The organism is Staphylococcus sp. HMSC056G08, assembly GCF_001812305.1.
Taxonomy (GTDB): domain Bacteria; phylum Bacillota; class Bacilli; order Staphylococcales; family Staphylococcaceae; genus Staphylococcus; species Staphylococcus simulans.
The window spans coordinates 27,472-85,142 of record NZ_KV808534.1 but is presented as its reverse complement, the minus strand read 5'-3'; the positions used below and the strand labels follow the sequence as shown (position 1 = coordinate 85,142).

General features: G+C 38.0%; 35 protein-coding genes and 1 pseudogene (1 of these 36 running past the window's edge). 11 read left to right on the top strand and 25 right to left on the bottom strand.

Annotation, left to right across the window (positions count from 1 at the left end; all coding sequences use genetic code 11):
* The 3 genes in view from HMPREF2846_RS12980 to HMPREF2846_RS12970 are tightly spaced (at most 14 nt apart) and all read right to left on the bottom strand, a layout consistent with a single transcriptional unit that may run on beyond the window.
* On the bottom strand, positions 1–722 hold the beginning of the coding sequence (locus HMPREF2846_RS12980) for a PTS transporter subunit EIIC (protein WP_070626804.1). The gene continues 733 nt to the left of window position 1, outside the view; the window shows 722 of its 1,455 coding nt (coding positions 1–722); it begins with the start codon at positions 720–722; its stop codon lies off the left edge, out of view.
* Between the two features lie 14 nt (positions 723–736).
* Positions 737–1,621, bottom strand: coding sequence for an N-acetylmuramic acid 6-phosphate etherase (gene murQ, locus HMPREF2846_RS12975; RefSeq protein ID WP_070626803.1), 885 nt, complete (start codon positions 1,619–1,621; stop codon positions 737–739).
* Positions 1,611–2,705, bottom strand: a complete 1,095-nt coding sequence (locus HMPREF2846_RS12970; RefSeq protein WP_070626802.1) for a MupG family TIM beta-alpha barrel fold protein — start codon at positions 2,703–2,705, stop codon at positions 1,611–1,613. The genes murQ and HMPREF2846_RS12970 overlap by 11 nt, the downstream gene beginning before the upstream one ends.
* Positions 2,706–2,936: 231 nt before the next feature.
* Here HMPREF2846_RS12970 and HMPREF2846_RS12965 point away from each other — a divergent pair, with 231 nt between their 5' ends.
* Together HMPREF2846_RS12965 and HMPREF2846_RS12960 are read left to right on the top strand one after the other, a co-directional pair.
* The gene (locus HMPREF2846_RS12965; RefSeq protein ID WP_002479982.1) at positions 2,937–3,242 is read left to right on the top strand and encodes an ArsR/SmtB family transcription factor; all 306 of its coding nucleotides are present in this window, start codon (positions 2,937–2,939) and stop codon (positions 3,240–3,242) included.
* Between the two features lie 92 nt (positions 3,243–3,334).
* On the top strand, positions 3,335–4,288 hold the full coding sequence (locus HMPREF2846_RS12960; RefSeq protein ID WP_061055178.1) for an alpha/beta hydrolase: 954 nt from the start codon (positions 3,335–3,337) through the stop codon (positions 4,286–4,288).
* Positions 4,289–4,417: 129 nt separating this feature from the next.
* Here the strand turns inward: HMPREF2846_RS12960 and adhE are convergent.
* Positions 4,418–6,969, bottom strand: a pseudogene (gene adhE, locus HMPREF2846_RS12955) (bifunctional acetaldehyde-CoA/alcohol dehydrogenase).
* 472 nt (positions 6,970–7,441) lie between these two features.
* On the opposite strand from adhE, the gene HMPREF2846_RS12950 reads away from it, so the two are divergent.
* Positions 7,442–8,359 (top strand): NAD-dependent epimerase/dehydratase family protein, encoded by a 918-nt coding sequence (locus HMPREF2846_RS12950; protein ID WP_070626801.1) that lies wholly within the window; start codon positions 7,442–7,444, stop codon positions 8,357–8,359.
* 50 nt (positions 8,360–8,409) lie between these two features.
* Entirely contained in the window at positions 8,410–9,090 is a 681-nt protein-coding gene (locus HMPREF2846_RS12945) for a type 1 glutamine amidotransferase domain-containing protein (protein ID WP_070626800.1), read from the top strand.
* Positions 9,091–9,166: 76 nt separating this feature from the next.
* On the opposite strand, the gene HMPREF2846_RS12940 is transcribed toward HMPREF2846_RS12945, so the two are convergent.
* Positions 9,167–9,520 (bottom strand): DoxX family protein, encoded by a 354-nt coding sequence (locus HMPREF2846_RS12940; RefSeq protein ID WP_023015591.1) that lies wholly within the window; start codon positions 9,518–9,520, stop codon positions 9,167–9,169.
* Positions 9,521–9,698: 178 nt separating this feature from the next.
* On the opposite strand from HMPREF2846_RS12940, the gene fmdA reads away from it, so the two are divergent.
* Together fmdA and HMPREF2846_RS12930 are read left to right on the top strand one after the other, a co-directional pair.
* Positions 9,699–10,892: a formamidase gene (fmdA, locus tag HMPREF2846_RS12935; RefSeq protein ID WP_002479988.1), complete on the top strand. Its 1,194-nt coding sequence runs from the start codon at positions 9,699–9,701 to the stop codon at positions 10,890–10,892.
* Complete coding sequence (locus HMPREF2846_RS12930) at positions 10,892–11,152, top strand: zinc ribbon domain-containing protein (RefSeq protein ID WP_002479989.1); 261 nt, start codon at positions 10,892–10,894, stop codon at positions 11,150–11,152. Before fmdA ends, HMPREF2846_RS12930 begins: the two co-directional genes overlap by 1 nt.
* A 428-nt stretch (positions 11,153–11,580) precedes the next feature.
* On the opposite strand, the gene HMPREF2846_RS12925 is transcribed toward HMPREF2846_RS12930, so the two are convergent.
* Positions 11,581–12,282, bottom strand: a complete 702-nt coding sequence (locus HMPREF2846_RS12925; protein ID WP_023015593.1) for an MOSC domain-containing protein — start codon at positions 12,280–12,282, stop codon at positions 11,581–11,583.
* Between the two features lie 229 nt (positions 12,283–12,511).
* Between HMPREF2846_RS12925 and HMPREF2846_RS12920 the strand changes: the two genes are divergently transcribed.
* Together HMPREF2846_RS12920 and HMPREF2846_RS12915 are read left to right on the top strand one after the other, a co-directional pair.
* On the top strand, positions 12,512–13,402 hold the full coding sequence (locus HMPREF2846_RS12920) for a fructose bisphosphate aldolase (RefSeq protein WP_002479991.1): 891 nt from the start codon (positions 12,512–12,514) through the stop codon (positions 13,400–13,402).
* A 199-nt stretch (positions 13,403–13,601) separates the two neighbouring features.
* On the top strand, positions 13,602–14,750 hold the full coding sequence (locus tag HMPREF2846_RS12915; protein WP_070626799.1) for a low temperature requirement protein A: 1,149 nt from the start codon (positions 13,602–13,604) through the stop codon (positions 14,748–14,750).
* Positions 14,751–14,797: 47 nt separating this feature from the next.
* On the opposite strand, the gene HMPREF2846_RS12910 is transcribed toward HMPREF2846_RS12915, so the two are convergent.
* The 6 genes from HMPREF2846_RS12910 to HMPREF2846_RS12885 form a co-directional block, all read right to left on the bottom strand.
* A complete protein-coding gene (locus HMPREF2846_RS12910; RefSeq protein WP_256274919.1) occupies positions 14,798–15,307 on the bottom strand; it encodes an AAA family ATPase in 510 nt (169 codons plus the stop codon).
* Positions 15,308–15,492: 185 nt separating this feature from the next.
* Positions 15,493–18,366 (bottom strand): DEAD/DEAH box helicase, encoded by a 2,874-nt coding sequence (locus HMPREF2846_RS12905; protein ID WP_070626797.1) that lies wholly within the window; start codon positions 18,364–18,366, stop codon positions 15,493–15,495.
* A 5-nt stretch (positions 18,367–18,371) separates the two neighbouring features.
* On the bottom strand, positions 18,372–18,764 hold the full coding sequence (locus HMPREF2846_RS12900) for a (deoxy)nucleoside triphosphate pyrophosphohydrolase (RefSeq protein ID WP_002479994.1): 393 nt from the start codon (positions 18,762–18,764) through the stop codon (positions 18,372–18,374).
* Between the two features lie 206 nt (positions 18,765–18,970).
* Positions 18,971–19,543, bottom strand: a complete 573-nt coding sequence (locus HMPREF2846_RS12895; RefSeq protein WP_070626796.1) for a DUF488 domain-containing protein — start codon at positions 19,541–19,543, stop codon at positions 18,971–18,973.
* An 87-nt stretch (positions 19,544–19,630) separates the two neighbouring features.
* A complete protein-coding gene (locus HMPREF2846_RS14095; protein ID WP_023015598.1) occupies positions 19,631–21,805 on the bottom strand; it encodes a bifunctional glycosyltransferase/CDP-glycerol:glycerophosphate glycerophosphotransferase in 2,175 nt (724 codons plus the stop codon).
* 165 nt (positions 21,806–21,970) lie between these two features.
* A complete protein-coding gene (locus HMPREF2846_RS12885; protein ID WP_070626795.1) occupies positions 21,971–23,470 on the bottom strand; it encodes a glycosyltransferase in 1,500 nt (499 codons plus the stop codon).
* Between the two features lie 235 nt (positions 23,471–23,705).
* On the opposite strand from HMPREF2846_RS12885, the gene HMPREF2846_RS12880 reads away from it, so the two are divergent.
* Positions 23,706–24,278, top strand: coding sequence for a TetR/AcrR family transcriptional regulator (locus HMPREF2846_RS12880; protein WP_002479998.1), 573 nt, complete (start codon positions 23,706–23,708; stop codon positions 24,276–24,278).
* A 73-nt stretch (positions 24,279–24,351) separates the two neighbouring features.
* On the opposite strand, the gene HMPREF2846_RS12875 is transcribed toward HMPREF2846_RS12880, so the two are convergent.
* Positions 24,352–25,878 (bottom strand): DUF6056 family protein, encoded by a 1,527-nt coding sequence (locus HMPREF2846_RS12875; RefSeq protein WP_070626794.1) that lies wholly within the window; start codon positions 25,876–25,878, stop codon positions 24,352–24,354.
* A gap of 230 nt (positions 25,879–26,108) precedes the next feature.
* On the opposite strand from HMPREF2846_RS12875, the gene HMPREF2846_RS12870 reads away from it, so the two are divergent.
* Complete coding sequence (locus HMPREF2846_RS12870) at positions 26,109–26,834, top strand: hypothetical protein (RefSeq protein ID WP_070626793.1); 726 nt, start codon at positions 26,109–26,111, stop codon at positions 26,832–26,834.
* Positions 26,835–26,914: 80 nt separating this feature from the next.
* On the opposite strand, the gene HMPREF2846_RS12865 is transcribed toward HMPREF2846_RS12870, so the two are convergent.
* From HMPREF2846_RS12865 to betB, 10 genes are all read right to left on the bottom strand, one after another.
* The gene (locus HMPREF2846_RS12865) at positions 26,915–28,444 is read right to left on the bottom strand and encodes an oligosaccharide flippase family protein (RefSeq protein ID WP_070626792.1); all 1,530 of its coding nucleotides are present in this window, start codon (positions 28,442–28,444) and stop codon (positions 26,915–26,917) included.
* 2 nt (positions 28,445–28,446) lie between these two features.
* A complete protein-coding gene (locus HMPREF2846_RS12860) occupies positions 28,447–29,904 on the bottom strand; it encodes an O-antigen polysaccharide polymerase Wzy family protein (protein ID WP_070626791.1) in 1,458 nt (485 codons plus the stop codon).
* Positions 29,905–30,009: 105 nt separating this feature from the next.
* On the bottom strand, positions 30,010–31,266 hold the full coding sequence (locus HMPREF2846_RS12855; protein ID WP_070626790.1) for a glycosyltransferase: 1,257 nt from the start codon (positions 31,264–31,266) through the stop codon (positions 30,010–30,012).
* A 16-nt stretch (positions 31,267–31,282) separates the two neighbouring features.
* Positions 31,283–31,873 (bottom strand): sugar transferase, encoded by a 591-nt coding sequence (locus HMPREF2846_RS12850; RefSeq protein ID WP_057510097.1) that lies wholly within the window; start codon positions 31,871–31,873, stop codon positions 31,283–31,285.
* A complete protein-coding gene (locus HMPREF2846_RS12845; protein ID WP_070626789.1) occupies positions 31,851–32,756 on the bottom strand; it encodes an NAD-dependent epimerase/dehydratase family protein in 906 nt (301 codons plus the stop codon). The genes HMPREF2846_RS12850 and HMPREF2846_RS12845 overlap by 23 nt, the downstream gene beginning before the upstream one ends.
* Entirely contained in the window at positions 32,757–33,866 is a 1,110-nt protein-coding gene (locus HMPREF2846_RS12840) for an ATP-grasp domain-containing protein (RefSeq protein ID WP_070462695.1), read from the bottom strand. It abuts the gene before it with no gap.
* Complete coding sequence (locus HMPREF2846_RS12835) at positions 33,863–35,068, bottom strand: DegT/DnrJ/EryC1/StrS family aminotransferase (protein ID WP_002480007.1); 1,206 nt, start codon at positions 35,066–35,068, stop codon at positions 33,863–33,865. The genes HMPREF2846_RS12840 and HMPREF2846_RS12835 overlap by 4 nt, the downstream gene beginning before the upstream one ends.
* A 427-nt stretch (positions 35,069–35,495) precedes the next feature.
* The gene (locus tag HMPREF2846_RS14285; protein WP_070626788.1) at positions 35,496–49,313 is read right to left on the bottom strand and encodes a G5 domain-containing protein; all 13,818 of its coding nucleotides are present in this window, start codon (positions 49,311–49,313) and stop codon (positions 35,496–35,498) included.
* A gap of 337 nt (positions 49,314–49,650) precedes the next feature.
* Positions 49,651–51,339, bottom strand: coding sequence for a choline dehydrogenase (gene betA / locus HMPREF2846_RS12825; RefSeq protein WP_002480010.1), 1,689 nt, complete (start codon positions 51,337–51,339; stop codon positions 49,651–49,653).
* Between the two features lie 119 nt (positions 51,340–51,458).
* Complete coding sequence (gene betB / locus HMPREF2846_RS12820) at positions 51,459–52,949, bottom strand: betaine-aldehyde dehydrogenase (RefSeq protein WP_037556091.1); 1,491 nt, start codon at positions 52,947–52,949, stop codon at positions 51,459–51,461.
* A 224-nt stretch (positions 52,950–53,173) separates the two neighbouring features.
* Between betB and HMPREF2846_RS12815 the strand changes: the two genes are divergently transcribed.
* Entirely contained in the window at positions 53,174–53,728 is a 555-nt protein-coding gene (locus HMPREF2846_RS12815) for a choline uptake/conversion transcriptional regulator CudC (protein WP_002480012.1), read from the top strand.
* A gap of 126 nt (positions 53,729–53,854) precedes the next feature.
* Here HMPREF2846_RS12815 and HMPREF2846_RS12810 read toward each other — a convergent pair whose 3' ends face one another.
* Entirely contained in the window at positions 53,855–55,471 is a 1,617-nt protein-coding gene (locus HMPREF2846_RS12810) for a BCCT family transporter (RefSeq protein ID WP_070626831.1), read from the bottom strand.
* A 515-nt stretch (positions 55,472–55,986) separates the two neighbouring features.
* Positions 55,987–57,630, bottom strand: coding sequence for an alpha-keto acid decarboxylase family protein (locus HMPREF2846_RS12805; RefSeq protein ID WP_070626787.1), 1,644 nt, complete (start codon positions 57,628–57,630; stop codon positions 55,987–55,989).
* Positions 57,631–57,671 lie beyond the last annotated feature (41 nt).

Here is a 57,671-nt window from a genome sequence, read left to right as displayed (position 1 = left end):
CCGATGACCCCACCTTGTCCAGGCGCTAATGCTTCACCGTTAAAGATATTATGCAATGGTTGTTCAGGTGTCATGCCTGTCAACATGGTAGTACCACCAATCACACCGCCGAGTCCTGGAGTTGCGCCAAATTCTCTAGCCGCATTAATCCCTACATAGATGACTAAGTATGCTAGCAAACCACTTTTGATAATATCAAAGACTAAAGTCAACTGCTTCCACATCGCACCTTCAATATAACCAGCAGACAATAGGTTCGTCAGCACTGCCGCTATACCACCGATTAATCCTGCACCAACAAATGCCGGAATTAAAGGTACAAAAATATTTGCGATTACTCTCAGTACTTTTTTCCATTTAGACTTTTTCTGTTTTTCCTTCATCTGACTTTTAAAGAGTTGTGCTTCTGATTCTACATGTTCTTTATCTGTTTGTTGCGAAGATTCATGATGAACGATTTTTTCACCTAAAGGTGTGCCAATCATTTCGCTCATTTCATTTGCGACCTTATTGACAGTACCTGGGCCTACAATAACTTGTAGTGTTTCGTCTTCTACTACTCCCATGACACCTTCTATTGCTTTGAGTCCTTCTAAATTCACTTTAGAGTAATCAATAATATCCATACGTACACGTGTCATACAATGAATCACACGTTCTAAATTTGCTTTGCCGCCAACATTATTTAATATTTCCTGGGCAATCTTTTTTTCTTTTGACATTGTTGTTCAGCTCCTCATGTTTTTCTGATAAAACCATTCGCTTTTTCTAAACGTTCAACAGCTTCTTCATACGTTATATCATGTAATCCCATAACAATTGCCGCTTTCACATGACCGTTACTGTCATGAAATAACTTTTTACTCTCAGATTCTGAAGTATTAACCACTTCTGAAATGATATTTAACGCACGTCTTCTCAATTTTTCATTTGTCGGTTGAACATCTACCATTAAGTTTTCATAAACTTTACCGATACCGACCATTGCGCCAGTTGATATCATATTCAACACTAACTTTTGTGCTGTTCCAGACTTCAAGCGTGTAGAACCTGTCAGAATTTCAGGACCCACCTCTATTTCAATCGCAATATCTGCAACTGCACCAATCGCTGTATTTTTATTACAAGCAATCGCTGCTGTGTTCGCACCTATCGTATTCGCGTACTCTAGACCGCCAATGACATAAGGCGTTCTGCCACTCGCTGCTAATCCGATCACTGTATCATTTTCATTAAGTTTAAGGTGCTTTAAATCTTGTTCGCCAAGCGTTTTACTATCTTCAGCACCTTCTACAGCTTCAGTCATTGCTTTAGCACCACCTGCGATTAAACCAATCACATCATCTCGAGTCACACCGAAAGTCGGTACACACTCAGCAGCATCTAACACACCTAGCCTGCCGCTCGTACCTGCACCCATATAAATCAACCTGCCGCCTTGCTTAAATCCTTCAATAACAGTATCAATCACACGTGCAATAGACGTATTTTCTTTCGCAATCGCTTGTGCTACGGTTTGATCTTCTTGGTTCATCAAAGCAACAAAATCTTCAGTGCTTAATTCATCTAGATGCATCGTTTTCTCATTACGTTGCTCAGTTGTCATTTTATTAATGTCCATGACTTTCCTCCTCCACTGAAACGAATTCAAATGCGGTATTCGACCCAATCATATTTATACAATCTAAATCACGGGCGTCGACATAACCTAATACATTGACCGCTTCATCCTTAGGTAAATCACACCTTACAATTTGAAGTTCATTCATATAACGACCATATAATGCATTGTCTATCGTCACAGCACCTTTACGACGTTCTACTACATTATGCGGCGATACTTCTTCAGTAAATGTTTTTCGTGCTTCAATGGCTCTCACAACATCACGTGCGACATCTGGTCGATTATGATAAGTCCCTAAATATTTACTGTCTGAGCTTAAATTTGTTCGTAAAACAACACGGTTTAATCTGAAATACGTATCGAATTGATGAATCATAAAATCGTCAATTTGACTGTCTCCCACACAAGCAATATCACACAAATCCTCTTCCAGCTCGACTGCTGCGGCTAATGGATGATACTGACGATGGTCTTCTAGTGTTGGTAAACCGCGATAGATAGGTCCTCTTAATTGAGTACCAGGGACAAACGCCATGATTTGAATTTCAGGAAATGCTCCTTTTAATCGCTCGTTTATATATTGAAAGAAAGTACGTTCCAAGCCTGTATCAGGTCTAGGATAATAATTATGTGCAACTAAGATATTCTCTTGAGAAATTGCGCGATCACTCAGCTCACGTAGAATTTGAAATGCATCTGTGCTCGCATTCAACATCACTGAATATTTTGCTTCTACATACTCTGCCAAACTATTTATATCGACCGCTTCATCCAAACGAACAATATCAATGCCCACATCACGAATCGATTCTGGTGCACTCAAAGACAAACCCAGTTGACGCAGTGTTTGTCCATTCACATCAGCAATAATTTGTGCACGGTTCCCATTTATTACGGCTAACTGTTTTAACCGCGTCAAATACGTATCTTGGTCATCTTCTGGAATTTGAAGTGATGTAAATATATATCGAAATCCATGATTCAACATTTTGTCGATATATGTTTCGTCAAACGCTTCTCCTAGATAGACAGAAAACCCTAAGTTCAATCCAACCACCTCTTTTAAAAGTTTTATTTTCATTTAAATCAACTACTTTTTAGCATGTAAGACTGAGAATCAAATTAAGCAATCAATTATGTGTAATCGCTTACATTATCACACAGTTGTAATACTATTACAATATCAATCTTGAATATATGTATTTTTGTAACGAGAGTTCAAAAATAATTTTATTTTCAAACCTCCACTACACCTTATAGACGTGCTACAATAGGCAGTAATATCACATTAATGCTAGAAAAGAGGCCGACTATGATTAAAGAAACACTTCAACTTTTTAATGAAGGCACACCGATTTTAAACATCTTACAAGATGGACGACGCCAAGAACTATTAGTACTGTTATGTAAAAAAGGACCTTTAACTGTAAATCAATTAACTGAACTAGTAACCATCTCACGCCCTGCAGTTTCACATCATTTAAAGTTGATGTTAGATGCAGGAATACTTTCTGTTGAACAAAAAGGACTTGAACGTTACTATCGCTCTGACCTAGGTCCGACACTGGATTGGTTAAAGGCTTTAACTGCTTCTCTTGAAGATGATTTACAAAAATAACATTTTTTGAGCATATCTATGTTTAAGTTCGTAAACATAGTGGTATACTTTTACCAGAGAAAGAGACATTCTATATATGAAGGAGCTTGATTATGACTCAAAAAATTATTTTAGAACAAGCAGCACTTGACTTTGCGAAAGCCAATGACCCACATCCACGTATATATGAGTTACCTCCAGAAGAAGGTCGAAAATTATTAGAAGATGTACAATCATCAGATATTAAAAAATATGATGTAGATATTGAAGATACAACATTTGAAACAAAATCTTATGGCGAAGTTCCTGTTCGATTCATTCGTCCAAAAGGAAACCAAGAAAAATTACCAGTGATTTATTATATTCATGGTGCAGGTTGGGTATTCGGAAGCCCGCATACACATGACAAACTTGTCAGAGAACTTGCGGTACGTACAAATTCAGTCGTTGTATTCCCTGATTATGATTTATCACCTGAAGCGAAATATCCGACAGCAATTGAACAAAACTACGATGTCTTACAACAATTAAAAGATGTCGCAGAGGATAAAAACTTAGACTTAAACCGTTTAACAGTTGCGGGTGATTCAGTCGGCGGTAATATGTCAGCTGTAATGACTTTAATGACAAAACAACGTAATGGCTTACCAATTCACCAACAATTACTTTATTACCCTGTAACAAATGCTGCGTTTGACACAGATTCTTATAATGAATTTGCGGAAGGTTACTATTTAACTAAAGAAGGTATGCAGTGGTTCTGGGATCAATATACAACAGATGAAAATGAACGCGCAGAAATTACTGCTTCACCATTACGTGCATCATTAGAAGAATTAAAAGACTTACCAAAAGCGATGATTATTAACGCTGAAGCTGACGTATTACGTGATGAAGGCGAAGCTTATGCACACAAATTAAGAGAAGCTGGTAATGATGTGACACATGCACGTATGCAAGGTACAATCCATGACTTTGTGATGGTTAACGATTTAGACAAAACAAATGCGACACGTGCAGCAATGGATTTATCTACAGACTGGATCAACAAACAAAACGAACAATAAAGTATTCACTTTAAGACCGATGTCAAAAGCATCGGTCTTTTTCTATGTATCAAAAAACACGCCCCTTACATCAAGGACGTGTTTTGAATGGATGATTGAATTTTAGTCATTTGGAAAGGTCATAGCGACTTATTTTTGATAATCATAAGCAGTGATGATAATATCTTTTAGTTCACTGATTAATGGTTCTTTCGGGTTAGCAGTTGTACATTGGTCTTCGTATGCAAGTTCAGCCATACGGTCTACTGTTTTATCTAATACTTCTTGTGTTAAACCTTGTGCTTTAAGATTCATTTCGATACCTACGCTTTGACCTAATTCATAAACAGCATCTGCCAAAGCTTCCACTAAATCTTCTGTTGTTTTACCTTTTAAGCCTAAGAATTTCGCAATATCTGCATAATCTTGATCCGCTCTGAAGTAATCATATTTAGGGAACATCGCATGTTTTTGCGGATCTTTCGCATTATATCTGATGACATGCGGTAATAAAATCGCATTCGTACGACCATGCGGAATGTTGTATTCTCCACCGATTTTATGTGCGATTGAGTGACTGATTCCTAAGAATGCATTAGCAAACGCCATACCTGCAAGTGTTGAAGCATTATGCATACGTTCTCTTGCATCTGGATCTCCATCATTCGCTGAAGCTTTTAAATCATCGAAAACAATTTTAATCGCTTGTAAGCTTAAGCCACGTGTATAATCACTCGCCATTACGGATACATAAGATTCAATTGCGTGTGTTAACACATCCATACCTGTATCAGCAGTGACCCCTCTCGGCACACTTAATACAAATTGTGAATCTACGATAGCTACATCTGGCGTCAAGGCATAATCTGCTAATGGATATTTGACATGTGTATCACTATCTGTGATAACCGCAAATGGTGTAACTTCTGAACCTGTACCTGAAGTGGTTGGAATACAAACCATTTTCGCACGTTGTGCTGGCATAATTTTATAAGCACGTTTACGAATGTCTAAGAATTTTTGTTTCGCACCGAAAAATGATAAATCTGGGTGTTCGAAGAATGCCCACATGCCTTTCGCCGCGTCCATAACAGATCCGCCGCCGATTGCGATAATTGTATCCGGTTGGAATTCAACCATTAACTCTAAACCTTTATAGACAGTGTTAGTTGATGGGTTGGGTTCAACATCGCTAAAGATACGCACATCAGGTGCATCATTACGTCGTGCTAGTACTTCTTGTACACGTTTCGCATAACCAAGATTTACCATGCCTTCGTCTGTCACGATTACAACACGTTCAACTTCTTTCATTTGCGTTAAATACATAAGTGAGTTTTTCTCAAAGAAATTTTAGGTGGAAGTTTGAACCATTGCATATTATTTCTCCTTTTAGCGATTGTTTTTATATTGATTAAATCGACAGCTGAAACGTTATGAGAAACTGAGTTATGTCCATAAGAGCCGCAACCTAACGTCAATGATGGAATCATTTCATTATAGATATTACCGATACCACCTTCAGCTGATGGAGAGTTGACTAACACACGACAAGCATTCATGCGAATACCGAATTCTCTTTGTAAAGCTTCATCTTCTGTATGCACGACTGCAGTATGACCTAAGCCGCCTAAATTAAGCATACCTTCACATAATTCTAAGCCATGTTCACGGTTTTCTGCTTTCACCATTGCGAGTACTGGAGATAATTTTTCACGAGATAACGAATAATCTGGTCCTACACCTTCAAGTTCCGCAATTAACATTTTCGTACCTTCAGGCACTTTGATTCCGACTGATGCCGCAATTTCAGTGGCTGGTTTACCTACGATATCTGCATTGACTGCACAACGGTCTTCACGCATCACGATACTTTCTAATTTAGATAATTCTTTTTTCTTAACGATATAACATTGATGTGCTTCAAATTCTTTTTTCACTTCATCATAGATTTCTTTATCTACAATGACACCTTGTTCAGAAGCACAAATCATGCCGTTATCAAAAGTCTTAGATACAATGACATCATTGACTGCACGTTTGATTTTCGCAGACTTTTCGATATATGCCGGTACGTTACCTGGACCTACACCTAATGCTGGCTTACCTGTTGAATACGCAGATTTCACCATACCTGCACCACCTGTCGCAAGTACTAATGCCACTTTGTCATGGTTCATTAATAATTTAGTTGCTTCTAATGATGGATGTTCAATCCATTGAATAATATGTTCTGGTGCTCCTGCTTTGAGTGCTGCTTCATAAATGACTTTCGCCACAAGTGCAGAAGATTGTTGTGCACTTGGATGGAAAGCGAAGATAATCGGGTTACCTGTTTTAATTGCGATAATTGCTTTAAAAATTGTTGTAGAAGTCGGGTTCGTTGTCGGTGTTACACCACATACTACACCGACAGGTGAAGCTACATACGTCAAACCACGTTGTTCATCTTCATCAATGACACCAATCGTTTTATTGTATTTGATAGATTGCCAGATATATTCTGATGCATATAGATTCTTGATAGCTTTATCTTCATAAATACCACGGCCTGTTTCTTCATAGGCAGCTTTCGCAAGTTCCATATGTTTGTCTACAGCTGCCATTGCCATCGCATGAACAATGTGATCAATTTGTGTTTGATCAAGCTTTGCTAATTCACGTAATGCATGTTGTCCATTTTCTGCAAGTGCATCAATCATTTGTTGCGTGGGATTAATTTCAGGTTGTACTTCTGTTGGTTGTTTCTCATTTTGAGTAGATGTAGTCATTTCTATTTCCTCCTCGACATGAATGCTTCTGAATTACTTTGTGAATTATTTCACAAACAGAATATCCTATTTTTTACTTGGAGTAAATGAAAAACACATATTTTTATTTTATTTCGTTACGATTGTGTGAACATCATAATTAAACAAATTCATATAAGACTTAGAACCGCAATTAGTTAAGCGCTTACATTACCCTTGTTAATTGTTCTGAAAAAAATTAAGTTGTTGTGAGCATATCAATTCCTATTTCACATTGAGCAAGGTAAAATAAATTTTACTTAGATGATCATTTAAGGAGCAGTTGATATTTTAGAAGTCACTGCTTAATTTTTTACCAACTATGTTTACGAACTTGAACATAAGGAAAAAGTAACATAAACACACAAATTTGGAGTGATAAAGCATGCAAACTGTTCTAGGAAGTAATGGCCAAATCGGCCACGAAATTGCAAGAGAACTTTATAAAAATTACACAAAAGACATTCGTTTAGTCGGCAGAAAACCTAAAAAAATTCATGATAGTGATGAACTCGTTGCCGCAGATTTAATGAACTACGCAGAAGCATACCATGCGATTGAAGGCAGTGATGTTGTTTATTTCGCAGTTGGCTTGCCTGCCAATTCTGAAATGTGGGAACAACGCTTCCCTGTCATGATGAAAAATGTTATTAAAGCTTGCCTTGAAACCAATGCTAAACTGGCTTTCTTCGATAACACATACATGTATGAAAAAAACGCAAATGTACAAACAGAATCTAGCCCATTTGTACCTGTAGGACGCAAATCAGTGGTCCGTGCACAGATGGCTGAAATGGTCCTCAAAGCGATGAATGAACAAAATTTACAAGTGGTAATTGGTCGTGCACCTGAATTCTATGGTCCTGATAAAACGCAAAGTATTACAAACACTTTAGTATTCGATCGTATTAAAGCTGGCAAAAAAGCGATTATTCCTGTCAGTGCTTCAGTGTTGCGTACTTTAATTTGGACACCAGATGCAAGTCGTGCGCTAGCGTTACTTGGCAATACACCAGACGCTTATGGCCAAACATGGCATTTACCAGTAGCCGGCAGTCTGACATATGAGAAGCTCATCAAAAAAACAGAAGCAGTACTCCATCAAAAAATCGGCTACCATGTCTTACCAATGTGGGGCTTTAAAATTGGCAGCTTATTCAATGATCAAGTCAAAGAACTGATGGAATTACTGCCAAGATATAAATACAATAATATTTTCAATTCAGATAAATTTAAGCAACGTTTCCCAGAATTCCACATCACTTCTTACGATGAAGGAATTAAAACAGTATTTAATGCTTAAACAGGGTAATTAAGAAGAAGTGGGCTTTTCCATAGAAAGAAGGTTAAAGTATGAAAAAAATTATGATAGTCAACACAAGTACAGATCATTTCGGTGAATTTTCAAAACCAACAGGACTTTGGTTAGGAGAACTTGTTCACTTTTATGATTATTTTAACGACGGCAACTACGAAATCGACATTTTCAGTGTTGAAGGCGGCGAAACGCCAATAGACCCAGTTAGCTTGAACTCTGTCTTTTTAGATAAAGTGACAAAACGTTATTATGATGATGAAAAATTTATGACACAATTAAAATACTCTAAATCGATTAAAGAAGCAGATCCATCAAAATACGATGTTATCTACTTCACTGGCGGCCATGGGGTAATGTTTGATTTCCCTAATAATAAATACATTCAAAATGCGATTAATGAAGTTTATGGTCACAACGGTATTGTGGCAGCTGTATGTCATGGTATCGCAGCGTTATTAAACGTTAAAGACAATAATGGCAGATACTTCATTGACCAAAAACAAATGACAGGCTTTTCTAATACAGAAGAATTGCTCGCAAATCGTAAAAAACTTGTTCCATTCATGTTAGAAGATGAAATTAAACGTCGTGGCGCAGATTATCAAAAAGCCATGTTACCTTTCACACCTGAAGTTGAAACAGATGGACGACTTGTAACAGGCCAAAATCCACAGTCACCTAAACAAGTGGCACAAGCAGTCAGTCGACTTCTTTAATTGAATCATTAAAGACTAAAAAAAGCTTCTTCTTGTTTAATTTTCAAAACAAGGAGAAACTTTATTTTTATATTATTTATAGTTTGCGAATGAATGCCATTAAGACAAATTGCAATGGCAAGCGGCTGTATAAAGCCCACTTAGGTGGTTGATAATCGCCTAACGGTAATTGTTTGCGTGCCATATAAATATTAGCTGGAAATACCGAAATTAAAAAAGCATTGATACCTCGTTTAAATGCTTGGCTTGGGCGTTTCCAGAATAGAACGCCACCAATGATTAGTTCAACAATGCCTGTTACAATTACTGCTGTTTTACGTAATGGTAAATACTTCGGAACGATGCGAGTAAAAGCATCAGAACGCACAAAGTGCATGACTCCTGCTAGGCTGAATAGACCTCCTAAAACCAAACGTAATCCTTTACGCATTTCGTCACCTTCTTTTTATAGTCATCCTTTCTATTATTTCACAAATTGTAACTTTTTAACAAAAAATCAATATTTTCCACAAAAATTCAGAAAACGAGTTTAAAATGTAACTTTTTGAGGAATACTATTTCTAGTCAGAATCTTCAGTCACAAATTATTTCGGCAAGGGGGTAGGCATATGCCTAAGAAATTATTTAGTGTGGATTTGAATAAGAAAATGGATCAGCAAGCACATCCCGGACACAACCGATGGCACCCGGACATTCCGGCTGCATTTTCAGTTGAACCCGGGGAATCATTTAGGATGGAATGTTTAGACTGGACCGATGGTCAAGTCTCAAACAATGACGACCCAAGCGATATCAAGTATGTCAACTTGAACCGTGTACATGTACTGAGTGGTCCCGTATATGTCAACGGTGTTGAGCCTGGCGACTTACTCGTCGTCGACATCTTAGATATCGGCGCATTCCCAGAACACGAATGGGGCTTTAACGGAATTTTCGACGTGACAAACGGTGGCAGTTTCCTCGTCGACCATTATCCGAATGCCCAAAAATCGATTTGGGATTTCAATGGTATTTATGCGACAAGTCGTCATGTACCTGGTGTAGAATTTGTCGGATTGATTCACCCAGGATTGATTGGGGTTGCGCCTTCCCAAGAAATGTTGGATGAATGGAACCGACGTGAACAAGCATTGGTAGATACAGATCCGAACAGAGAGCCGGTATTAGCAAACTTACCTGATACGGATGCTGTAGTGCTTGGCACTTTAGAAGGAAAAGATTTCGACCGCGTCGCTAAAGAAGGTGCCAGAACCGTTCCTCCTAGAGAAAACGGCGGTAACTGCGATATCAAAAACTTATCGAAAGGTTCCCGCATTTATTTCCCAGTCTTTGTCGACGGTGCAAAGTTATCTGTCGGCGATCTGCATTTCTCACAAGGTGATGGTGAAATTACATTCTGCGGCGGTATCGAAATGCCTGGTTGGATTGATTTACGCGTCAACGTGATTAAAAATGGCATGGAAAAATATCAAATTAAAAAGAACCCAGCCTTCAAACCAGGACCTGTAATGCCGAACTATACAGATTATATTGTATTCGAAGGTATTTCAGTAGATGAGTTCAGCGGAAAACAAGAGTATTTAAATGCGAATACCGCTTATCGCAACGCTTGTTTAAACGCGATTGAATTCTTAAAAACACGAGGCTTTACAGGTGAACAAGCTTATATGTTACTTGGAACAGCGCCCGTCCAAGGTACAGTTGCTGGTATCGTGGATGTTCCAAACGCTTGTTGTACAATTGCAATACCTCGTGAAATCTTCAGAGATGATATCATTCCGAATTTGGAGCCTGATGAGTAATGCCCAATTACACTTATGCATGCACAAAACACGGTGAATTTACGCTAAATCAATCTATGAATGAAAATCATGATTATGCAGTTTGCCCTGACTGCAATCAAGACGCAAAACGCGTCTTCGTCCCATTCAATACTTCAAAGATTGATTCAAAATTAAAAAGAAGAATTGAATCTGGTCAAGAACCAAAAGTTGTTTCGCACGATAAACTCCCAAACAAACCGAAACAACAAAATACGCATAACCGTCCTTGGATGGTCTAATCAATACTAAAAAAATCGAATACCCATCATACAAATGATAAAATTCGCATACAAACATACAGCCCATTTGCATGCGATCGATAAATCTACAACTGAAAATTAAACCAGGCACATCCATCTACGTTGAGTTATACCCTCCTCAATGAATGATGCTTGATGTCCATACAAACACTTGGCATATGAATGTTGCACATAATAAAAATAATAAACCGATATTGAAGATGTTAACGTGCAACGACACTGGATTAAATAATCCTATCCAATCATTGCCACAAAAGTAAAAGGTTAATCTGTCATAAATCACTCATGGCTGTTTTCTCCCCTTCGCAGCCATGAGGCTGACAGACAATAAGATAAGATGAATAAGAAAGACACATGTCGCCATTTCGGTGCATGTGTCTTTTATTTTTATTACAATAAGTATTTTTTTAAATGTTCGGACCATAGAGTCTTGGTGTATGATCCACCGCTTCTCCTTCAAGCAATTGACTTAACTCTTCTTTCCAAGACGGCGGTGTATAGTCATTATCCATTAGCTGACGCATCAGTTGCGGATGGTCTGTATGATGATATAATACATCATTCATCTTCGCAATTGTCCATGTTTCACATGGGCGTTCTACTAACTCAAACACATCGCCTTGTTGAATACGACCTTCCTCAAGCACTCTGAAGTACCAACCTGTACGCCCTGTATCTTGAATACGTTGTCCGAAGTCAATCCATTTCACCCGTCTGCCTGGTTTCCAACAAGGTCTGCGTGGTTGTGAGACTTGTACTAACGCTTCACCGACTCGATAAATATCTCCGATACATACCGTCGTTTCATCCATATCTGTCACAGATACATTTTCACCATTTGTCCCGGCTTTGAATTCTGCATCTGGATATTCTTCTGCCCATTTATCATAATGAATGACACTATACGCAAATAATGCTTTTTCTGGTCCGCCGTGATGTTTCTTATCTCCCACATCATCACCTTCCAAACCGCTTTTAGTCAGAAAGACAGGTATCGGCATGGCTTTCTTATACGCAGCAGTCATCCATTGCTGATCCAGTTTATTAACGGCGTGCGGATGCCCTACTGTTTCCACACCGCCTACAAATAACGTTTCTATTCTGCTCACCGTCTTCACCCTTTCAACAAATCCCTTTCACACTATTGTAACGTATTTTAGTTTCAAATGAATACTAACAAGACGTTTAATGTCCTAGTTTCAAGCCAATAATCTATCTAAAATTCCATTTGTGATTTATTTTACATTTATGAGTTAAACTATTTGCGAAATCACTTCATTTTTACCATACTAGAGATGAAAGAGATATAGCAAAATGCGGAAAGAGGAGTGTCAATAAATGAACCAAGAACAATTTGACAAAATTAAAAATGGTAAAGGATTTATCGCAGCATTAGACCAAAGCGGTGGTAGTACTCCTAAAGCGCTTAAAGCTTACGGAATTGAAGAAAATGAATACTCAAACGATGATGAAATGTTTGACCTTGTACACGAAATGCGTACACGCATCATTACTTCACCTGCTTTCAACGGAGACAAAATCCTAGGAGCTATCCTATTCGAGCAAACAATGGATCGTGAAATTGAAGGACAATACACTGGTGACTTCCTAGCAAGCAAAGGTGTCGTACCATTCTTGAAAGTCGACAAAGGATTAGCTGACCAAAATGAAGGCGTTCAATTAATGAAACCTATTCCAGATTTAGATGAATTATTGAAACGCGCAAACGAACGTCATATCTTCGGTACAAAAATGCGTTCTAACATTTTAGAAAACAACAAAGAAGGTATCGAAAAAGTTGTTAAACAACAATTCGAAGTTGCTAAAGAAATCATTGCGGCTGGTTTAGTACCAATTATCGAACCAGAAGTTAACATTCACGCAGAAGATAAAGAAGCAATCGAAGAAAACTTAGCAGCAGCAATCAAAGCTGAGTTAGACAACTTAAATAAAGATCAAAATGTTATGTTGAAATTAACAATTCCAACAAAAGCAAACACTTATAAAGAACTTATCGAACACCCTCAAGTGGTACGTGTTGTTGCATTATCTGGTGGTTACAGCCGTGAAGAAGCAAACAAAATCTTAAAAGAAAACGATGGCTTAATCGCAAGCTTCTCTCGTGCATTAGTAACTGACTTGAACGTTAACCAATCAGACGAAGAATTTAACAATAAATTACAAGATGCGATTGATACAATCTACGACGCATCAGTAAACAAAGCATAATAATCATTCAATTATTGAGGCGAATCTCTACTAAGAGGTTCGCTTTTTTTATGCCTTAATATTGATTTAATCATCTAAATGATTACATGTTAACACTAAATGTAATCACTTTTATTTTGATTCCATTCATACTAAAATACAAGAGACTTAAAAAAAGAGAATACAAGTCGCCTACTAAATACAACAGGAGATGACACAAATGGCGTCTAATTTAACACCACGTTACTTACAAGATAAACGTGCTAACTTTCATGAACTCTTTTATGACTTGATTTTCGTATATGCTTTGCAGAAAATTGCACATGTATTACTTCAACTTACAGGTAACGGCACTTTAACCTTAAATACCTTTATTATTTATATTTTAATGAGTCTATTTTTATGGCTACTATGGGCACATCAAACAGTCTTCACTAACCGCTTTGGTGAGCTATTACCAAAAGATGTAGGCTTCACTATTGTGAATATTTTTCTTTTGATTTTCTTATCCAACAGTTTCTATCCAGATTTCAATAAAACCTTTGTACCCTTTATGACTTATATGTCATTACTTTATTTAAGTATTTGTCTACAATATTTACTACAAATACGCCATACAAAATTAAAAGGCGATAGAATGACATGTATTGCTTATGTCATTGTCACATCTTTTGTTGCAATCTTTTCAATCATTGGTTCATTTACACCGCCACCTTATCGCTTTGTGCCAGGGAACTTAGGTTTAATGATTGCTGCAATAGGTTTAGTACCATTTCGTAAATATTTAAAAGAATCTCCTGTCAATATGATGCATTTAGTAGAACGTTATGCTCTTTTGACTATCATCGTATTTGGAGAATTATTAGTAGGTATCGCAAGTATCTTCAGTATTACGACATTTGATTATCTTTATATTTTCCAATTCATGATTTTAATTGGATTATTCTTAGCTTATTGGGCAATTACAGAGTTTTATATTAACCATCGTCATCGCACCATCGGGTTTAAATTAAATTATTCACACCTTATCATTAATATTGCATTAGGCGGCGTGAATGCGGCTATTATCTTCAGCAGCAGTGGTAAAATCAATCGATTATTTGAAGTACACTTTATGTATGCCAGCATTTTCTTATTCTTCTTCGGATTATGGATGAATATGTCCTATTTCCATGATTACTATCGAAAATTGCGTTTATTCATCATATCCGTATCGTTGATTATTACTGGTTATATCATCAGTATCACCTTCGTCCAATACGACGATGTCTTGATTATTTCGTCCGCTATGGTCAATTCAACCATCGCACTTGTTTATTATAAAAATAAACGTAAACTGACACGTGCAAGTATTGCTATACATCAGTAAGCACTTAAAGTTTATTTTCATTGTCTATGACCACTTGTCCAAAATAATCATTTGGACGAGTGGTTTATTTTAACTTCACTTTCCCGTATAAAACGATTAATTTCTTTAAAACCATTTAATTCAATCCATTTTATCCGATTCAAACTATTTGCTTTAGCTTGAATAATAGAAGGAAAATGATTCATTGGGAAGTCCCAAATATATTTTACAAATTCAAGTCGCATTGACTTTGGATTGCCGCCAGTATCTTCGTTCTTTAATAATCTAAAATAACGTTTAACGACATTCAAAATACATTTCCAACGTGGTGCTTTCAACCAAATGACAAGTTCTGCTTGTTCTAACCTCAAAGGTAAAGTGTCTCTATAATTCCCATCTATAATCCAAGATTCATTTTCAGCAATTACTTTTTCGATTTGTTTTATAAACTCTTCTTGATTAATTGTTTCATGATCATTTTTCCAAAACAGTTTATCTAAATGAAAGACTGGAATATTCATTTTCTGACTTAACTGTTTAGCAAATGTTGATTTTCCTGTGCCAGGGCTGCCAATCACCAGAATCCTTTCCGCCTTATTATCCGTCTCATTCCTCTTAATAGTGAATCGTTATCATGTGTTTAATCAAGATTATATGCATCTATGCGCATACAAGCAAATCTATGGTCAAAAAGACTGATTCATCTCTATTCTGACCTATATATCACAAAAAACCTGACTCTTTTTCGAGTCAGGCAATCAGTTTATTTCTCAACTAAATAGCGGTAAATATCATCTCGAACCGGCGTATCTAAAGCAAGATGCATTGTGACTACATCTTTGCCATCCGGCATCTTCGTTTGTGCTTCAGTACCTGACATAAAGCGAGCTTTACCTAAATAATAGAAGTCTGTTCCTTCACCGTCTTCTTTCTTCACGAAAAGATACATTGGTGTATTGAGTTCTTGGTGTCGCATTACTTTTTGAACTTCATCAGAACTTAACTTTCTTGGTGAACGCGTGAACCATTTCAGCTCATTTTGATTAATGAATTGATCTTCATACGCTGTATTGTCGCTGATATCTTCACTTTTGTGATACGTAATGAAAATTGGCAATGTATGATGTTTTTGTTTATAACCGTTAATAACTGCAGACTCATCTTTATCCCAGTTCATCACTTTCACAAAATCTTTTCTCGAATAACGTTCATACAAGATAAAGTCATTTTGATTTTGATAGACATGCTTATGTTTATATTGGGCTACTTCGATCAAATCATTGACGTGATGACGAAAGGCTTCATTTTTCAAGTTCATTTTAAACGGTTTAGTAAGACCGATAAGATTAGTCTTTTTATCCCATTCAACCATCGGTGTGCCATATCTTTTATCTATATTCTTACTGAAGAAAGTTTCATCTAATACCTTCACACTGGTACGCACATCCGCTTCTTCAATTTCACTATCTCTATGTTGAAGTTTTTCAACTAAATGTTCAAAACTTTCATCTTGGCTCATCAACAACTCTAGTGCTAAATAATCGGTATTCTTCAAACCTTTCGCTAATTCTTGAGAAATAAACGTCAAATTCTTAGAGGCATTTTCAGAGATTCTTGTCGTAATATCTGTTTTCTCCACTAGAAATTGTTCATAATTCCCATACTTCGAAAGAATGACTTCTGGATCAATCGAATGTTGATGAATGAAATCCATTAAACTTGGCGTGCGACCAATGCGTGCTTTCACTTCATTGAATGCTTGTAAAATCATAGCTTTCTTATTTAAAGTCGCAGATTGAATCGAATCAAAAATCCTCTTTTGAGCAACTTCTTCAAAATTAATTGTTGAAACGCCTTTTAATGGCGCATAGTCTGAAATGAATTTTCGATAACTATCTTTATTATGGGAATGGTCACCTGACAGTGCTATCGGAATCATATAGTTATTTTTATAGTTTCCAATGAAATCAATGACTGTCACAAAATCTTTATTCGCACTCTTACGAAGACCACGTCCTAATTGTTGTACAAAGATAATACTTGATTGTGTGCTCCGTAACATCACCACTTGATTGATTTCAGGAATATCAATTCCTTCGTTAAACAAATCTACGGTGATAATATAATTTAACCTGCCGTCTTTTAACTGTTGAATCACTTCGTTACGCTGTTTTTGTGAATCTGAACCTGTTAAAGCTTGTGTCGGTATGCCTTTGGCATTTAACTTTTGTGCTAAAGCTTGTGCTTCTTTTTTACGACTGACAAAGATTAGCCCTTTTAATTCATCACCAGAATAACCATAATAATCCGTTTTCTCTAAAATATATTTCACACGGTCATTAGACGCTAAGAATTTTAAGTCTTGTGTGTTATCATCCACAACTTGGCCTTCTTGAATATAATCTGAGACACCAAAATAATGGAATGGACATAAAATATCACTTTCTAACGCCTTCTGAAGTCGAATTTCATAAGCAACATTATGATTAAATTGCGCGAAGACACTGAGATCATCACTTCGTTCAGGTGTTGCGGTCATCCCTAACATAAATTTCGGTTGAAAGTAATGGAAGATATTTTGATAACTTTGTGCTGCTGAACGATGTGCTTCATCAAAGACAATATAATCAAAAGCTGCTGGGTCAAACTGTTGATAAATGTCAGACTTCGACATTGTTTGTACAGTCGCGAATAGATACTTCGCATCCAAATTCTTCTCAGTCCCCGTCAACTTCGCAAAGTCCGCTTCATTTTCATCTGCCAATACTTTACGATAAGCTGCCAATGCATCATTTAAGATGGTTTCACTATGCACAACAAATAAAAAACGTTTAGGTTTAAATGCACGGACATCTAACGCAGACATAATCGTCTTACCTGTCCCTGTCGCAGAAATAATCAACGCTTTATTTTCACCTTGTGCACGCATCTCTGCCAAACCTTTTAACGCTTCTACCTGCATTAAATTCGGTTCAATTTTAACCGCTTCATGTATTTTATTTTCCAACAACGTTTGTTTCTGACTTTCTTCAAACAACCGTTGTGTCATTTGTGGTTGATAAACCTCACGATACGCCTCAATCCAAGCTTTTGTTAAAGAAGTGCTCTCTTCCCATAACCCATTGAATTGGTCTTTCACTTTATGGACTAAATCACCATTTTGATGAGAAGATAATAAAATATTATGTTCATAATTAACTTTCAAAGCATTAGAAGTTAAATTCGAACTCCCCACAACTAACGTAGAATAGGCGTCATGATCAAAAATATAACCTTTCGCATGAAAGCCTGAAACATCTGTTACACGGACTTCAACATTGTCTAACTTCATCAGCTCTTCATACACTTTTGGAGAGTTGAAACCTAGATAATTGGAAGTTAATATTTTACCTTTAACACCACGTTGTGCCATATCATATAAATGTGACTTCAGACTTTGGAGACCGCTCGGCGTAATAAAAGCAACCGAAATCATAAAGGACTGACATTTCTCTAGTTCATCGATGAGCGTTGCGAGCACATTTTCTTCTTGATTATTCAGCAACAATTTCGGCACATGGTGCCCTTGATGCACAATAGAACAATCAATAAAGCCTTTATGAAGCGACTGGGTTAAGTCTTCAATTAAATGTTCCATAGGCATTACCCTTGTTCAACAAGCAAGTCGACTGCCGGAATATCTGCCGGTGCCCACTCTAATTGGTGTAACGCTTTAGGGGCTAACCATTTAATTTGACTATGTTCAGTTAATGTCGGCATCGTTTCTTGTAAAGTACAACGATACGTTGTCAGCTCGATAATCGCAAAATCATATTCATGTGTAGTCGTCGTGACTTTCTCACCCACTGCTAAATCACACTTCATTTCTTCTTGAATTTCACGTTTTAACGCTTCAATATCTGTTTCACCTTGTTCAATTTTACCACCCGGAAATTCCCATAATAACGGTAAGCTCATTTGTTCACTGCGTTGTGCACATAAAATGTTACCTTGATGTTCAATCACTGCACCTACGACTCTGACTAACTTTTTCATATGTATCCTCCGCTCATATCAATATTTCATTACTTATAAGCAGGATCTCATTTTTTATAAAAGATTGCCACACAATTGCAGCAATTTTTTATTTTTTTCATTAAAAATAGACAGGCACGGCCTGTCTGTTCATTTTCTTCTAACTTGTTGCTGATTCAATATGTTGTTCTGATTCATAAAAGAAACACCTCATTCATTTATATATGTTAATCTGTTTTTTTCGGATATACTACTTCCCCATCATCTTCAATAATTGGCATCGCACCCCATTGTCCTAACTTATGTGGTTGTGCAATAATGTCACCTTTATTATTCTGCATAATATGATACACGTCCCAACCATGTGCAGCTAAATAATTACTGACAATCAGACGATGACAACGTGCTGGATGATGTTCTGAACACATGTAGGCTGTCGTTTGGTTTTGGGCTGTTTCTGTTAATCTTTTAATCCCTTCTTTGAAGTCGTCTGTTAAAGTATAGTCCGCATAGTTATGGAAAGATTCATTTTGCCAACCACTATTCAAACTGCGTCCCACTGTTTCACTGGGTTGTCTGCGTCCACCTAGAAATTGGTCAGTTTGATACTCAATCCCCGCTTCTTTCAACCATGACTTCATATTGTCGTCTTTAAATTGCGGATGTTTACGGCTCTTCGTAAATGCTCTGATATCCATTAAGACTTCAACATGATATTGTTTCAACATTTCAAGAAATGTTTCTTTATCATGATCAGAATGACCGATAGTATAAATCACCTTTTGTTTGGTTTGTCCCATAATGTTCACCTCTCTCTTACTATAGCCTGTTAAAAGAAAAACACGCAAAAACAGTCTCTTTAAAGGCTACTTTTGCGTGTTAACGTATTATTCTTTTTCTTCAATACCTTGATGAATCAATTCACCGATATATTCTGATGCTTTACCGTTTTCAATGCTGCAGAAACGATTGTAGAATGCATCAATCTTATCTTGATATTCTGCTTGTACTTTCGGTAAGTCTTTTAAGCTTTCAGCAAGTTTGTGCGCATCTGTGAAAATTGGTCCTGGTAAATCATTATGGTAATCCATATAGAAGCCACGTAAACCTTTACCATATTTCTCAATATCATACGCAAAGAAGAACTGTGGACGTTTTAAAATACCATAGTCGAACATCACAGATGAATAATCTGTAATCAATGCATCTGAAATCAAGAAGATTTCTGAGACATCATCATAATCAGATACATCTATCGCAAAGTTTTCATAACCAGATAAATCTAAAGCATTCGCAATCAGATAATGCATACGTAATAAAATGACATAGTCATCACCTAATTGTTTATATAAATTATCTAAGTCGATTTTAAGATTGAATAAGTATTGTCCTTTTTTAATAAACTCATCATCACGCCATGTCGGTGCGTAAGTAATGACTTTCTTATCTTTAGGAATATTAAGCTTCTCTCGAATATCTTTAAGATACTCAGTATCATTTTGACGATTAACAAGCACATCATTTCTTGGATAACCGATTTCTAAGACACGGTCTCTATCCATCCAAAAGGCCGACTCAAAAATTTCAGTAGAATAACGGTTTGGTGATACTAAATAATCCCAACGTTCTGTCTCTTCTCTGAAATTACGTTTATATGCGGGCGTTGTTGTCCCTGGCATACGTACCACTTTCATATCATTCGCCAAACGTTTCAACGGCGTACCATGCCATGTTTGAATATACGTTTGATTCTCTTTCTTATTGATATAAAGCGGCGTGCGGGCGTTCGTAACCCAGTAATGCGCTTTTGAATAAGCTTCATAATAAGCTTTCGAACCTTTTTTCACTTTAGTCGCATTACCTGGGACATATGTTTTAGCCGGGTTCTTTAATACCCAGATATAGTTATAGTACGGATAATATTTCTGCATATATTCATAAATGTATTTTGGACTATCACTATAGTTTTTACCGCCGAATGTCTCAAAAACAATTGTTTTGTTAGAAACATTTTCTGGCGCATCTGTTAACTGATACATAGAACGGTTTTTATTTTTATTACGCATCACAACATTCTTCACATGACGTAACATACCTCTGTATTTGTTGATCGCAATTGCGGCGTCAGGTTGATTAAACATTAACGCCAACATTTCTACTTTAAACAATGAACCGCCATCTGTTTCTTGTAAGAGATGCCATTTCAATTTTTGAGCTAATTGAATAAGTGTGTCTTGATGTTGTGCATAGTGGTAAGCATTTTGTTTATTCGCAGGGTCAAAACCGTTACGAATCATACTTGCCATTTTATGCGTCATAAATTGACGGACTTTTTTATTTTTCACTTTCTGCACGGTATGCAGATAAGCATCAGCGTAATCTTCAAATAATTGGTCGAACGCTTGTTGTGTCAGTTGTTCTGTTTCAAAAGGATCATAAACCTCTCCTCTGAAATAGAACGGGAAACCTAAAATACGTACAAAGCGTTCTGCATATGTCAGATAATCCACTACGAAAGAATTGTCGACATACGTTTTCAATGCCTCATCGAATTGAAGTTGATGCGCTTGTACGATTGCTGTTTTAAATAAAATATTACAAGCTGTATTTTTTCTTAAGAATGAATTAGGGTTTGTCTCAGCGTTCATATATTCCAATCTAATTTTATTCTGATCGATGTATTGGGGTTGATTGAGTGTAAACTTATTAATCGGTGCAATTAAGGCATCTAGACCATTCACTGTTTTTAAATAGAATTGAATCGCATAAGAAGCTAATTCATCATCCGCATCTAAAAACATAAAATACGGTGTTTCTACATGTGACATTGCGACATTACGCGCATGCGCATGCCCTTGGTTTTGTTCAAAGTTAATCACTTCAACCTTTTTATCATAGTTTTTTAAGGTGTCTTCTAAAAGTGCTTGAGAACCATCTGTTGATCCATCGTTGACTATAATCACATTAAAATCTTGATTGCGTTGTTGTTTCAAGCTTTCGATACAAGCTTGAATATAATCTTCTGAGTTGTAGTATGTGATAATGACTGTTAATTCATTCATGATTGTGATCTCCTTACTTTTTATATCTCTGTTTTCCACATTTTCTTATTGTACTGCTAATTTCTCAACAAACCAAATAAGAAACCGTAACAATTATATACTAAATCTACTTTTTTATCATCATCTTACTAATTTGGAAAAATAATAAAAGGTGTATTACTCTATTTATATTAACGTTTTAAATAACTGTTCGAAATGATGTTGTGCGGCTTTTGGTGTTAATGATTGACGTGTGTGCACATGCTTCAATGGATGGTTGATGATACGCTCCATCGCCTGTGCTAAAGCCTCGATATCACCTGTAGGTATTAAATACCCATTCTCACCCGCTTCAATGATTTCATTTGGCCCATAACGAATATCATACGCAAGAACCGGACAACCTTCATTGATACTTTCCATCATAGATAATCCGAATCCTTCATGTGTACTTGCTAAAATAGAAGCACGTGATTCACGGAAAACTTCTTGTGGGTGATTAGTAAAGGATTCGATGTCTACATCTTCTGACAGACCTTCTTTAGAAATTAAATCTTTAAGTTCATCTTCTTGTGAGTCAGAAACACCGCCATATAATTTCAGTTTCGTCTCATAACCTTTAGCTTTAAATAACTTAAATGCCTTCACAATGTGATCAATACGTTTCTCTTTTGAAAATCTGCCTAAATACACAAACTGATTTTTACGTTCTTGTTCAGGTAACGTACTGGGTTCAATGAAATGCGGAATGACTTGAATTTTTTGTTCTGGAATATCTGATTGTGCTAAAATATCTTGTTTTTGTTGAGTTGTCAGCACAATATACGCCGAAACTTGCTTGTGATGATCTATCGCAAAGCGATATGAACCTTTAATATTATCACCGGATAAGTGAGAACTATGGAAGACAATGACAGGTTTAATCGCATGTTGATTGTCAATTAATGGTTCATCTAATAAACATGCATCATTAAACACAATATCTCCATCTTTAAATATCTCATTATAAAAATACGCAAACAATGCTTTATCGTGCGTAAAACTTCTTACCACACGTCCCTCGCGGTATATCAAAATGGACGTCGCTTCTGGTTTGCCTTGCTTATTTTCTTCAAACCATTTTTGACAATACACATTTCCGTCTAAATCATACATCGTCTCACTCAACTTCATGTTTTTACGTGCTGCATAGTAAGTCTTCTTATGCAGATAACCATAAGTGTTGTATTCATAACGGATGACTTTATGTTTAACTCCAGGCGTCATCACATCTTCAAAATGGACTACTTCTGAATCCTCATAAAATTTACGATACAGTAAATATGTTTCATCAGTCTTGTCATAATAACGTACGACGTCCCCTTTTTTATTCGTACGTGTTGTGTAATCAGAAAGCGCCACAGGTTGTGCTTTATATTTCTTTTCTTTCTTAAAAGTCGACTTTGGAATGTTAAATAAATTATAGCCAGAAAGCCAATCATAGAGATTGATGACTTGTGTACCTTCGTTTAAGATACCTTTTTCTCTAAAATCAGCTAATACTTCTGGGTACTCAATATTGTAGTTGGTCGTTAAAATAGTTTGTTTAATACCTAATGTGTCGTCAATAAATTGAATTCGCTTCAACAATGCTTTCGTTCTTCCTCCATGATTCGGAGGCAAAGTTGATGTAACAGTATAAATCAACCCTAAACCCCATTTCATAAAATTTGTTAGAAAAAATTATATCATCTCTATATTTACACTTTAACTAATAAGTAAAACAGAAAAATTAAATTTATTCATACTCAAGTTAAAATATTTGCCTCTCTATCAAACATACAGTATAGTTTAATCTACATAGTAGTTTATTTATACTGATAGTTCTATACTGAAATCGAGTTGTTATCACATATATTTAACAAAAGGAGATGTGCCAAACATGAATCCCAATGATTTACGTGTGATTAAAACAAAACGTGCTTTATCCGAATCCTTGTTCAACTTATTAAGCGAAAAATTGTTCTCTGCCATTACAGTTAATATGATATGTGATAAAGCATTGGTTCACCGTACGACATTCTATAAACACTTTTACGATAAATATGACTTGTTATCTTACTTAATTACGAATTTGACTAAAGATTATTTCGAAAAGGATATTCGAGAGCGTATTGAAGCACCTTTTAAAGCTTTAAGTTCTTTCTTTGATAAACCTATTGAAAAAATTGATATCAAACAACGTCATGATCAACAATTTATGGAAACTGTGACCGCAATCTTCATCCAAAAAATACGTCAAGACATCATAGACAATGCAGATATTATCGAAGTCCCTGGCAACCCTCCGATCAAAGTAGTTGCTCGTGTCTTTGAATCAGCAATTACCGCTATCGGTGATTGGACTTACGATGAACATAAACTTTGTGCCGACTATTCAAATGCGATTGATAATCCTGATTCGCTGGACAAGATGTTCAATCAATTACTCAACATTAAAGTTAAGTCAGAATAGCGATGGAAAATACTTTAAAACAAAAAATCAGAACAGCTTCACGATTGGAAGTTGTTCTGATTTTTTTGTGATTTTATTTATTTTTCTTCTGTACTTTCGGTTGTAAATATTTTTGACCATAAGGTACGAATTTTAATCGTGCTTCTTGAGGTATACCAAAATATTGTTTAAATACTCTCTGTGTTCTTACCGACCATGGTGAGGAATGTTGGGTATACACATCAAATGGCAACATTTCTACAATAATAACGTCATCTTTAGAGGCATGTGCTGCTTCTTCTTTTATTTTCGCAATCCGTTGTGTATTCGCATAACTCATGAATGAAAAAGCACTCATAAACACGATTACTGCGACTAGTGCGATACTACCCGCAATGAGACTCGTACGTCTTTCCGGTAAAGGCAACTGTTTAAGTACAATTAATAAAATAATCAACCATAACACATACATAAAGTAGAAATTTCTTGGTCCAACAGGCGCAACGACTAATAAAGGCATGGTCGCAATCACAATCGAAGCTAAACTAAAGTATGTCGTCAATAATGACTTCTTAGATAAACCAATAAAATAGAGACCTACTGCGACTGCACAGAAATAGATCAAACACGCTAAGAAATTCAGACCAGCAACCCACGGAATGTGTTTCATCGCATCTAAATCAAAAGGTTCATAGACAAAGTATTTATAAACAGTAAAGAACGCTAAAGCTACCGTTATCATCACTTTATACACTAGTGACAAACTTAAAAATTTCGGACTGCGATATAAAACAATGAGTAGAACCACAGCTAAAACACTTAAAAATATGGCGGATTGGAAGTAGCCATAATACGGAATGATTTTTAATAACGTTTGAATGACTTTATCATACATCGAGGTACTAGAACCGACTTGTTGATATGAACTATTACCCGCTAAAATATTCATGTAGTTAGGATTTGTAAACATAATAATCGCGCCTATCCACGTTAAACAAAATCCTATCAATAATTTCAAGTTGATTTTGCGATAAATTACTAAATATACAAGTAGCCCTAAACCGGTAATCGCAATATTATAAAGTGTGACATTCTCCATAAATAACTGTCCGGCAATACATGCGATATAGAAACATACTAATTCAATACGTTGTGACCATTGTGTTTTTCTTTCTTGATTATGCAGTGTTTTTAAAACAAATAATAAAACTACTAATGCACATAAGGCACTTGTGACATAGTTATTAAATCCTGCATACCACGCATAGGTTTGTTTGAAGATTGAAGCGGGCATCAGCAGTAACATTATAAACGCGATTAATATATAAGCTGTACTTTTAGTTTTATCTGCGAATTTCAATACTATCCAAAGTATGGAGAATGAAACTAGCGCATACACTACCATGCGTAATAATAGGCTTCTCACTGCTAAAATTTCTAAAATATTCCCGAAATATCGACCGTTTAAATTTTTAAAATGTTCATTGAACCATTGGTTGTAGCCATGTATATACCAGCCCCAGTCATCTTGCGCAAGCGGAACAATCGCCGCAAAAACAAAATAAAAAAGCACTAATAATCCATATACAAAACAATATGGGTGTTCCTTAATAATCCTCATGATGTTGTTCTCCTTGTTGTGTTAAGCATATAATACACTTTAATTATATGATTGTCATCATAATCTATAATTAGAAAACATACCATTTTATACCTCGTCAAACATACGTCATTTAATAATATTTCCACTCACTTCATTTTTTTACTGACAATTTATGACTTCAATAGTAAAATTATTAATTATTAACACAACGTGATTTATCACCTTTAAGAAGGAGAACACTTATCATCATGATTCAAATCATCTTGTATCTAACAATTGGACTGTTATTTACCCTATTAGATTTAATATTGATTCGTCGTAATCGACGTATTTTAGTTTGTTTGAGTACGTTTGTTTTTTATACACTCTTTATCAACGGCTTCATCATTGGCTTATTGTTACTATTTCTAGGAAAACCTAATGCCTTAAAGACGAATATGTACCACACATTTTTCGCAATAGAATATGGTGTGCTCGCCTGTGGTATAGGTATCGCTTTATTAGTAGTTCACGCTATTTTAATGCATCGTTTAACATTCACTGCTGTGCCAGGTCGTCGTGCTTGGCTGACTACTTTGAATGCATGTACATTATTATTACTTATGTTTCTCGGCAGTTTCTTAATCAAATTTACAGATTGGTGGTTCGATTTATTCGGAGAAACGAAACCACAAGATTTTATCTCTAAAATTCAAAGTCTTATACAATTATCCGATCGCATGATATTACCCGGCTTAATTCAAATGGTATTGATATCATCTATCTTTTATACCTTAATTGTGCTGTTCATGATTTATTTCAATCGCTTCAACTTTATTTGGAATGCTAAAACTAAAGCTATTACGATTATGAAGCGCTCATGGATTCAAACTGCACTCTTCGCTGTAACATTGGCTGTCTTTATTTCTGGCCTGATTTATAGTGTGTATCACCTGCATTTAATAGATGTATGTCTCACTTTACTTAAAAAGTAAACAAAGACGCTGTTCAGGTTTTTCTGACTGAATAGCGTCTTTGTTTGTATTTATTCTTTTTAACGTTTTCACAGTTATATTTACGCACGTTTAAAGCGCTGTATTACTTGCATACCCATTTGTCGCTCGCTTTGGTTCATAATGACTGTCCACAACACGACAGAATACAAAATAACATAAACGATAATATTTATACCTAGCACGACTAACCCTTTACCTAAGAGTTGCGCAATCCATTGATAAATAAAATAGTAAATGACTGTAGAGATTATCATCGGCAACCATATTTTACTCATCTCAAACCAGAAACGATACATATTCAAACCGATTTTACGGTGATAATATACATTCATAATCAGTGTATAGCCGATAAAGCTGAACGCTGCGATAGAAAGTGAAACACCGTAACCACTATACTTCGGCGCTAAAATGACCGCACTGATCATGGCTAATACTAAGGTAATTGCTAAAGCCATAAAACGAAATGTTTGGCGATTATGTGCTTGAATAATGCTGACTGCCGGCAACTGTGATAGTTGGAAAGTAATCGTAAACATTAAAATTACCGTCATAAGGTACGCAGGTCTGAAATCTTGTCCTGCCCAAATCACAATAAAGTTCTCACCGAAAATCACAAAACCGGATAAGATAAACGATAATACAATCAATTGAATACGACTGATGCGTACCATCTGTTGAAGTAAACGTTCATTACTTGCACCTTCTACCACTAACATTGAGAATCCTGGGAAGGTCACATTATTAATAGAAGTCGCAAACTGTTGGAAGATTTTTACGAACTGTACAGCGATGACATAAATCGCAACCGCAACCGTTCCGTTAATCGCACCTAAAATCATTTGACCAGAATTTAACGTTAATTGTTCAATCGCAATAGAAAACAAAACTAAACCTAAATACACGTTCAATTGTTTCTGCTGTTTTAAATGATTAAACGATAATGCACCTTTCCAATCAAAGCGTATCGATACATGGCGCCGACACAAAATCATGCCTAAGAACAGACACGCAAAGTTGACAATTAACGTAATCAATATAATCGTAACTGCGCCAAATCCCATTAATAAGAACGGTGTCGCAATGATAGAAGGCATAATCACTCGGATCAGCAACATACTCTTCGCAATCACAAAGTATTCATACGCTTGTAAAATGCCGTTAAAAATACCTGGATAAAATGAAATCATGATATTGATAATGATAAAAATCAACATCAATTTCAGTTCTGATAATTGTTGAGGTGCTAATGCATTGCCGAATACCGCTTCAGCATTCAAATACAAAACCAAGCCCATCAGACCGACTAATAAGGAACACAAAAAGTAAATATTTAAGATATTACCTAAGATACGTGCCTCTTGTGCCTTTGAACCTTTGACTCTGTTTTGTGATAAGTATTTGGCGATCGTGTTACCGAACGCTAAATCCATAATGTTCAAATAAACTAAAAAGGATAAAACCAAATTATACAACCCATATTCAGAAGTGCCGAGCGTTCTAATGAAGAACGGTGTATATAAAATCGCCACTAGAATATTACCAAATATGGATATGTAGGATAAGATGGCGCCAGCTCTTCTTTGATTCATACTCATAACTCCTGTTTATGTTGGTTGCGCTTGCGTTCAAAGTAAGAACGCATCACACGTTCTAATCCGAAAATCACAAGCACTGTGAAAATATTCGCTGGTGAAAAAGTATCAATAATAAACGCGATTGTACTAGCACGTGGAATAAATAACATCATTCGTGCCATGATTAAAGCTGCCGCAATCACTAAAATATGTTTTGCGGTCAACATTCTCGTAAATAACGCAATTAATAAACCAATGACAATACTGCCGAACATCATGCCGACATAACCGAAATCATGATAAGTTTCAGCAACGAAACTTGAACCATAACCTACACCTTTAAGATACAAGTCTTTCATAATGACATAAGACATTGTATGCGAGTACTGATACCCTTCTAAAGCACGTTCAACCGATTGGCCAGACCATCCGCCTTGCCCTCCAGTTAAATTGCCCCAAATATTGTAAACGGCATACTCTGTTAACGGTCCAATAGAATAGATTTTATCCGGGATTTCTTTCGCCTTCTCGATGGTATAACCAATGACATTGACACTGATACCTTGTGAGAAGAAAAATGATAACAATGCATCAAAGAAACCACCGTCAGTCTTTTCTCCGTCTCGGTTATTACCGACAAAATTCATCAACGCTAATAAAATCGGTGCTGAAATAATGCCCGCAATAATTGTCTTTTTACCGAACCATGCTTGTGTACCTGTCTGCTTCGCTAAAATATTACGATAACAGAAATAAATAAACAAGATGAGCACATCTAACATAAAGTCAGAACGAGATCCGGTTAATACAGAAAGCCCATCTACAAATAAATAAGCAAGTATCGGCAGCCATGCTTTCTTTTGTGCAGGCAATGTTGCGAGATATACAAAGAATGCGACTGGGAACATTCGACTAATCAACACAAACACACCTGGTAAATTCGATTTAAAACTAGAAAAATAGGCATAATACCCTTGTGATTGTGAAGCTTGAACCGCTTCTGCCAAATACATCAGCTTAAAAATAATCGCAATCGTAAAGACACCTAAACTGATGATTCGGATATTTTGTTTATATGTCGTCTCAATAGGCTGAAACTGTTTAAACCCTTGTTGAACCGTGCGATCTAACATCGCAAATCCTAAAAAGAGACAAAACAAACTTAAACTTAATAAGATTAAAATATTAAATATTGTGGCTTGATCTGTAAAATACGTTCCCAGCAGTTTAAAATCCTTTTCATGATAATGGAACAGTTTGCTGACAACCATTCTGCCCATTAAAAAGACAAAGAAAGTCACATTGAACATAAAGAAGATGACCCGCTGGTTGAACGCTTCTAGTCCATATATCAGATTGTTCAGGAAAAATAATAAGAGTGCACTAAATAACAAGGTAATATTCGAAAAGATAATGCCGATAGTAAGCAATATCACCGCAATCATCAGCACACACCATCTTAATAACTTGGTCAAACTTCCACCTACTTACTCATTCGTTACTTATTTGTCGTTTCTTGCGTATTACACGCTTTCGTCTGGTTGTGTCATAGGTGTCTAGCAATATACTGAGTTGAACGCTTAAGGTTGTGCAAGTTCATGCGCAAATTCAGTATAAAGACTTTCAGAATCACAGAGCGTCTGCCAAGTTTGGTAAGCACCTTTCGCATAGCCTTGATAAGCTTCATCTGAAAGATTTATGAAATATTCAATCGCACGTGCTGCCTCTTCTGGCTTAAGTGCGTCACTGATTAAAGTACCATTTACATCTGTTTGTACAATTTCAGCTGTACCTCCGACATCTGAAGCTACAACAGGAATCGCATTCGCCATCGCTTCCATGACAGAGACTGGTACACCCTCTGATTCAGAAGTGTTTAAAAATAACGTCGGGTTATGCTCATGATACCATTTTCTGACGTCTTTGTTCGGCAAACGCCCAATCAATTCATATTGAGACGGCTTTAATTTCTCTTTTGCCATTGCTTCAATTTTTTGCGCATCTGGACCATCACCGATATGTACCCATTTGAAATCATAACCTTGTTCATTCAATTGTGCTAACGCATCAATAATGACATCTAAACGCTTTAATTTACGAATCGTTGAACAGCTGACAAATAAAGGCGGCTGACGTAATGAAACTTGATAATTGCCTTCACCTACACCGAGACGTCTGGTTTCAATTTTATCCGCATATTTCGGGAACTTGTTGCTTAAATAGTTCGAACTCGTATCAGACACTGGGTATAACGCATCCACATGTTTCAACATTGTTTGACGCATCGGCAAGAAGCTAAACGGTTTAATATAATCATTGACATCATAACCATGTCCTCTAGAAATAAATGGGATAGAATCATCACCATAATAATCATATTTTAATTTTCTGCCGAGGTTCGCAGTGATATAAAACCAATAGCTGTAAATATAAAGCTGCGTATAGCCATCATTTTCCGGTAATAAATGTGAGTGTACTAAGTCTTGATAAATCGCATCTGTTCTCGATTCAAAATACAAATTGTACATCCACTTATAAGGATTTAAGGAACCTGCATTTTCACCGATACTGCGTAAACGCGGTTGACTCAATAAAATATTTGGCCCTGTCTTTAAAAAGTTGATGGCCTTATCTTTTAGCCCTTGCGGGAAAGGCAAGTCGATGACTGTCGCAACATCCGGTACTTCTCTTGTCACCTTCATCTTCTGACTGACCATCGTCGGAACAATCACAATGTGATCAAAGGCTTCTGCCAGATATTTGATTTCTTCTTCTAAATATTCCTCTCCTTTATAGTAAGGAAAGTAATTCGTCAACAAAATCAGTTCTTTCTTCATAAGTGCTATTCCTCTCTTACTTCTGATTAATATTTTTTCGTAATAACACCGTTGAAATCGTTTTATAAATCACAAATGCATCCATTTTAAAGCTGACATTCGCCGCATAGAAAGCATCTAAACGCATACGTTCTTCCATCGAAGCACTATTTCGCAACAAAGCTTGTGTTAAACCCGTAATACCAGGTTTCACATGAAACTTTGTTTTATAGTAATCCGGATAACGATGTGTATTGCCAAGCGGACTCGGACGCGGTCCAACAAAGCTCATGTCACCTTTTAATACGTTCAGCAATTGTGGTAATTCATCAATACTTGTTTGACGTAACACACGACCGATATTTGTCACACGTGGGTCTTGATCGCTATTGAACGTACTGCCATCCGCATTACGAATGTCTTGTGCGTTTTCTTTCATTGTACGAAACTTATGCATTTCAAAAGGCAACATACCGACACCTAAACGTTGCCCATTATATAAGATACTGCCTCTATCTTCTCTCTTAATCATTATACTAACAGGCAAAGCTACAATTAATAACACCGGCAACAATGCTACAAATAACAACACATCTAACAAACGCTTAATATTTTTCCGGTAACTCATCACGCAGCCCCTCCATTTCTCGATAAATTTCTTGTAATGCATCTATAAACTGATATTGAGGGACAAAATCAATTTCTTGTTGTGCTCGTGCACCATCCATATAAGAAGGTTCAAAATAATCCGGCACATCTTCATCTTGACGTTGAATGTCAGTCGGATTGCCGAACACTTGATTGATATGTTGCGCCACTTCTAGGTTCGTTAACGTTTCACTGCCTTTAATGTTTTGAATTAAGGAAGTGTTTGGATGCTGTGACGCTTGCCAAATCGCATTTGCCGCATCTTTCGCATATAAAAATTCACGTGATACATCACTCTCACCCATTACTGTTAAGGGATTCCCTAACAAAGCTAAGCGTATAAAATAATTAATCATATAGTTATTTTTCTCATGTGCGCCAAATAAATGAGAGAAACGTAAACACACTATATCCAACTGATAATGCTTACGATAATACGCAGCCAGCTGTTCAATATAACGTTTATTCAAACCATATAAAGACTTCGGCACATCATTCACTGCGTCTTCTTCCTGCCAAGGCAATGTAGAAGTATCATCATATACAGAAATAGAAGAAGCCACGATTACTTTTTTACATTTTTGTTCAAGCGCCGCTTCAAACACATGTTGTGCCATCTGTACTTCTTCTGTATAACTGCTGATGTTTTTCTTTGGTCCTCTATTACCTGCCAGATGAACAATGACATCATCTTCTTGAAATATCATCTCCAAAGAAGCCTCGCTGTAATCGGTTTGGACTTGATACGCATCTTCTGTATTTTGACAACGTGATAAAACTGTATAATCAATAGCTTTATCTTCTAATAAAGCAGTCAGATAGCGACCAAGCAATCCTGTGCCGCCTGTAATTCTAAAGGCCATTTAATCTTCCTCCTTCATCAGCGGATAAATATAAAAGCCCACTTTGTCATACACACCGTTAACAGGTCTGATGAATTCTCCTTGTTGGTAATAACGATAGCTTTCTAAAGTATGATCTGGTACTTTGAATTGATAATAATCAATCGGTTGTTTCGGTGTCTCACACATAAACTCTAAAACCACAGGTTGTGTTGTTGTCGCCTCCGTAAATGTAGGGGCTTGTTCTTCTAGAAGATGCTTGAACGTTTTCTCTAATAAGTCATCATGATTATAATATTGAATCAATTTATGCATATGACAACCATCAAAGCGTGGCGTAATTTCAATAATAAATGCTTCGTGATTCATTACTTTTACTTGCGCATACACAGGACCATTTTGAATTTTCAGAGTCTCTAAGTGTGCTGCAATCGCTGCTTCAATAGAAGCCATAGGATAATCATAATCAGGGTCGATAATATGTTTATGGATTAAACCTGGATGTTGCGGCCACGTTTCACGCATCGATACCAAGGTAAATTGCAATTCGCCATCTACAACATAGCCATTCACTGAAATTTCATAACCATCGATATAGCGTTCAATAATTGCTGCGCCTTCTCTAGACTGATCCACCGCATAAGCAATCGCTTCTGGTAAATCAGCAGCTTGTGTCACTAAAGTAATGCCACGTTGTCCTTGACCATCTGTCGGTTTTACAAAGACTGGGTAGTCAATTTCTGTTTGATGGTTCACATCTTTTGTGATTTCAAAAGGGACAGAACCTGTAATCCCTTTGGTTTGTGCACGCATCACATCTTTGTGATTACATGCATATGCTGTGTCATAACTGACAAAGTGTGGTAAATCTAAGGCTTCTGAGATTTTATTCGCAACTGGCATAGCCAAATCTGAGCCTACTGAATAAACAGCATCAATATGATGTTGTTTGATATAAGCGATGACTGCTGCTTCATCTATAATATTAATCTCTTCAAAATAATCTGCACTGTCAGCACCAGGGCCATCTTTTTTCATAGCCAACGCATGTGTTTCGTAACCCATCTCTTTTAATTTCTCTATAGCTTCAGCTTGTACAGGTGCCACACCTAGAATTAAGACCTTCTTCATACCAGCACCCCGCCGACTGCTTCATTCACTTGTTTAATAATGTATTCTACTTGTTCATCAGTTAATTGCGGATAGAGCGGTAATGTCAATTCATTCACATAATGCGCATACGCATTCGGGAAATCTTTAATGTCAAAGCCGTATTCTTGGTACGCTGAAAACATCGGTAACGGTTTATAATGAACATTTGTCGCAATACCTTCATCTGCCAAATGTTCAATAATCGCATTACGTTGTTCTTCTGTTGCCCCTTTAATCCACGTGATATATAAATGACAGCTGGATTCTTTATCGTTATCAAAGTGTTTAAGCGTCTTGATAACATCTGAGTTTAAATTTTCATCATATAAACGTACCACTTCTTTACGGCGTGCTAAGTTTTCATCATAATGATTGAGTTGATCCAAACCAATGGCTGCATTGATATCTGTCATATTGAATTTGTAACCTAATTCTGAGATGTCGTATTCCCAGTTCCCTTTCTGCATTTTAGATAAGGCATCTTTACTTTGACCGTGCAAAATAGAAGTTTTGTATAGTTTCTGTAAATCAAAACCATGTGCTTCGTAATCTTTCGTCCATGTAACTGCCCCACCTTCAGCAGTCGTCAGATTTTTTACCGCATGGAAAGAGAATGTGGTAAAGTCTGCGAAACTGCCGCTTTTGTTTTCCCCTTTGGTCGCGCCGAATGAATGGGCACCATCATTAATAATCGCAATACGATTTAATAAAGCGTGCACAGGATTTTCCGTGTGGAAAAGTGCTTGTTTACGACGTGCAATTTCAAATAATCGATCGTAATCGCATAATTGACCAGCAATATCCACAGGAATAATGGCTTTTGTGTTTTCTGTGATTTTATCTTCAAGTTGTGTGTAATCCATTTCTAAGGAGTCTTTTTGCGTGTCTACTAATACAATTTTAGCGCCGACGTGGGCGATGACTGAGGCTGAAGCGGTGTATGTATAAGCAGAAGTGATGACTTCGTCCCCTTCGCCGATACCTAATAAACGTAATGTCATTTCTAAAGCAGCCGTTGCTGAGTTCATTGCGACTGTACCTTCTGTCCCCATATAGTCAGTTAACGCTTCCTCAAATGCTTTCGTTTTAGGCCCTGTCGTAATCCAACCGCATCTTAAAGTTTCCACAACACTTTCGATGGCCTCTTCAGAAATTTTAGGCGGACTAAATGGTATTTGCATAGCTATCTTCTCCTTTATCTTTAACGATTATCTCTCACTATGATGCCAAGAAATAATACTTTAGAATATCTGCCAAATATCCAAATGGTTTTTTGTTTATCGCTTCCATCCGAAAAGATTTCTGCCATTTCATCACACATCGCAAATATTCTAATTAGATATTATGTTCCAATTTAGTAACAGTATAATCCACTAAGTAAAAAGTATTCAATCAATATTCGTAATTAAAATTATTATTTAACAATCCTAAATTTAGAATTACATACTATTAATAAACTAATTATAAAACCAACACTCACTTAACATTCTTTACATACAATTAACAAAATCTCGCCTTTACCATTTCATAATAAAAAGCATAAAAAAGACGCCCCTTGAACTTTCAAAGGACGTCTCATCTTACTTATTCAGTTTTTAAATTTAATACTTATTTCTCTTCTTTATCTTTCTTACGACGTTTGCCAAAGAGTAACCAAGCACCTAAACCAGCGAACAATGTGCCGAATAATGTTTTCTTCACATCATCTTGACCTGTATCAGGCAAGTCTTTATCTTTAGCAGTTTGTTGCTTATCTGATTTTGTTGGTTGTTTACCTTCAGCTTCTGACTGAGCTGGTACATCTTGTTCACCTTCAGTCGTTACTGTTGTACCATCATTAGTTTCAGGTTCAGATGGTACATGTGGTGGCGTTACTCCATCTTTATCTTCAGATGGCACAGTAACTTCTGGTGATGTCGGTTGTGATGGTTTTTCTGGTTGTGTTGGTGTCTCAGGTGTACTTGGTGTTATTGGTTGTTCTGGTTGATTTGGTTCGCTTGGTTCATTTGGCACTTCTGTTTCAGGTACTTCTGGTTTTTCTGGTTGCGTTGGATTTTCAGGCTGTTCTGGTGTGCCTGGCGTTTCTGGAACTTCTGGTGTTGGTTTCTCAGGATTTTCCGGCTCTTGTGGCTCTTCCGGTGTTGTACCTGGATCTTCTGGTGTTGTGCCCGGATCTTCAGGTTGTTCTGGTTCCTCTGGTGTTGTGCCCGGATCTTCTGGGTCAACTGGTACTGTGCCAGTTCCTCTTTCAACAATTATGTCTACCTTTTCAACCAGTGTAATTGTTGTTGTATCTGGATTGATGAGTTCACCTGTTTTTGGATCTACGCCGTAAACTGTTGTTGTTTGTGTTTGACCTGTTTTACCTGGCTGTACTTCATATTCTGTACCTGCTGGTAAGTTCGGATTGTCTTGGTAGATTGTGTTATATGAGATATCTGTCGTTGTGACCACTTTCGTGCCGACACTGATCACTCTGTCTTTCGGCAGATTATTCGGGTCATTCGGATCTCCTGGTGTACCTGGAATAGTTACTGTTTCGCCATATGGCACACTTGAATCTGGTTGGTAGACCACACCGCCTTCTACTGGTCCATATTCCACAATACGTTGCACTGGATTTGTTGTTTGTGTTTCAGTCTGAGGATTCGTCAACGCGCCTGTTTGACTGTCCACCTCATACGTTGTTGTCGTTGTAGTGACTCCATTTTGACCTTCTTGCGCAACATAATCTGTTGTACCGACAGGTAAGTCTGGATTGTAACGGATGATTGTTTCATACGGAATCGTTTGCGTTGTCGTATCCACATTGTCTACACCAATCACTTCATTAACCGCTGGTGTAGTAACTTCTGTCACCGCTTCTTGTCCTGGTGTTTTCGTTGTCGTTGACTCGCCCGGTACGCCTGGTGTCACCACTTGTGTATCACCTGTACCTGCGTCTGGATCAGGGTTCGCAACGTACGTTGTTTCTGGCGGAATTTCTGTTGTTGTCGTTGATGTTGTGCCGACACCCACTTCAATAATCAAGTCTTGTTTTTCTACTAGCACTTGATCTGTTGATAATGGATTTTCTAGCTCGCCTGTTTGCGGATTCACCGTATACGTTACTGTTGTTTGCGTTTGTCCTGTGATACCTGCTTGCAGTACATTTTCTGTACCTTGAGGTAGATTAGGATTTTCTTTGTAAACCACATTGTAAGGAACGTCAGCTGTTGTGACTTGTGTCGTACCTTTTTCAATCACTTCATCAACAGCTGGTGTTGATGTTGTTGTGATTTGCGGGTTACTTAAAGCACCCGTTGAAGGATTCACGCTATACGTTGTTGTTGTTGTTTCTGTACCTGTTTGACCAGGTGTTTGTACATTCGTATAAGTTGTTGGTGCATCAACACCTACATATTTCGTTTCATAAGGTACTTGAGTTGTTTCTGTTGTTGTATTGCCGACTTTCACAATAGTATCTGTCGGTAAGTTATCTGGGTCGTTTGGATCTCCAGGTGTACCTGGTGTTGTAGATGTTTGACCTGCAGGCAACGTCGCATCTGGTTGATAAATGATGCCGCCTTCTACCGGCCCATATTCCACAATACGATTCACCGCATCTACTGTTGTCGTTTGTGTTTGTGGATTCGTTAACGCACCTGTTTGATTATCTACCTCATACGTTGTTGTCGTTGTCGTTGTACCGTTCGTACCTTCTTGTGCGACATAATCTGTTGTACCTACAGGAAGGCTTGGGTTATAACGTACGATTGTTTCGTATGGAATGGTTGTTTCTGTACGTTCTACGTTATTCACACCAATAATTTCATTCACTGCAGGAATCGTTGTTTCCGTAACCGCTTCTTGTCCTGGTGCTTTCGTTGTCGTTGATTCGCCTGCTTGACCAGGGACTGTCACAGTTTGTGTTCCGACAGGTTGCGTATAATCTGGATTAGCTTCGTATGACGTAGTCGGCGCAATCGGTGTTGTCGTTGTTGTCGTTACGCCTGTACCGACTTCAATAATACGATTGATTGCTTCTTGTGTTGTCACTGTAGAAGAAACCGGGTTTTCTAAAGCACCTGTTTCCGCATTGAGTGAATAAACTGTCGTTGTTTGTGTTTGACCTGCTGAACCTTCTTGAAGCACATTTTGTGCACCTTCAGGTAAATTAGGATTTTCTACATAAACCGTTTCATATGGTACAGCACTTGTTGTGACTTGCGTTGTGCCTTTTTCAACAACTTGTGTGACAGCTGGTGTTGTATTTGTCGTCACTGCTGGATTGCTTAATGTACCTGTTGTTGGATCCACATCATACACTGTTGTCGTTGTAGATGTACCATCTTGACCTGCGACTTTCACATTTTCATAGCCTACTGGTTCAGTTGTTGGAACATATTGCGTGTCATATGGCAACGCATCCGTTGTTGTAACTTGGTTACCCACTTTCACTACTGTTTCAGTCGGTAAGTTATTCGGATCATTCGGGTCGCCTGGCGTACCTGGATTTGTTTCTGTTTCACCATATGGCAGATTCTCATCTGGTTGATACACAATCGTACCTTCAACCGGACCATATTCTACAATTTTATTGATAGGTGCTGGTGTGCTTTGTGTTACTTGCGGATTAGACAATGTACCTGTTGTGCTGTCTACTTCATATGTCGTTGTCGTTGTTGTCGTACCGTCTTGACCTTCTTGTACCACTTGATTCACTGTACCGACAGGTAAATCAGGATTATAACGAATGATGGTTTCGTACGGAATTGTTTGTGTTGTCGTATCCACATTGTCTACACCAATCACTTCATCAACAGCTGGTGTTGTTGTTTCAGTGACAGGCTCTTGACCTGGTGCTTTCGTTGTTGTCGATTCACCTGGCTCACCTGGTGTGATGACTGTTTGATCACCTGTGCCTGGGTCTGCATCTGGATTTGCGACATAGTTTGTCTTAGGCTCAATCACATCTGTTGTCGTAACAGTTGTGCCGACACCTACTTCAATTATGCGTGTTTGTGCACCAGATAGAATTGTTGTTTCTGACGTTGGATTTTCTAACGCACCTGTTTGACCATTCACTTGGTAAGTTGTTGTTGTTTGTGATGTGCCAACGCTACCTGCTTGAATTTCATTTTGTGTACCTACAGGTAAATCTGGATTTTCTCTATATACTGTGTCGTAAGGAATATCCGTATTTACAACTTGTACTGTACCTTTTTCAATCACTTCAGTTGTTGAAGGGATTGTCGTTGTTGTAGTTGCTGGACTTTCAAGTGCACCTGTTTCTGGGTTCACAGTATACGTTGTCGTTGTTGTCTCAGTACCATTTTGACCTGGTGTTTGAACATTTGTATACGTTGTCGGTTCACTAACACCTACATATTGTGTGTTATAAGGAACTGGGCTTGTTTCTGTTGTCACGTTGCCCACTTTTACCACAGTATCCGTCGGCAGATTATTCGGATCATTCGGATCTCCTGGTTGACCTGGTACTGTACTTGTTTGACCAGCTGGTAATGTCGGGTCTGCTTGATATGTTGTACCGCCAGCAACTGGTCCGTATTCTACAATTTGATTTATTGGATCAATTGTTGTTGTTTGTGTGTTCGGATTAATCAATGCACCTGTGTTTGTATCAACTTCATAAGTTGTTGTAGAAATAGTTGAACCATTTTGTCCTGTTTGTGCTACATAATCCGTTGTGCCGACTGGCAGATTCGGATTATAACGGATAATTGTTTCATATGGTACATCCGTTTCTGTTTGTGTCACATTGTTTACACCAATGACTTCATTCACAGGTTGCGTTGTTGTTTCAGTAACAGGCTCTTGTCCTGGTGCTTTCGTTGTTGTCGATTCACCTGGCACACCTTCTGTGATCACTGTTTGTTCTCCGATTGGCTGCGCTGTATCAGGGTTTGCGGTGTAACTTGTTGTTGGTGCGATTGGTGTCGTAGTTTGTGTCGTTACACCTGTACCAACTTCCACAATACGGTTTTGTACTTCTTTTGTTGTTACTGTATTTGAAGTTGGATTTTCTAACGCACCTGTTTGCGCATTTACTGTATAAGTTGTTGTTGTTTGAGTTTGTCCTGTAATACCTGCTTGAATTTCATTTTGTGTACCTGCAGGCAAGTCTGGATTTTCTCTATAAATTGTTTCGTAATTCACATCGTTAGTTTCAACTTGCATTGTACCAATTTCCACAACTTGTGCAGTAGCTGGTGTTGATGTTGTTGAAACTTGAGGGTTCGTCAACGCTCCAGTTTCCGGATTCACATCATACGTTGTTGTCGTTGTTTCTGTACCGTTTTGACCTGTCGTTGCAACATTTTCATAACCCACAGGCTGGTTCACACCGACATATTGCGTTTCAAACGGAACATCTGTTGTGCTTGTATCTACGTTATCAACACCTACAACTTGGTCTACAGCCGGAACTGTCTCTGTGACAGGTGTTTGACCTGGTTCAGTCGTTGTCGTTGTTGAACCTGCTTGTCCTGGCGTAAGAACAGTCGTACCGCCCACACCTGCATCACTATCTGAATCCGCAACATAGATTGTTTTCGGTGGCAGCTCTGTCACTTCAGTTGTTGTGACACCTGTACCACGTTCAATAATACGATCTTGTTTTTCAACTTGTGTTGTTGTCACAGACACCGGATTTTCAAGTGCGCCTGTTGTCTGATTTACAGTATATGTTGTTGTGATTTCTTCTTGTCCCACAATACCTGCTTGGACTTCGTTTTCAGTTCCTACTGGCAAGTTCGGATTATCGACATACGTTGTATTAAATGGAATATCGTTTGTTGTCACTTGTTTTGTACCGATTTCAATCACTTGTGCCACTGGTTGTTCTGTCGTCGTTGTTGTTTCTGGAGAAATCAATGCACCTGTATTCGGGTCGACTTGATACGTTGTTGTTGTCGTTGTTGTACCATTTTGACCTGATGTCGCCACATTTTCATAGCCGATAGGTTGATCTACTGCCACATATTGCGTATCGAATGGAATCGTATCTGTTGTTGTGTCTACATTATCAACACCAATCACTTCGTTGACAGGCGGTGTTGTTGTTTCAGTAACTGGATCTTGTCCTGGTGCTTTCGTTGTTGTTGATTCACCTGGTACACCTTCTGTAATCACTGTCGTGTTACCGACACCTGCATCTGGGTTCGGTGCTGCTTCATACGTTGTCGTCGGCGGAATCACTGTTGTGTCTGTTACTGTCACGCCAGTGCCGACTTCTACAATACGATCTTGTTTTTCAGTCAGCGTTACTGTATTCGCAACTGGATTGTATAACTCTCCAGTTTCTGGATTCACGCTATAAGTTGTTGTCGTTTGTGTCTGCCCAATGACACCTGCTTGAAGTTCATTTTGTGTACCTTCCGCAAGGTCTGGGTTCTCTCTATAAATCGTTGTATAAGGTACTTCAGCTGTAGTGACTTGTTGCGTACCGATTTCCACAACTTCTGTCACAGGTTCTGTTGTTTGATTAACTGATGTCGGATTGCTTAACACACCTGTATTTGGATCCACCTGATACGTTGTTGTAGTAGTCGTTGAACCATCGACACCTGTTGTTGCGACATTCTTATAATCTGTCGGTTGATCTACTGCCACGTATGTCACATCATGCGGTAAGATTGTTGTCGCAGTATCGACATTACCTACTTTAACAACCGTATCTGTCGGTAAGTTATTCGGATCGTTTGGATCCCCTGGTACACCTTCAGTAGTCGTTTGTTGGCCTACTGGTAAGCTTGGATCCGGTTGATAAATTACTTCTCCTGCCACTGGACCATATTCAATAATACGATCTACTGGCGCAGTTTCTGTTGTATTAATCGCAGGATTTAATAATGCGCCTGTATCTGGGTCAACTTCATACGTTGTCGTTGTTGTTTTAAGACCCGTTTGCCCTTCTTGTGCCACTGAATTTGTGGTACCCACTGGTAAATTCGGATTATAACGTTCAATCGTGTTATACGGAATATCTTGTTGTGTCACATCCACATTATCTACGCCAATGACTTCCGTCACAGGTTCTGTTGTCGTTGTCGTCACTGCCTCTTGTCCAGGTTCTTTTACTGTCGTTGATACACCAGATTGACCTTGTGTAATAATCGTTTGTTCGCCGACACCTGGATCATTATCAGGATTTGCTTGATAAGTTGTTTCAGGTGGGATTGGTGTTGTCGTAGACGTTGTTACGCCTGTACCCACTTCAATAATGCGATCTTGCTTTTCAACTAATGTCGTTGTGTTTTCAACTGGACTTTCTAGTGCACCTGTTTGTGTGTTCACTGTGTAAGTCGTTGTTGTTTGTGTTTGACCTGTAATACCTGTTTGAACTTCATTTTGTGTACCTTGTGGTAAATCCGGATTTTCTCTGTAAATCGTTTCATATGGGACATCCGCTGTAGTTGTTTGAACTGTTCCTTTTTCAACCACTTGTGTCACTGGCGCAATCGTTTGAACTGCAGTCACAGGGTTTGATAGTGAACCTGTGTTTGGATCCACTTGATACGTTGTTGTGGTAATCGTTGTACCGTCTTGACCTTGTGTTTGAACATTTGTGTAATCTGTCGACTGACTCACACCTACATATGTTGTTTCATATGGTTGTGTCGTCACATCCGTTTGCACATTACCCACTTTGACAACTGTATCTGTTGGTAAGTTATTCGGATCATTTGGGTCTCCAGGTGTACCTTCAATAGTATTAGTTTGATTATAAGGTACATTACTGTCAGGTTGATACACGACATTGCCTGCGACAGGACCATATTCCACAATCTGACTCACTGGTTCTGTTGTGTTTGTTTCTACTTGCGGATTTAATAATTGGCCTGTTGTCGGGTCTGCTTCATACGTAGTTGTCGTTGTTGTAACGCCATCTTGACCTTGTTGAACAACTACATTTGTACTGCCTGTCGGCAAGTTCGGATTATAACGTGTAATCGTATCATAAGCTGTCGTGCTCGTTGTAGTATCCACGTTATCCACGCCAATCACTTCATTTACCGGTTCTGTAGTTGTTGTAGTGACCGCTTCTTTACCTGGCTCTTTTACCGTTGTCGCAACACCTTCTTGACCAGGCACTAAGATAACTTGGTCTCCTGTGCCAGGGTCTGCATCAGGGTTCGCTTGGTAAGTTGTTGTCGGTGAAATCGGTGACGTTGTAGATGTCGTTACGCCTGTACCTACTTCAATAATTTGGTCTTGTTTGTAAATCGTAGTTATTGTGTCAGATGTCGGACTTTCTAACGCACCTGTTTCTGGATTTACCGTATACGTTGTCGTTGTTTGTGTTTGACCAACCACGCCTTGTTGAACCACATTTTGTGTGCCTTGTGGTAAATCTGGGTTTTCTCTATAAATCGTTTCATATGAGACATCCGCTGTTGTCGTTTGAACCGTTCCTTTTTCAACCACTTGTGTAACTGGTCCAATCGTTTGAACAGAAGTGACCGGATTTGATAACGCACCTGTTTCTGGGTCCACTGTATACGTCGTTGTCGTAGCTGTTGAACCTTCTTGTCCTTCTGTTCTGACATTTGTATAATCTGTCGGTTGACTCACACCTACATATTGCGTGTTATAAGGTAATGTTGCGAGTTCATGTGTTGTATTACCTACTTTAATCACTGTGTTTGTAGGCAGATTATTCGGGTCATTCGGATCGCCAGGCGTACCTTCAACCGTCGTTGTTTCATTATATGGCAGGTTCGGGTCTGCTTGATAAATCGTTTCTCCGGCAACCGGACCATATTCGATAATTTGTGTCACAGGTTGTGTTGTCTCTGTTGACACTTGTGGATTAGACAGTTGTCCTGTCGTTGTATCTACGTCATACGTTGTCGTTGTCGTAATCACACCATCTTGACCTGGTTGTGCCACTACATCTGTACTGCCTACTGGCAAGTTCGGGTTATAACGTGTTTCTGTTTGGTACGGAATTGTTTCTGTTGTTGTATCTACGTTATCCACACCAATGACTTCATTCACAGGTTGTGTCGTAATTTCAGTGACTGGCTCTTGACCAGGTTCTTTCGTAGTTGTCGTTTCACCTGCTTGTCCAGGTGTTATTACTGTGTAATCACCTGTGCCCGCATCTGGATTAGGGTTTGCTTCATAAACCGTTGTCGGCGCTATCGGATCTGTAGTCACAACAGTTGTACCTGTACCGACTTCAATAATACGGTCTTGTTTTTGAACTGTTGTCGCATCTGTTGATGACGGATTTTCTAATGCGCCTGTTTCAGGATTCACTGTATACGTTGTTGTCGTTGTTGTTTCCCCAACCACACCTGGTTGGATTTCATTTTGAACGCCTACAGGTAAATTCGCATTTTCTTGATAAATCGTTTCATATTGTACTGGTGTTGTCGCAACTTGGACTGTTCCTTTTTCAACCACTTCTGTCACAGGTTGTGTCGTTTGTGTTGAAATAGATGGATTAATCAATGTACCCGTATTTGGATCGACTTCATAAGTTGTTGTCGTTGTCGTCACACCATTTTGACCTGCTGTTTGTACATTTGTATAATCTGTCGGTTGATTAACACCTACATATTGCGTGTCATAAGGTAATGTTTCATTTGTTGTATTGACGTTACCGACATACACAATAGTATCCGTCGGTAAGTTATTCGGATTATTTGGATCTCCAGGTGTACCTGGTACTGTATTTGTTTGGTTGTATGGCAAGTTCGGGTCGACTTGATAAACCGTATTACCTTCAACTGGTCCGTATTCTACGATACGCGGTGTTGATGGAGACACTTCTTCCGTTGTCACCGGATTAGATAACGCACCTGTTGCCGGGTCAACTTCATATGTCTTGATTGTCGTTGCGGTACCCTCTTGTCCTTCTTGAACGACTACATTTTGTGAACCAACAGGTAATGTTGGGTTATAACGGTTGATAGTTTCATATGGAATCGGTGCTGTCGCTGAATCAACATTATCTACACCGATGACTTCATTAACCGCTGGTGTGGTTGTCGTTGTAACCGCTTCTTGACCTGGTTCTTTCACTGTTGTTGACACACCATCTTGACCTTCAACAATCACAATTTGGTCACCTGTACCTGAATCTTTGTCAGGATTCGCTTGGTAAACCGTTGTCGCTGGAATTGGTGTCGTTGTGACAGACGTCGTACCTGTACCCACTTCAATAATACGGTCTTGTGCTTGTACTAAAGTATCTGTATTTGAAACGGGACTTTCTAATTCACCTGTTGTGCTGTTGATTGTATAAGTTGTTGTTGTTTGTGTTTGACCTACCACACCTTCTTGCAACACATTTTCTGTGCCTTGTGGTAAATCTGGGTTTTCTCTATAAGTCGTTTCATATGGTACTTCTGCTGTTGTAACTTGGACTGTCCCTTTTTCAATTACGCGATTTTCTGCAGGCACTGTTTCTGTATTAGTTTGCGGATTAATCAATTCACCTGTTTGAGGATTGACCTCATATGTTGTTGTCGTTGTTGTTGAACCATCACTGCCTTCAGCCACTACATTTCTATACGTCGTCGGTTCATTCACACCAATGTATTCCGTACTATGAATAATTGGTGTCGTTGATGTGCTGACATTACCAACATAAACAATTGTGTCCGTCGGCAAGTTGTTTGGATCGTTCGGATCCCCTGGCGTGCCTGGCACTGTATTTGTTTGGTTGTATGGTAAGTTCGGGTCGACTTGATACACTGTATCGCCTGCGACTGGTCCATATTCATAGACTTGGTCAACTGGGTTGATTGTATTTGTCACAGTTTGCGGGTTAGATAATGCACCTGTTGTCGCATCTACATCATACGTTGTTGTCGTCGTTGTTGAACCATTTTGTCCCTCTTGAACTAACGTATTCGTTGTTCCTACTGCTAAATCCGGGTTATAACGATACACCGTATTATATTGAATCGGTGTCACGTTAGTATCAACATTATCCACACTGATGACTTCATCAACAGCTGGTGTTGTCGTTGTTGTAACTGCTTCTTGACCAGGTTCTTTTACTGTTGTTGCGACACCATCTTGACCTTGCGTCACAACTGTTTGGTCTCCCACACCTGCATCAGGGTTTGGATCTGCAACATATGTCGTACCTGATGGAATCGGTGAAGTTGTTGATGTTGTCACACCTGATCCTACTTCAATAATTTGATCTTGCTTTTGTGTTAATGTCGTTGTTGATGTTGTCGGATTTTCTAATGCACCTGTTGTCTGGTTCACTGTATAAGTCGTTGTCGTTTGTGTTTGACCCGTTACCCCTTGTTGTATAACGTTTTGTGTACCTTGAGGTAAGTTTGGATTTTCTCTATAAATCGTTTCATATGGTACATCTGCTGTTGTTGTTTGAACTGTTCCTTTTTCAATGACTTGTGTTACAGGTTGAACTGTCGATGTAGTAGTCACTGGATTAGATAATTGACCTGTTGCTGGGTCAACCGTATAAGTCGTTGTCGTTGTTGTTGATCCTGCTTGGCCTTGTGTACGCACGTTTGTATAATCTGTTGGTTGGTTTACACCGACATATTGTGTGTTGTAAGGAATAGTTGTTGTCGTCGCTTGTACATTATTCACACCTATAACTTCGTTTGTTGGCTGTTGTGTCACGTTCACAATAGTATCTTTACCTGGTTCTGTTGTTACAGTTTGTGAACCTGGTACACCTTCTACCACAATCGTTTCAGTACCAAGCGGTTTTGTCGGGTCTGAAACAGCTTGATAACTTGTGCTTGGCTCAATTGTTTCTACTGTTGTTTGCGCCGGCACAGCTTCAGGGTTGACTGAGTTATTACTGATCAGCACAATTCTTTGAATCGTATTTAAGTTTAAAGTACTTAAGTCTTTACTGCTCGTACCTGAAGGTGTTGAGCTGGCACTTGTAGATTCTGTTGTATTATAAGTTGGTGTACCTGTAGAGAAACCTTTTTGTGCTGCTTGTAAATCTACGACGTCAGACCAAACTGTATCCGCATCTGCACTTTGATTTGGATCACTAAAGTGTGTCGCATTCCAAGTTTTAACAATATAAGAGCCATTCCACTTCATATAACCTGGAGAGCCAGGATCCATATAAATCAAGTTCGGCTTACTGCCATTTGTACTTTGGCCACTTGTGACAATACTGTTCTTTTGGAAGTTGATATAGTTCGCATTATCAAAGATAAATTGGCGGTTTTGACTTGTTCCGCCTAAAGGAATCGATAAAACTTCCGCGTAATAGTCACGGTTATCTGTACGCAAGTCTAATGTCGCATTATCTTTCACCCATAATAATGCACTTTGTGTACCTGTCGCATTAATGTTGACTAAGTCATTATAAGCGCCGACTTGTGTCTTAGTATCCGGGTTCCATTGATGGTTTTTCGCATCTAAGAACAATGTCGCGTACTCATCAATTAAAATTTGAGAGTTACCATCTAATCCTATCAGGTTGTTGTTTGAGTAATCACCCGCACGATGTCCATCGGAATATGCGATGAATTTAGAGTATTGGCCAACTTCGAAAGTACTGCCAGTCCCCATATCTACAATGTTACCGTTACCTTTTTGACTGATATTGATTGTAGAATTCGCACCTGTGTAAAGCGTGCCATCATTCGCAAAGTCAAAAATATTTTGACCTGTAATATTTAATGTCGAACCATCACCGATTAACACAGAGCCGCCATTACCGACTTGGAATGCAGTTGTGCCGTTCGTTGTGCCCCATGGGTTGGTTGGCGAAACGTTCATTGTAATATTTGAATTCGTACCTGTTGTAATTACACCGCCATCAACCACTTGCAGTGCGTTACCTAAACCAGTACGTGTAATATTAACTGTCGCATCTGCCGCAATATTGATATTCTTCGCACCAATGTTTGAACGGTTTAAAGTACTGTCATTACTAATTGAACTGAAGTTGCCGCTAATATTGACATTCACGTTTTGGTTTGCGAGTGTACTGCTCACCAAGTTACTGCCAGTATGTTTGACGTTATTGAACGAGATAGTGTTGTTAGTCGTCGTACTTGCCCCGAAGTTTACTAAACCACCTGTATTGCCCGTTGTAATATTCATATTTTGATACGTCATATTCCAACTGCCTGATGTTGCTGGGGCGTTAATAATATTCGTTCCCGTATTCAACGTATAACCGCCACCATCAATCGTCACAGAGCGTCCTGTTGAAGTTTGAAGGTTCGGTGAGCTTGTACCTGTGATATTGCCAGTCAATTGAATATTAGAGACTGTTTTGTCATTTAACGCCGCAATAAACTGATCCCACGTGCTGACTTGTGTCGCTGGTGCTGGTGCTGCATATGCTGAAAATGCCATCATACGAAACGTCGGTGAAATACTTGTTGAACTTGATGTCGTTGATGATTGTGTAGATGTTGTTAATGGTAATTCACCCACAGGATCACTGCCAGGTGCGCTCGATGTATTCAGTAAATAAGAAGTCAATAAAGCACCTGCGATTTCTTCATCTGTCGCAGTATTCGCATCTACTGCCATACCATCTACCACTTGTTGTGCTGCTTCAGGTGATAAATTTTCTTCAGTTGCTAAATAATCTGTTAAAGCACTTTCCTTATCTGTACTGCTATTCAATGTTTGTGACAAATCCTGAGACAATGTCGGTGTTGGTGATTCAATAGATGAAATTGTTGTGTCATTCGTTGAATTTGGTGTAGAAGTATCATTAGCTGTACTATTTGTAGTATTACTGTCAGTTGTTGATGGTGCATCTGACGTTCCTGTTGATGTATCTGGCTTTGATGTGTCATTTGATGGTGCCATTTGAGATTCTGATGATGTATCATTTGACGGTGTTGTTTGAGAGTCTGATGAAGTGTCGTTTGATGATGAAGGTACGTCTGTTGAAGGTGTTGTCTTAGTATCAGGAGTACTTTGTGTTTGAGATGATTCATTGGATGATGGCTGTGAAGGTGTTGGTGTTTCTGAAGGTGTTGATGTTGAAGATTCTTGATTAGAAGGTGTTGAATCTTGTTCTGTAGTCGTATCTGGTGCTGGCGCAAGGTCAGTTGTTGGCGCAGACGTCTCACCAGATGGCGTGGATGTCGCAGGTGTTTCTGTTGTTTCAGTTGTATTTTGAGCCGGTTCTTGTGGTAGAGAGGCATCAACTTGTGGTGCTGTTTCTGTCGTATTCGTCGTTGTTTCTGGCGTATTTGTTTGTGTCTCTTGTGTCGGTGTAGTTTCTGTAGTTGACTCAGTTGTTGAAGTGTCGCCACTTCCCGTCGAGCTGCTTGAGCTGCTACCTGATGAATCAGATGTGCTGTTTTCAGCTGCTCTGGCTTCATCGTTTACTCCTAAAATCAACATTGTTCCTAATAGAATCGAAGCTGTTCCTACGGTAAATTTACGTATAGAATACTTGTTCCGTCTATTCGGAAGAAAATCTAATTTTTTCATAGAAAAAATTCCTCCTCGTTTTCTCCAAACCTTTGTTTCGCTTGTTCAACATTTAGTTTCGTTTAAAAATTGCTAATTGAGTTAATTATACTGAAATTTCAAGAAGTGTCTATATCTATTTTAGTAAATTTCAAAAGTTTCACACTTTTTTATTTTGATAAATATTTTTAACATGAAATTTACTTTTGTACACTTCCTCGTTACGTTTCTCTAATCCCTATGTATCAAAACTTAAACATTTATAATTTTGCATCATCGTATGGCAATAAACAGACTTTCTAAAAGTATATAAAAAAAGGAGTCCTCCACTATTTGAAGACTCCTTTTAAAACGTTAATTATTGAACTGTTCCTGCATTTTTATCATGTTTACCATGTACATAATAATCCATATATTCTGGTTTCATTGGATCATTGCCTAAAATAATATCTGCAGCTTTTTCCGCAATCATTAAGACAGGCGCATGAATATTACCGTTTGTTGTTGTAGGCATGACTGATGCATCAACAACACGTAAGTTTTCCATGCCATGTACTTTCATTGTTAATGGGTCTACAACGGCCATTGGGTCTGAAGCAGGTCCCATTTTCGCACTACATGAAGGATGTAATGCTGTTTCAGCGTCGCGGCGTACCCAATCTAAAATTTCTTCATCTGTTTGAACTTCTGGTCCTGGAGAAATTTCTCCATCGTTATAAGGTGCAAGTGCAGGTTGAGATAAGATATTACGTGCAACACGAATAGCTTCTACCCATTCACGTTTATCTTCTTCTGTTGAAAGATAGTTGAACACAAAGTCAGGATGTTCAAATGGGTCTGTTGATTTAATCTTCAAGCTGCCGCGAGAGTTAGAATACATTGGTCCAACGTGTACTTGGAAACCATGTTTTGTTTCTGCTTTCTCGCCATCATAACGTACTGCTAACGGTAAGAAGTGGAACATCAAGTTTGGATACTTCACATCATCGTTTGAACGTACGAATCCGCCACCTTCAAAGTGGTTCGTTGCGGCTGGGCCTGTACGGCTGAAGATCCATTGTAAACCGATAAATGGCATTTTTAATGGATTTAAACTTGGTTGTTCTGACACAGGTTGAGATGCTGCGTGTTGAATGTACACTTCTAAGTGGTCTTCGAAGTTTTCACCGACACCAGGTAAGTGAATACGTGGTTCAATACCTAATGATTTCAAGTGTTCAGAATCACCGATACCTGATAATTGAAGTAATTGTGGTGTATTGAACGCTCCACCTGATAAGATGACTTCTTTTGCGGTAACCGTGTGTAATTTACCATTACGTTTAAATGTCACGCCTGTAACCTTATTACCTTCAAAGTTTAATTTCGTCACAAACGCACGTGTTTTAACATGTAAATTTTTACGTTTCATTACTGGATGTAAGTAAGCGCGTGAAGCTGATACACGACGGCCATTATGAACTTGGCTGTCGAAAGGTCCGAAACCTTCTTGACGGAAACCGTTCACATCAGGTGTTTTATTGTAGCCTGCTTGCACACCTGCATCAAAGAACGCTTGGAATAATGGGTTTTTCGCTGGTCCACGTTTTAATTTAATCGGACCATGATGACCACGATATTCGTCATCTTGTTCTGCACCGAATGTTGTTTCTAAACGTTTGAAGTATGGTAAGCAATGTGCGTAATCCCAAGTTTCCATACCTTTTGGTGAACCCCATTTTTCATAGTCCATCGGGTTACCACGTTGATAAATCATACCGTTGATTGAACTTGAACCGCCTAATACTTTACCGCGTGCGTGTGCAACTTGACGACCGCCCATATGTGGTTCGTTATTTGTCGCATAAATCCAGTCGTAGAAACGATTTCCTGATGGATACATTAATGCTGCTGGCATTTGAATAAATAAATCCCAAAAATAGTCGCTGCGTCCTGCTTCTAATACTAATACCTCATTGTTCTTGTCTACACTTAAACGATTACCTAAAACTGAACCGGCACTGCCCCCGCCGATAATAATATAATCATAATCATAAGATTTACTCATTTATGTCTTCCTCCTATAGAAAATGGTTATGCTCGATTTATCTTAATTTGTCCAAAAAGAGAGCGAGAACAGAGAGGCGAAAATTATTTCACCTGTATTCTCGCTTTATTTAAAATGCATTAGCCTTTAAACCAATTCACTGGTTCTGGATGATAGTTCGTTAAAATGTGTTTAGAAACTAAGTACTCTTCTAAACCTTCTTTACCTAATTCACGACCGATACCTGATTGTTTATAGCCGCCCCAAGGTGCTTGTGCGAAGTAAGGATGGAAATCATTAATCCATACTGTACCCATACGTAATCGGCTTGCGACACGTTGAGCTTTGCCGATGTCTTTAGAGAACACTGCACCTGCTAAACCATAAATTGAATCGTTCGCTAAACGAATCGCATCCGCTTCATCTTCAAATCCTTCAACTGTCACAACAGGTCCGAATACTTCTTCTTGTACGATACGCATTGACGTATCACAATCTGTAATCACTGTCGGTTCAAAGAAGAAGCCATCTTTCAAGTCATCACGATCAGGACGTTTACCGCCTGTCGCAATCGTTGCGCCTTCTTCTTTCGCAACATCCATATAACCTTCAACTTTTGCTAAATGTTCCGCTGAGATTAATGGACCCACTTCAGTATCTTCATCAAACCCATTACCAAGACGAATATTTTTCACGCGTTTAATCAACGCTTCTTCGAACTTATCTTTAATTGAGTTTTGAACAATAATACGTGAACCTGCTGAACATACTTGACCTGCATGGAAATAGCCGCCGTTTAGCGCTTGATCAACTGCTAAATCAAAGTCAGCATCTTCAAAAATGACGTTAGGATTTTTACCGCCAAGTTCTAATGCGACATTTGTCACATGATTTGCTGCTTGTTTCATAATGTGTTTACCAGTTTGAATACCACCTGTAAATGACACTAAGTCTACTTCTGGTGAACCTGATAAAACATCACCTACAACTGAACCGGCACCTAACACTAAATTAATAACACCTTTAGGGAAACCGACTTCTTCCATCAATTCGAATACACGAATAGTTGTCAATGGTGTGATTTCACTAGGTTTCATCACTAATGAACAACCTGTAGCTAAGGCTGGCGCAATTTTCCATGATGCTTGTAGTAAAGGATAGTTCCAAGGTGTAATTTGTGTAACCACACCGACTGGTTCTTTCACAACTTTACTTTCTGTACCTGGAATTGGTGAATTAATCATTTCACCGCCGTCTTTATCAGCTAACCCCGCAAAATACATAAAGACGTTATGGATGTCATCCATATCTGCAAGTGATTCTTCGTACGTTTTACCAGTATCTAACGTTTCTAGTTTCGCAAGTTCTTCACGATTTTCTTTAATCTTGTCAGCAATTGCTCTGACTTTTTGTCCTTTGACTTCACTTGTTTCATTCGCATAGTCACCTTGATCAAAAGCACGTCTTGCTGCTTTTACTGCACGTTCTGCATCTTCAGCTGCTGCTTCTGATACTTCGAATATAACTTCTTGATTATAAGGATTGATTATTTCACGTGTGGCTTGGTTCGCACTGTCTATCCACTCACCATCAATGTATTGTTGGTGAGATAAACGCTTTACAAGTTCCATCATTTAGACCCCCGTTAACTTTGTTAAATTTTTATTTAACGAATTTTACAAAGTTTATGTTAGCATGAATAAAGAGAAAGTGTCAAACACACTTTTTATATAACACACTGCATAGCAAGTTAAAGATAATCCTGTACTTTGATATACTATTCATGATTCAACATTGGACGAATGCGGGAAATAACTCTAAAATGAATATAAATGTAGTGGACGGAGGTTTAAGTATGACAAGTTCAAATCAACATGAACAAGCCATCGAAGAAGCTAAAGATTTAGTGATTAACGCGATTGGCGAAACAATGGATTTGTACGGCATTAATCGTAGTGTCGGCAACCTTTACGGGACTATGGTATTTGAAGATAATATGACCTTGGATCAAATGCGCGAGAAGTTGCAGATGAGTAAGCCAAGTATGAGTACAGGTGTGAAACGTCTACAAGAGTATGACTTAGTAAAACAACAATTTACACGTGGCAGTCGTAAACAACATTTTGTTGCTGAAAAAGACTTCTTTGTATTCTTCAGACACTTCTTCGATGTGAAATTCAGTCGTGAAATAAACGTCAATATGGCTTCTCTTGATGAAGCAGAACAAATTATTCAACACGTTCTAGAATCAGATGATGTCGACGAAGCAACTTATGACTATGCACAACGCGTCAATGCACAACTCGAACATTCTCGTATCTATTACGAATGGCTTTCTCAAATTAATGAAGCCATCCGTACTGGCGAAATCTTTAAATATTTCCCAATTCCTGACCCGAAAGATGTATAATACACTTTCCATAACTTATCGATATAAAAATGGCACGCACTCCAGATTTGGAATGCGTGCCATTTTTTATTTCTACTTCATTTTCATTCATTTTTTATCTTTAAAAGTAATTCTACTTATAAATCGTTAAGATCTTTGTGCGTGTTGTTCCTCTTCACGTTCTTCCGCAATCTGATTAATCTTCAAGGAACGATGTTCTGCTTCTCTTAATCGTGCGGCACGTAATTGTAATTTAACGCGGTCTCTAGATAAGGTGATAATAAACGATATCATCATAAAGACGAAAATCACAATGAGCGGCACACTGGCTAGAATTGAAGCTGTCTTCAGAACATCCAGCGCACGTTGACCACCGACTAGCATTAATGAGAATGGTAATAAACATAACGCAAATGCCCAGAATAAACGGTTCGCGCGTAATGGTTCACCAATCACTTTCTTTTGAGATGCTGAAGCAAAAATATATGAACCTGAGTCGAACGTCGTTGCTAAGAACAAGAATGCTGAAATCAAGAATAGAACGACAATAATATTATGGAACGGTAGTTGGTGAATGACTTCAACAATGGCTGCTTCCGTACCATGTGCATTCAAGAATGATACAACATCGAATTGATGTGTAATTTGAAGATACACTGCATAGTTACCAAAGATACCAAAGAATAAGACACAACCTAATGTACCGTAAATAATCGTACCTAAGATGACTTCTTTTAACGTACGACCTTTAGAAATACGTGCGATAAAGAGTCCGATAAACGGCGCATAAACGATCCACCATGACCAATAGAAAATTGTCCATTGTTGCGGGAAGTTTGTTTCCTTACGTCCATCAATACCGCCAAACGGTTCTAACCATGTAGCCATTTGGAAGAAATTCTTTAACATATTCCCAAAGCCTGTAACTGTTGTTTCCATGATGAATACAGTTGGACCTACAATAAAGACAAATCCTAATAGAATAAATGACAACCAAACGTTCACGTCACTTAAACGTTGAATCCCTTTTTTTAGTCCTGTATAAGAGCTGACTGCGAAAATAACCGTAATTGTAATTAAAATCGCTGAACGTAACACCATACTTTGTCCATCAATACCTGTTAAACGTTCAATACCAGCTGAAATCATTGGCACACCTAATCCAAGTGATGTAGCTGCACCGCCAAGTAAACCGAAGATAAATAAAATATCGACAATTTTACCTGGTAATTTTTCAGTTTGTCCTTTTAAAATCGGTCGACAAGCCTGACTGATTTTATAAACTGGTTTTTTCTTCACGAAAACTAAGTAACCGATCGGTAAAGCTGGTAAAACATAAATTGCCCAAGCAATTGGACCCCAGTGGAACATACCATACATTGTGGCATATTCTAAGGCAGCATCTGTCATACCTTTCTCGCCATGTGGCGGTACTTGGAAATAGAAAGCCCATTCAATAACGCCCCAGTATAAAATATCTGAACCGATACCGGCACAGAACAGCATCGCTGCCCAAGTAAAGTTACCGAATTCCGGTTTATCACTTGCTCTCCCCAGAGTTACGTTTCCGTATTTGCCAAATGCTATGTACAGTACGAAACCTAAAACAATTAAGCCCAGTGATAAATAAACTGCACCTAGCGAATTGGATACTGCTTCGTTAATGTCAGTGATTACTTTTTGACTCGCTTTAGGAAATGCCATCATCGGAATGACAGCAATTAATAAAATAGCGACAGTACCATAAAACGTTGTCCAGTCCATAATTTGGGACTTTTTAGCTTTGTTTTGCTTTTTAGCTTTTTGCAATGTTTTTGCACTCCCTATATTGATTAATTGTCGTTGAAAACATAAAAATCAAATTCTACTTCTCTTTTTATTTTTCCAACTCCCCATTTCTTATGTTACATAAAGACATTAACGAATTATTTATAATAATGCAAATTCATACAGAAGAATATGTTGGCAAAAATGAATAAATATATATTTCAGATTAGTAATTCAAGCGTCCTAATCGCTTATATCCCTATGTTAAGTTTAAATTTAACGAATTGAACGAACTTAACCACCCATTTTTATGCATTAATATACATTTTATGCGAATAAATATTTTTTTAGAAAAACTGAAAACACCCTCTAGAATCGTCAATTTTTTATGATTTAAAATTATGTTTATCAATATTTCTCATAAAAAATCCCCGACTTTAAACGTCAGGGATTTTAAATGAAAGTGCGAATCACTTCATTCATTTTTATGTGTATTATTTTTCAAATTATCTTTAGCTATTTTGTTTTGCGAAAGCTTTACCAATAGCTTCTAATTTATGCGGTGCGTCGTGCATTGCCATTTTCACTTCTACAAAGTGCATCATTTCTGGATAAGCTTTAATAGTTTCAAAGGCTTGTTTCAACTCTTCACTTGTTGAAACATCATGGATTTTCACATCATCTTTAGCACCGAAGACTGCTGGTAAGGCTTTGTAGTCCCACATAAAGATGTCGTTATACGGTTCATTTTCACCATGAATCTTACGCTCTACTGTATAGCCATCATTATTGATGACAAACAATACTGGTTTTAATTTCTCACGAATCATTGTTGAAATACTTTGAACTGTTAATTGCAGTGAACCGTCACCGATTAATAATAAGTTACGACGATTTGGATCAGCAATTTGTGTACCTAATGTTGCTGGTAATGTGTAACCAATTGAGCCCCATAAAGGTTGACCAATAAACTTATTCGCTTGATATAACGCTAAGTCATATGCACCAAAGAATGATGTTCCTTGTTCGGCTAGAATCACATCATCAGGTGCGATAAAGTCTTGCATCATCTTGAAGTACGTTTCTTGTGTTAATGGTTCGTTCGTTAATTCATATTGACCCGCTTCTGGACGTTTATATTGTGGGTAATCTGCATCATTCACATAGTCCATCTCTAACAGGCCTTCTAATAAATCTGGTAATGTTACATCTTGATCTTCTGTGTCATTCATTTTGAAATTGTGTTGATTCAACATCACGACATCATCAATATCAAATTCATATGAGAAACCTGCTGTGGCAGAGTCTGTTAATTTCGCACCAATATTTAAAATTGCATCACTGTTATCAACATAATTTCTAATATTTTCTTCTGCGATTGAGCCGTCATAAATGCCCATATAGTAAGGATTTTCTTCATTGAAGGCACCTTTACCTAATGACAATTGCGCAACTGGAATGTGTGTTTGATTTACAAATTGTTCTAGTTTGTCATGCAGTTTGAAACTATTGATTTCATGTCCTGCAATAATTACAGGTTGAGACGCACTGTTTAATTTATTTTTAACCATCTCAATATAGTTTGAGACATCTTGTGCTTTAAATTCTGGTAATTGATAAGCATCTTTCACTTCAATTTCTGTCATTGCGACATCAATCGGTAAGTGTAAATGTACCGGTCTTTTCTCGGCTAATGCTTCATTGATCAGGCGCGGAATTTCTTCTTGTGCATTTTCAGGTGTGATATAACCTTGTGCTGTTGTAATTTCTTTGAACATTTTGCGGTAGTTATCGAATTCACCTTCACCAAGTGAGTGGTGAACATATTTACCTGCTTGTTCTACACTGCGTGTCGGTGCGCCTGTAATTGCAACTACTGGAATACGTTCTGCATAAGAACCTGCGATACCATTGACCGCTGATAATTCACCTACACCAAATGTAGTCACCATTGCGCTTAAACCATTCATGCGTGCATAACCGTCTGCCGCATAACTTGCGTTTAATTCATTTGTATTACCAATCCATTCAATATCATCACGGCTGATAATATCATCTAAGAAAGCTAAGTTGAAATCTCCAGGTACACCAAATACTTTATCTACGCCTGCAGTACTCAGGCAGTCCATTAAATACTCTCCAACACGTTTATTCATATTCATTCCACCTTTTTCTCTTTCTCTTATACAATTCTAGG

Excerpts from the sequence above, each read along its gene's own strand:
- murQ (WP_070626803.1), bottom strand. The coding sequence starts at position 1,621 with ATGGACATTAATAAAATGACAACTGAGCAACGTAATGAGAAAACGATG.
- HMPREF2846_RS12970 (WP_070626802.1), bottom strand. The coding sequence starts at position 2,705 with ATGAAAATAAAACTTTTAAAAGAGGTGGTTGGATTGAACTTAGGGTTT.
- HMPREF2846_RS12965 (WP_002479982.1), top strand. The coding sequence starts at position 2,937 with ATGATTAAAGAAACACTTCAACTTTTTAATGAAGGCACACCGATTTTA.
- HMPREF2846_RS12960 (WP_061055178.1), top strand. The coding sequence starts at position 3,335 with ATGACTCAAAAAATTATTTTAGAACAAGCAGCACTTGACTTTGCGAAA.
- HMPREF2846_RS12950 (WP_070626801.1), top strand. The coding sequence starts at position 7,442 with ATGCAAACTGTTCTAGGAAGTAATGGCCAAATCGGCCACGAAATTGCA.
- HMPREF2846_RS12945 (WP_070626800.1), top strand. The coding sequence starts at position 8,410 with ATGAAAAAAATTATGATAGTCAACACAAGTACAGATCATTTCGGTGAA.
- HMPREF2846_RS12940 (WP_023015591.1), bottom strand. The coding sequence starts at position 9,520 with ATGCGTAAAGGATTACGTTTGGTTTTAGGAGGTCTATTCAGCCTAGCA.
- fmdA (WP_002479988.1), top strand. The coding sequence starts at position 9,699 with ATGCCTAAGAAATTATTTAGTGTGGATTTGAATAAGAAAATGGATCAG.
- HMPREF2846_RS12930 (WP_002479989.1), top strand. The coding sequence starts at position 10,892 with ATGCCCAATTACACTTATGCATGCACAAAACACGGTGAATTTACGCTA.
- HMPREF2846_RS12920 (WP_002479991.1), top strand. The coding sequence starts at position 12,512 with ATGAACCAAGAACAATTTGACAAAATTAAAAATGGTAAAGGATTTATC.
- HMPREF2846_RS12915 (WP_070626799.1), top strand. The coding sequence starts at position 13,602 with ATGGCGTCTAATTTAACACCACGTTACTTACAAGATAAACGTGCTAAC.
- HMPREF2846_RS12905 (WP_070626797.1), bottom strand. The coding sequence starts at position 18,366 with ATGGAACATTTAATTGAAGACTTAACCCAGTCGCTTCATAAAGGCTTT.
- HMPREF2846_RS12900 (WP_002479994.1), bottom strand. The coding sequence starts at position 18,764 with ATGAAAAAGTTAGTCAGAGTCGTAGGTGCAGTGATTGAACATCAAGGT.
- HMPREF2846_RS12895 (WP_070626796.1), bottom strand. The coding sequence starts at position 19,543 with ATGGGACAAACCAAACAAAAGGTGATTTATACTATCGGTCATTCTGAT.
- HMPREF2846_RS14095 (WP_023015598.1), bottom strand. The coding sequence starts at position 21,805 with ATGAATGAATTAACAGTCATTATCACATACTACAACTCAGAAGATTAT.
- HMPREF2846_RS12880 (WP_002479998.1), top strand. The coding sequence starts at position 23,706 with ATGAATCCCAATGATTTACGTGTGATTAAAACAAAACGTGCTTTATCC.
- HMPREF2846_RS12875 (WP_070626794.1), bottom strand. The coding sequence starts at position 25,878 with ATGAGGATTATTAAGGAACACCCATATTGTTTTGTATATGGATTATTA.
- HMPREF2846_RS12870 (WP_070626793.1), top strand. The coding sequence starts at position 26,109 with ATGATTCAAATCATCTTGTATCTAACAATTGGACTGTTATTTACCCTA.
- HMPREF2846_RS12865 (WP_070626792.1), bottom strand. The coding sequence starts at position 28,444 with ATGAATCAAAGAAGAGCTGGCGCCATCTTATCCTACATATCCATATTT.
- HMPREF2846_RS12855 (WP_070626790.1), bottom strand. The coding sequence starts at position 31,266 with ATGAAGAAAGAACTGATTTTGTTGACGAATTACTTTCCTTACTATAAA.
- HMPREF2846_RS12850 (WP_057510097.1), bottom strand. The coding sequence starts at position 31,873 with ATGAGTTACCGGAAAAATATTAAGCGTTTGTTAGATGTGTTGTTATTT.
- HMPREF2846_RS12845 (WP_070626789.1), bottom strand. The coding sequence starts at position 32,756 with ATGGCCTTTAGAATTACAGGCGGCACAGGATTGCTTGGTCGCTATCTG.
- HMPREF2846_RS12840 (WP_070462695.1), bottom strand. The coding sequence starts at position 33,866 with ATGAAGAAGGTCTTAATTCTAGGTGTGGCACCTGTACAAGCTGAAGCT.
- HMPREF2846_RS12835 (WP_002480007.1), bottom strand. The coding sequence starts at position 35,068 with ATGCAAATACCATTTAGTCCGCCTAAAATTTCTGAAGAGGCCATCGAA.
- HMPREF2846_RS14285 (WP_070626788.1), bottom strand. The coding sequence starts at position 49,313 with ATGAAAAAATTAGATTTTCTTCCGAATAGACGGAACAAGTATTCTATA.
- betA (WP_002480010.1), bottom strand. The coding sequence starts at position 51,339 with ATGAGTAAATCTTATGATTATGATTATATTATTATCGGCGGGGGCAGT.
- betB (WP_037556091.1), bottom strand. The coding sequence starts at position 52,949 with ATGGAACTTGTAAAGCGTTTATCTCACCAACAATACATTGATGGTGAG.
- HMPREF2846_RS12815 (WP_002480012.1), top strand. The coding sequence starts at position 53,174 with ATGACAAGTTCAAATCAACATGAACAAGCCATCGAAGAAGCTAAAGAT.
- HMPREF2846_RS12810 (WP_070626831.1), bottom strand. The coding sequence starts at position 55,471 with ATGGACTGGACAACGTTTTATGGTACTGTCGCTATTTTATTAATTGCT.
- HMPREF2846_RS12805 (WP_070626787.1), bottom strand. The coding sequence starts at position 57,630 with ATGAATAAACGTGTTGGAGAGTATTTAATGGACTGCCTGAGTACTGCA.